Raw genomic sequence first — 57,671 nt, 5'->3', positions numbered from 1 at the left:
GCTCGACCGCACGCGCCCCGTCAAGCCGTGGGTCGCGCGCGTCCACGCCTGGCTGTCCGGGCGGTCGGCCGCACGCGGGATCGAGACCGTGCGGCGGTGGGGCGTGCTCGCGGTGCCCGCGTCGTTCCTCGCGACCGGGACGAAGACCGTGATCAACGCCGCCGCGGGCGTCGTGCGCATGCCGTTCGGGCGCTACCTCGCGGCCATGATCCTCGGGTGCGCGGTGCACGCGACGATCTACGCGACCGTCGGGTGGGCGGTGTGGACCGCCGCGTTCGCCGCCGCGACGGGCTCGCCGACGGGCGTCGCGGTGCTCGTCGCGATCGTCGTCGGGGTCGTCGTGGCGGTGGTCCTCATGGCCCGCCGTCGGGCCGCCCGGGCGGGCGCCGACACCGCGGTCGCGCCGACCGGCGAGCCCGCCGAGGACGTCCCCGCTCTGGACGGGCAGGCGACGCTCCCCCGTGACCAGGACGCGCCGCGCACCGACCGATGAGATGAGCGGTCCCGGACCGTCCGAACCCCCATGACGACGTTCCTCCTGCTGCCCGGCGCCGGCGGCGACCCCGCGTACTGGGACCTGCTCGTCCCGGAGCTCGACCGGCTCGGCCACCGGCCGGTCGCCGTCGACCTCCCCCAGCACGACGAGGGCCACGGCTGGGCGGACCTCACCGACGTCGCGGTCACGACGCTGCACCGGGCGACGGCGCCCGCCGAGACGGACGACCTCGTCGTCGTCGCCCAGTCCATGGGCGCGTACGTCGGGCCGCTCGTGTGCGAGCGCGAGGCGGTCCGCCTGCTCGTGCTGCTCAACCCGATGATCCCGCGACCGGGCGAGAGCGGGGGCGACTGGTGGCGGGCGACGGACCACGCCGCGCGTCGTGCCGCCACGGGCCTGGGCCCGTTCGACCCCGTGGACGACTTCTTCCACGACGTGCCGGAGCCGGTCGCGGCCGTCGTGCAGCGCAGCGACCGGCAGCCGTCCGAGCGGTCCTTCGCCGAGCCGTGGCCGGCCCGCGCGTGGCCCGCCGTGCCCACGGTCGTGCTGCAGGGCGACGACGACCGGCTCTTCCCGCCGCCCTTCCAGCGCGCCGTCGCGCGCGAGCGGCTCGGCGCGGAGGTCGAGACGATGCCGGGCGGCCACCTCGTGGCGCTCAGCCGCCCGGCCGAGCTCGCCGCCCGGCTCGACGCGCTGGCCCGCTGACGGGCTGCCCTGACGGGACGACCCCGCCTCAGCCGACGCTCGTCGGCTCCTCGGGCGCGCCCACGCAGAACTGGTTGCCCTGCGGGTCGGCCAGCACCGCCCAGCGGTACCCGGGGATGGTGTGCTCGCTGACGAGCGTCGCGCCGTCCGCCACGAGCGCCGCGACGTCCGCCTCGCGGTCGGACGTGCCGAGGTCCAGGTGCAGCCGGTTCTTGCCGGGCGTCGGGTCCTCGACGCGCTGGAACCCGAGGACCGGAGCCGTCACCCCCTCGGCAGGCACGACCTCGAGGAACCACCCGTCCGCCTCGTCGACGAGCCGCCCGCCGAGGCGGCGCGCCCACCACTGGGCGAGCGGCCGCGGGTCGGTGGAGTCGACGGTCACCATGCCGATGCTCAGAGTCATGCCGCGCACGCTACCGGCCGCCTCCCACGGCGTCCCGGCGACAGGGCGCGCGCCGCCCCGCGCACGACGTCAGGCCGTGCCGTCCGCCGTCCCGCCCACCGCGTCGACCGCGCCGCCGTAGCGGCGGTCGCGGCGCGCGTACTCCTCGACGGCGCGCCACAGCGAGCGGCGGTCCACGTCGGGCCAGGGCTCCGGGAGGAACACGAGCTCCGCGTACGCGGCCTGCCACAGCATGAAGTTCGACGTGCGCTGCTCGCCCGAGCTGCGCAGGAACAGGTCGACGTCCGGCAGGTCGGGCTCGTCGAGGTGCTGCTGGACGGTCCGCTCCGTGACCTTGCGCGGGTCGAGCCGCCCGGCGGCGACCTCGCGCGCGATGGCGGCCGCGGCGTCGGCGATCTCGGCGCGACCCCCGTAGTTGACGCACATCGTCAGCGTGCAGACGTCGTTCTGCTTCGTCTGCTCCTCCGCGACCTCGAGCTCCTTGATCACGGACGCCCAGAGCCGCGGACGACGCCCCGCCCACCGCACGCGCACGCCCCACGAGTCCATCTCGTCGCGGCGACGCCGGATCACGTCGCGGTTGAAGCCCATGAGGAAGCGGACCTCGTCGGGCGAGCGCTTCCAGTTCTCGGTCGAGAACGCGTACGCCGACACGTGCTTGACGCCGATCTCGATGGCGCCCGCGACGACGTCGAGCAGCGCCGCCTCGCCGGCCTCGTGGCCCGCGGTGCGCGGCAGCCCGCGCGCGTTGGCCCAGCGGCCGTTGCCGTCCATGACGACGGCCACGTGGTTCGGCACGAACTGCGCCGGGATCGCCGGGGGCCGCGCACCGCTGGGGTGCGGGAACGGCGGCTGGTACGTGCGCCGCGCCATCAGGCGTCCGCCCCGGCGCCGGCGCGCGGGTCCGCGGAGGCGGCGGCCTCGTCGGCGTGCGGGACGGCGGGGACGTGCGGGGCGGGGGCGTCCCGCTCCACCATGCGCAGTGATCGCAACGTTCTCTCCAGGTGGTATTGGCTGTACGCGGCCACGAGGCCGCTCGCTTCCTTGCGGTGCCGGGCGTCCGACGCGTCGGCCGCGTCCCACTCCCCCGCGAGCAGCGCGGCGAGCAGGGCGAAGGTCTGGGGGGCGGGCGCCGTCGAGCCCGGCGGGCGGCAGCGCGAGCACACGGCCCCGCCCTGCGCGACGGCGAACGCGTGGTGCGGGCCCGGCTCGCCGCACCGCGCGCAGTCGACGAACGACGGCGCCCAGCCCGCGACGGCGAGCGCGCGCAGGAGGTAGGAGTCGAGCACGAGCCCCGGCGCGTGCGCGTGCTCCGAGAGCGCCCGCAGCGCGCCCGCGAGCAGCCAGTACTGCTGCACGGCGGGCTCGCGCTCGTCGGCGACGAGGCGCTCCGCGGTCTCGAGCATCGCGGCGCCCGCCGTGTACAGGCCGTAGTCCTCGCAGATCCGGCGCGCGTACGGGCCGATCGTCTCCGCCTGCGTCACCGTGTCCAGCGACCGGCCCGCGTAGAGCTGGACGTCCACGAGCATGAACGGCTCGAGCCGCGCGCCGAACCGGGACGACGTGCGGCGCACGCCCTTGCCGACGGCGCGCACCTTCCCGTGCTCGCGCGTCAGGAGGGTGACGATGCGGTCCGCCTCGCCCAGCTTCTGGGCGCGCAGCACGATCGCGTCGTCTCGGTACAGCACCACGCCCCTATTGTCCGTCACGCCGCCGACACGGCGCGCACCACCCGCCGACGGCGGTCACGCGGGCGCGAGGCAGCCGAGGACCGCGCGGACCCGGGCCAGCGTCGTGCGCGCGTCCTCGCCGGCCTCGACCTGGCGGGCCGCGGCGAGGACCACGGCGTTGACGAGCTCCGCGGAGCGCGCGGCGTCCGGGACGCCGAGCTGCTCCAGGGCCTCGACGAGCGGCACGAGGATCGTCGCGTGCATCGCGGCGCTCTGCTGGGCGAGCACCTCGCGGCCCGCCTCGGCGCGCAGCGCGGCGACGACGGCGTGCTCGCCCTCGGCCACGAGGAGCAGGTTCTCGCGCGCGTAGGCGACGATCGCGTCCTCCGGCGACGCCGCGGTGGCCACCGCGGCGGTGATGCGCGCGGACCACCGCGGCACGACGTCGGCGACGACCGCGTCGAGCAGCTCCTCCCGCGACCGGAAGTACTGGTAGACGCTCGACCGGGCGAGCCCGGCCCGCGCCGCGACCGCCGCGAGCGTGAGCCCGCTGCCGTCCTCGCGGATGAGGTCGCGGGCGGCGTCGAGCAGGGTCCGGAGCTGTGCCGCGCGGTGCTCGGCCACCGTCGGGGCGGCGATCTTGGGCACGAGGGTCCTCCTTCCCGGAGCGCTCTGCGGAGCGCTCCCCCGGGAGCGCGACGGCCCCCGGCCGGACCATCATGCCCGACCGGGGGCGGTGGAGCGGCCCTCCGGGGCCGCCCGCCGGCGTCAGCCGGCCACCGCGGGCAGCCCGAGCCGCCCGTCGACCATCTCGACGACCCGGTGGCAGTGCTCGAGCACGTCGTGGTCGTGCGTGACCATGAGCGCCGCAGCGCCGTAGGCCTCGACCTCGCGGGCCAGCAGGCTCACGACCTCGTGGCTGCGCGCCCGGTCGAGCGCCGCCGTCGGCTCGTCGACGAGGAGCAGCGCGGGGCTCGCGACGAGCGCGCGGGCGATCCCCACGCGCTGCCGCTCGCCGCCCGAGAGCTGGTCCGGACGGCGGTCGGCGCGGTGGCTCATGGACACCGAGCCCAGCAGCTCGCGGGGGTCGCGGGCGCGGGGGTCGCGCTCGTCGATCCCGGCGATCCGCAGCGCGAGCCGGAGCTGGTCGACGCTCGTGAGCGCCGGGAGGAGGTTGCCGGACTGGAAGACGAAGCCGATGCGCTCGCGCCGCAGCCGGGCCCGCTCGCGGTCGTTCGTCGCGCCGAGGTCGACCCCTTCGAGGCGGACGGTCCCGGACTCCGGCGCCGTGAGCGCGCCGGCGACGGCGAGCAGGCTCGACTTGCCGGAGCCCGAGGGCCCGACGACACCGACGAGCTCGCCCGCGGCGACGCTCAGGCTCACCGCGTCGAGCGCGACGACCGTGGTGTCGCCGTCGCCGTGGCGGACGGTGACCCGGTCGATCTCGAGCACGGGCGTGGCGGGGGTGGTGGTGCTCATCGCTGCCCTCCCAGGGCGGTCAGGGGGTCGACGGAGGTGATGCGCGCGACGGCGACGGCCGCTCCGGCCATGCCGAGGACGAAGAGCAGGACGCCGGCCAGCACGAGGTCGGGCGCCTGGAGCGCGAACGGCATCGGCGACGCGCCGAGGCCCGCGCCCGCCGCGACGCCGAGGGCGAAGCCCACGCCGATCGAGGCGAGCAGGAGCACGGCGGCCTGGCCGAGGGAGTCGGCGAGCAGGAAGCGGCGTCGCGCCCCCATGGCGCGCAGGACGGCGATCTCGTGCCGGCGCTGGATGACCCACACGGTGAAGAACGCCCCGACGACGAGCGCCGAGATGGCGTAGAGGAACACCTGGATGAGCAGGAGGGTCGCGGTCTCGGCCGTGTACCCGGGCGAGGCGTCGAAGGACTCGGTGAGCGTGCGCGTCACCGTGCCCGACGCCGCGTCGGCGGCCTCGCGGTCGAACGACCCGGGGTCGGTGCGCAGCGCGACGGCGGTCGCGACGTCCGGCACGTCGGCTCCCGGCTGCTCGGCCCCGGCGAGGAGCTCCTGCCACGTGCCGAGCGGGAGGTAGGCGATGTCGACGTGGCCGAACGTGTGCTGGTCCTCGAGGACGCCCACGACGGTGAGCGTGCGCTCCGGGCGGGCGAGGGCCACGGTGTCGCCGACGGCGAGGCCGTCCTCGGCGGCGGTCGCCGAGACGACGATGCCGTCCGCCGCCCCGACGGCGTCGCCCTCCGCGATCGCGGCCGGGGCCACGAACGAGCCGGGCTCGACGCCCACGAGGGTGAGGTCGACGGGCGAGCCGTCCTCCTGGTGCGCGTTCGCCAGCAGCAGGCCGTACGGGGCGGCCTCGAGCACGCCGGGCTGCTCGGCCATGGTGCCGACCTGGTCCGTCTCGATGACGGAGCGCGTGAACGCGGCGTCCGTCCCGGTGCCCTCGGCGAAGGCGAAGTCGGTGACGGGCGTGCGCTCGAGGCCGGAGACGCCGTCGTTGACGAGGCCGGCGGACAGCCCGGAGAGGAGGACGACGAGGACCGCGACCAGCGCGACGACACCGCCCATGAGCAGGAAGCGGGTGCGCGCGAAGACGAGCTCGCGCAACGCGAGGAACATGAAGAGCCTTCCAATGTTGTCGACAGTGCGTCGGTATCTTACCAACATGGTGTCGACAAAACGCCGACGGCCCGGACGACGAGGTCGTCCGGGCCGTCGGTGAGATCGGCGGGAGGGCGGTCAGCCCTGGGCACGCTCCGCGCGGTTCACGGCGGACACGATGGCCTTGAGCGAGGCGGTCGTGATCGACGGGTCGATCCCCACGCCCCACAGGACGTCGTCGCCCACCTGGCACTCCACGTACGCGGCGGCCGTGGCGTCCCCGCCCTCCGAGAGCGCGTGCTCCGCGTAGTCCAGGACGCGGACGTCGACCCCCACCTGCGCGATCGCGTCGACGAACGCCGCGACCGGGCCGTTGCCCGTGCCCTCGAGCGTCAGCTCCTCGCCACGGTCGAGGACGTCGACGCTCAGGGTGTCGGGCCCGTCCTCGCTCGACGACGCGCGCGTGGAGCGCAGCTTGAGCCGGCCCCAGGGCTCCAGGCCGGAGCCGGGCTCGACGGGCAGGTACTCGTCCGAGAAGAGGCGCCAGATGTCCTCGCCCGTGACCTCCGTGCCGTGCGCGTCGGTGTGCTGCTGCACGGACTGCGAGAACTCGATCTGCAGACGGCGCGGCAGGTCGAGGTGGCGCTCCGACTTCAGCAGGTAGGAGATGCCGCCCTTGCCGGACTGCGAGTTGACGCGGATCACGGCCTCGTACGAGCGGCCGACGTCCTTGGGGTCGATCGGCAGGTACGGGACCGCCCACGTGATGTCGTCCACCGTGGCGCCCTCCGCCTCCGCACGGACGGCCATCGCGTCGAAGCCCTTCTTGATGGCGTCCTGGTGCGAGCCGGAGAACGCCGTGAAGACCAGGTCGCCGGCGTAGGGGTGCCGCTCGGGGACGCCGAGCTGGTTGCAGTACTCCACCGTGCGGCGCACGTGGTCGATGTCGGAGAAGTCGATCTGCGGGTCCACGCCCTGGCTGAACAGGTTCATGCCCAGGGTGACGAGGCAGACGTTGCCGGTGCGCTCGCCGTTGCCGAACAGGCAGCCCTCGATGCGGTCCGCGCCCGCCTGGTAGCCGAGCTCGGCGGCCGCGACCGCCGTGCCGCGGTCGTTGTGCGGGTGCAGCGACAGCACGACGTTCTCGCGGTGGTGCAGGTGCCGGTTCATCCACTCGATCGAGTCGGCGTAGACGTTCGGCGTGGCCATCTCGACCGTGGCGGGCAGGTTGATGATGACCTTGCGGTCGGGGCGGGGCTCGAAGACCTCCAGCACCTCGTTGCAGATGCGGGCTGCGAACTCGAGCTCCGTGCCGGTGTACGACTCGGGCGAGTACTCGTAGTAGACCGTCGTCTCCGGGACGGTCTCCTCGAACTTCTTGCACAGCCGCGCGCCGTCGACGGCGATCGCGATGATGCCGTCCTCGTCCGAGCGGAACACGACCTCGCGCTGCAGGACGGACGTCGAGTTGTAGAGGTGCACGATCGCCTGCTTCGCGCCCTTGATCGCCTCGTACGTGCGGGCGATGAGGTGCTCGCGGGACTGCGTGAGGACCTGGATGACGACGTCGTCCGGGATGCGGTCCTCCTCGATGAGCATCCGCACGAAGTCGAAGTCGGTCTGCGAGGCCGAGGGGAAGCCGACCTCGATCTCCTTGTAGCCCATCGCGACGAGCAGCTCGAACATGCGCAGCTTGCGCTCCGCGTTCATGGGCTCGATGAGGGCCTGGTTCCCGTCGCGCAGGTCGACGGCGCACCAGCGGGGCGCGGTCTCGATGCGCTTGTCCGGCCACGTGCGGTCGGGCAGGGAGACGTCGATCTGCCGGTGGAACGGCAGGTACTTGTGGATCGGCATGCCCGACGGCTGCTGCGGGTTCGGGTCCGCGGCGGTGGGCGTCGAGGTGGGGGCGGAGGCGTTCATCGTCGGTCCTTCGGGGTCGTCCTGATCGGTGTCAGCCGGCACACCAACCACCGCGACGAGGAACCGGCTACAGGGCCTCGCCGCGGCAACGAAGGAGGAGATGCCGCATCAGGTGCACGACGCCACTGTACTCCTCCGCCGTCCGCGCGCCCGGGACGTCCGCTCCTCGGGCACGGCGTGGGTGCGCCCGGCCGGCCCTCGCGCGGAGGGCCGGCCGGGCGCCGGGGTGCGTCAGCCGCGCCGCGAGCGCAGCGCCGCGTCGACCGCGGGGTCGCCGAGGTTGCCGAGCCACTCGAGCAGCGCGGGGTACGTCGACGGGTTCGCCGCGACCTGGGGCCGCAGGTGCGGGGCGTCCTGGACGATCTGCGCCAGGACCTCGAGCGGCGTGCCCGGGTCGAGCGCCTGGGCCGCGGTGAAGCCCGCCGGCTGGGCCGGCGGGGCGTACGACGGCTGCTGCGCCGCGGGCTGCTGGGCGTACCCCTGCTGGCCGTAGCCCTGCTGGTCGTACCCCTGCGGCGCGTAGCCCTGCTGCCCCGGCCCGGAGGACGCGTAGCCCTGCTGCTGGCCGTAGCCCTGCTGGGGGTACCCCTGGCCGGGCTGCTGGGCGGTCGGCTGCGGGCCGGTGCCCGGCTGCTCCTCCTGGTAGGCGGGCAGGACCGCCGTCGACGGGCCCTCGTCGGGCGTGAGGCCGGGACGCGCGGCGTACCCGCTGCGCTCCGGCTCCGCCGGCTGGACCGGGAGCACCTCGGTCGCGTCGGACCCGGCGGCGAACCGCCGGTCCGGCGCCTGCTGCGTCGGGACGGGCCCCGTGTGCCCGGCCGGCGGGTAGGTGCCCGTCGGTCCGGTGGCCGGGTAGGCACCCGAGCCCGGGTAGGCACCCGTGTGCCCGGCCGTCGGGTGCGCGCCGGCCGGCGGGCCCGCCGGGGCGGGCGCGGGCCGGGCCGGCTTGGGCTGCTTCGGCGCGGGCGGCTGCCACACGTACGCGCGTGCCGCCTCCGCCCCGGTGGCCGCGGGCACGGGGCGGTGCTCGGCGAAGTAGGCGCGCACCTCGCGCGGCACGGTGAGCGCCCCGACGACGAGCAGCGGGAGGCCGAAGGCGAGCAGCACGTGCTCCACGCCGCCGCCGAGCACGACGCGGTTCGAGGTCACGACGAGCAGCACGATGCCGAGCAGCGCCACGACGCCGGCGCCGCCGAGCGCGAGCGGGCGCCCGGTCGCGGCGTCGCGAGCGAGCGAGCGGCGCGCGACGAACGCGACGGCGGCCGCGAGGACGCCGACGACCACCGCGAGGACGACCGGGACGCCGCGTGCGCCGTCGGCCAGGGTGAGCACGGCGCTCACGGCGACGTAGCCCGCGACGACGAGCACGAGGTCGAGGGCGTTGACGGCCACGCGCACCCAGGTGGTCACCGGGTCCGCGGCGGCCATCGCGCGGTGCACCGCGGGCGCCGCGGCGACGGCCGCGAGCGCCGGGACGAGCACGAGCCCGAACCGGCCGCCGTGCGTGCTCTCGATCGTCACGAGCCCGTTGTTGCCCGAGCCGAGGACGAACCCGACGGCGAGCATGACGCCCAGCCCGACGAGCGTGAGGCGCGCGGCCTCGGACCGGCGCCACGTGCCGTACGTCGGCAGCCCGGCGAGCGCGAGGACGAACACCGCGGCCACGATCACCAGCAGCACGAACAGGGCGCCGCCGAGGCGCGTGCCGGTGGCGGTGAGGATCACCGTGAGCAGGACGGTGAGGGCGAGGAGCGCCGCGAGCGCGAGGAGCGCCTGGAGCCACCGGTCGGTGACCGCGCGGTCCTGGTCCTGCGGCCCGAGCTCGCTCTCGCGCGGCTGCGCCGCGAGGAGCGCGCCCGCGAGGCCGAGCGCGGCGGCGGAGCCGACCCCGCCCCACCCGTCGGCGAGGTCGCCGCCGCCCACGACGTCGACCACGAGGTAGACGAGCACGAGCAGCACGTACGGCGCGTTGGCCAGCAGACGGACCTTGCGCGTGGTGTGCACGGTCCAGGTCGTCGGGAGCACGCCCGTGCGCGCGAGGTACGGCAGCGCGAGCGTCAGCAGCGAGAGGATCGTCAGCAGGACGACCTCGATCTTGTCCGACGCGCGGCTCGACACGTCCCACGGCAGCGCGAGGGAGACGAGGAGCAGCAGCGCGGCGACGCCGTCGCGCACGTAGTCGCTCACCGGGATCCCGGCGAAGGGCGACGCGGTGGCGGTCGTCGTCGCGGTCCCGCCGGCCTCGCGGGCGGAGCCCGTGTCCTTCTCCGTGCCCGTGTCCGCGGCTCCCGCCGCGTCCGGGTCCGACCCTGCCGAGCCCGTCGCACCGTCCGGTGCGCGCTCGGCCGTGGAGTCCCCGTCACCCGCCGTGACGCCCTGGGGCGCCGGGGTCGGCCCGGTGCCCGCAGCACCGGGCTGCGGGTCCTCGGCCGGCTCTGTCTGGTTGGTCATCGTGCACTCCCTACGCTGTCGCGCGGTGCCGGTCGCACGCACGCCGGGCCGAGGGGCCCCGACCGTTTCTACCGGTTCATCACGTGCGGCTCAAGCGCCCACGCGGCCCGGGGCCACCATCCGGACGGTGCCGGCGGCGACACCGGAGGGCGTCGCGCGCGCCCCGGCACCTCACGAGACCGCCGTCAGCCCGCCGGTCCCGAGGAGGAAGAGCCGGCCCTCGACCGCGAGCACGTCGTAGGTGCCCTCCGGCAGCGTCCAGTGCCACTCGACCGCCCCGTCGTCGAGCGCGATCGACACGAGCCCCGGCTGGCGGCGCTGCCGCTCGGTGACGAACAGCGACCGGCCGTCGGTGAGCACCGGCCCGGGGCCGCCGTCCTCGAGCGTGACGGCCCACGCCTCCTCGCCCGTGCGGGCGTCGACGCTGCGATAGGCGGAGTCCGTCTGGACGACGACGCGGCCGTCGACCCGCGCGACGGCGCGCATGCCCGTGCCCGGCAACGACCACAGCTCAGAGCCGGTCGCGGCGTCCACGCCCACGATGCTGCCGAAGGTGTTCGTGACGATGACGCCCGGCGCGGACCCGTCCGACAGGGGCGCCTCGAGCACGCGGCCGGAGATCCGGAACGCGGGCTCGCCCGCGGCGGTGAACACCGTGGCGGTGCCGCGGCCGTACTCGTTGCCGACGTAGCGCCCGTCCTGGAGCCGGACGATGGTCCACACGTCGTCCTCGACGAGCGACAGGCCGTCCTCCGTGAGCGCCGCCGCGACGCCCGGCGCGAGGACGTCGACGACGCCGCGGCGCACGTCGAGCACGACGTCGCCACCGCTCCCGAGGCCGTCGTGCGCGAGCGTGCGCTCCCACCGCACCTCGCCGGTCGCAGCGTCCTCGCGCACCACCGCGACCTCGTCGCCGCGCCACCACGCCCGCACGACGTCCGTCGCGCCGACCGGCACGACGGACAGCCGCCCCGCCGTCGCGGCCGTGCGCTCCCCCACGACCTCGCCGGTCGTCGCGCGCACGGTGGTGAGCCGGGCCGCCTGCTCGCGCCACCCCGTCGGCACCGCGCACACCACCACCTCGCGCGCGGGCTCGCCCGAGGCCGGCAGGCACGTGGCGCGGTCGCCGAGACGCTCGGACCGCCAGAGGACCGAGCCGTCCGCGACGGCGTACGCCGTGAGCGACCCGTCGACGGTCACGACGGCGCCGACCGCGGGGACGACCTCGGTGCCGGGCTCGACGGGGACCGACCAGCGCGGCTCGGGCGGGTCCTCGAGCGGCCGCAGCCCGCCGGCGAGCGCGGTGACGTCGACGGGCCGCGCGTCCTCCATCGACGCGGTGAAGGCGACGGAGCCGGCGAACGCGACGGCGACCGCGAGCGCCACCCACGGGACGGGGTGCAGGAACCAGCGGCGCCCGGGCGCACGCACCTGCGGGGACTCGCCGCCCCCGGCGGACCGGGACGGCCGGGGCGCGCCGGACCGCGCGGGGCCGGGCATGTCGGGGGCCGTGGGCGGGCGCTCGTCCTGCGGGCGCGACAGGGGCAGCACGTCGCGGGCCGCCCGGTCGTGGTGCCCGCTCCGCGTGGCGGGCGGACCGTCCCCGTCCCGGGGTCGCGGCCCGTCGGGCGGACGGCGGACGGGCGCCTCGGCAGGACCCGCGAGCGCGGCGTCGAGGGCGGCGTCGAACCGGTCGTCGGACCGCAGCTCGGGCGGCAGGAGCTCGAGGCCGCCGGCCGCCGTCCCGGCACCGTCCGTCGTCGGCTCGTGGGTGACGTGCCCGGCACGAGCCGCCCGGTCCTGCGCGAGCCGACGGCGCCTCACCCGTCCACGATACGCACGCCCGTCGGGCCGCGCCGGGCGAGCGGCGGGACCGCCACGCCCGGACGACGGCGCACGAGCAGGGTCAGATGCCGAGCTGGTAGACGCCCCAGTACGCGAGGATGACGAGCAGGACCGTCGACCCCGCGATCACGCACCACAGCATGACGCGGGGGGTCACGCCCCGCGCGACCTGCAGCACGCTCCCGCCCTCGTCCGCGGCGACCGCCTCGTCGGTGCCCCGGCGCTCGTCGTGCGCACGGCGCGCGGAGCGGACCTCGGCGGCCCGGTTGACCAGCAGGGCGCCCGCGACGAGCGTCGCGAGCCCGACGAGCCGCACCCCGATCCAGCCGCCCTGCACGACCCACGCGTCCTTCTCGTAGTCGAGCGCGAGCCGCGCGGTGGCCACGAGGTAGACGACGAGCGCGACCGTCGTCGCGAACGCGCCGACCCCGAGCCCCACCAGCGGCACGCGGAAGCCGGGCGCGAGACCGGCGGGCGCTCCGGGCCGGCCCGCGACCCGTCGCAGCCGACGCACGAGGCCCCCGACGAGGCCGACGAGCGGGCCGAGCACGAGCAGCCCGACGGCGGCGAGGACGAGGGCGACGAACAGGTCGCCGTTGCCCAGCCAGCGCGGCGACGGGACCGGCCCGGCGAGGTACTGCTGAGTGGGCTCGGCGCCCGCGACCTGCGGCAGCGCGGTCGCGCTCGCGGGCAGGGACGTCACCCACGCGCTCACGTCGCGCGGGAAGTCGGGCACGAGCACGTCGTCGATCTTGATCCCGTGGTTCGCGTCCGCGTAGTACCGCACGGTGACGTCGGCCCCGCCCGGCACCTGCGACGACGGCCCCGTGGCGTCGAGGATCTGCCGCGCGCCCTGCTCGACGGGCATCGACGGGTCCGCGGTGCCGTACACGACCAGCACCGGCTGGGTGAGCCGCTCGAGGAACGGCTCCACGTCGAAGTCGGCGTACTCGAAGCCGCCGCCGGGGATCGCCATCCCGACGGCGCGCGGGATGGCCCGGAACACCCCGTGGGGCACATCGGTGTTGCGCAGGTAGCTGTCGACCGCGAACGCGGCCTGCTGGCGCGGCGGCACGACGGGCGCGGACACGAGGACGGTGAATGCGATGGCCGGGTCGTCCGCCGCCATCACGGGCACGATCCACGTGCCCTCGGACTCCCCGTACAGCCCCACGCGCTCCGGGTCGACGCCGGGACGCGCCCGCAGGAGGTCCACGGAGTGCGCGTAGTCGCGCGCCATCGCCTCGTAGTCACGGTGGCGCGTGGTGTAGGTGTCGAGGCGCTTGTCCGGGACGAGGGTCACGACGCCCGCGCTCGCGAGGTCGGTCGCGACGTCCACGAACGCCTCGGACGCCAGGCCGGTCCCCGCACCGTGCACGAACACCGTGCCCGGGAGGTCGTCGCCCGCGTCGACGGGCTCGCGCAGCACGCCTCCGACGGTCGCGCCGTCGAGCCGGACGGTCACGTCGGTCTCGCGCACGTCGTAGGTGCCGACCGGGGCGGCCCCGCCGGGCGGCTGCCCGCCGACGGTCGTGTCGGGCGTCTCGGGGACGAGGTGCTCGGTCACGGGCACCGGGTCCCACTGCGGCCCGGTGACCGCACCGACGATCGCGAGGACGATCGCGAGGGCTGCCGTCGTCGCGGCGGTCCGGAAGATCACCGAGGAATCGTACGCCGCGGGCCGCCGGCCGGTCCCTGGTGCCCTCCCGACGGCGGCACGGGGGACGTCCCCCCGGGTCAGAACCCGAGCCGGTGGAGCTGCTTGGGGTCGCGCTGCCAGTCCTTGGCGACCTTCACGTGGAGGTCGAGGTAGACGCGCGCGCCGAGCAGCGCCTCGATGCCGTGCCGCGCGCGCGTCCCGACCTCGCGCAGGCGCGAGCCGCCGCGGCCGATGACGATCGCCTTCTGCGAGTCGCGCTCGACGAAGAGGTTGACGCGCACGTCGAGCAGCGGCGGCCGGCCCGTGGCCTCGTCGCCGCTGCCCTCGCGGGGCACGATCTCCTCGACCTGGACCGCGAGCGAGTGCGGGAGCTCGTCGCGCACGCCCTCGAGCGCCGCCTCGCGCACGAGCTCGGCGACCATGACGGCCTCCGGCTCGTCCGTGAGCTCGCCGCCCGGGTACAGCTCGGGGCCCTCGGGCAGGTGGGAGACGAGGACGTCGGTGAGCACGTCGACCTGGTAGCCGTCCTGGGCCGAGACGGGCACGATGTCGGCCCAGCCGCCCGCCGTCTCCCCCAGCCGGTCGACCGCCAGCAGGTGCGCGGCGAGGGTGCCGCGGTCCACGAGGTCGGCCTTCGTGACGACCGCGACCACGGGCGTGCCGCGGCGCCCGCGCATGAGCTCCGCGAGCTCGTTCGCGATGAAGCGGTCTCCCGGGCCGATCTTCTGGTCGGCGGGCAGGCAGAACGCGATAACGTCGACCTCGGTGAGGGTCTCGCGCACGAGGTCGTTGAGGCGCTCGCCGAGCAGCGTGCGGGGGCGGTGCAGCCCCGGGGTGTCGACGAGGACGAGCTGCGCGTCGGGGCGGTGCACGATCCCGCGGATCGTGTGGCGCGTCGTCTGGGGGCGCCCGGAGGTGATCGCCACCTTCTGGCCGACCAGCGCGTTCGTCAGGGTCGACTTGCCCGCGTTGGGCCGCCCGACGAGGCAGGCGAAGCCGGAGCGGTGCTCGGGGGTGGTCGTGCTCACGGGGTGTCCTTCACGGTGGGGAGGGGCTGACGGGTGTCGGCCGCGGGGTCGGGCTCGTCCGGCGCGGGGACCGGAGCGTCGGGCGAGGTCGCCGTCGAGACGAGGACGGTCGCGAGCTGCTTGCGGCGGCCCTGGACGCGGTCGGCCTCGAGGCGCAGCCCGTGGACCTCGGCCACGGAGCCGGGCAGCGGGACCTTGCCGAGCGCCTTGGCGAGCAGGCCGCCCACGGTGTCCACGTCGTCGTCGTCCAGGCCGAGGCCGAAGAGCTCGCCGAGCTCGTCGACGCCGAGGCGGGCGGGCACGCGCAGGACGCCGTCGCCCAGGTCCTCGACCTCGGGCTCCGGCCGGTCGTGCTCGTCCGTGAGCTCGCCCACGATCTCCTCGAGCGCGTCCTCGATCGTCACCAGTCCCGCGACGCCGCCGTACTCGTCGACGACCATGGCGATGTGCGAGGACGACGCCTGCATCTCGCGCAGCAGGTCGTCCACGGGCTTGGACTCGGGTACGAAGATCGCGGGGCGCGCGACCTCGCCCACGGGCCGCGCGTCGGTCCCGGGACCGCCCTGCAGGACGCGCACGACGTCCTTGAAGTAGGCGACGCCCACGAGGTCGTCCGCGGACGTGCCCGTGACCGGGATGCGGGAGAAGCCGGAGCGCAGGAAGAGCGAGAGGGTCTTGCGCAGGGGCGTGTCGCGCGCCGTCGTCACCATGTCGGTGCGGGGCACCATGACCTCGCGCGTGAGGGTGCTGCCGAGCTCGAAGACGGAGCGGATGAGCTCGCGCTCCTCCTCCTCGATGACCTCGGACTCGTTGACGCGGTCCACCATGTCCTGGAGCTCGCGCTGGTGGGCTCCCTCGTCGGGCGCCGGGGCGAGCCGCGTGAGCCAGCGTGTGGCCCCGACGACAACCGTGAGCAGGCGCGACAGGCTCAGCAGGACGCGCACCGCGTGGCGGCGGCCGAGGGACCGCGGGCTCACGCGCACGACGAGGAGCCCGACGACGACACTCACCGCGAGCGCGACGAGCAGGACCTGCCACCACGGTTCCAGCCACGCCGCGACGAGCAGCGTGAGGCACGTGACCGCCGCGACCTCGGCGACGACGCGCACGAAGCCGACGGAGCGCACGGTCGCCGCCGGGTCCGCGAGCAGCGCCAGCGCCCGGCGCCCCTCCGGGCGGGCGGGCACGGCCGGGTCGTCGCCCAGGGCGGCCTCCGTGACGGCCGCCCGCGTCACGCGCAGCACCGCCGCCTCGCCCGCGCTCAGCGCGGCCGCGAGCACGACCGTCAGGACGGTCAGGGCCGCCAGGAGCGCGACGGGTTCGCCGCTCACCGGCCCGCGAGGAAGGTCAGGAGCAGCTTGCGCTGCAGCGCGAACATCTCCTTCTCCTCCTCCGGCTCGGCGTGGTCGTAGCCGAGCAGGTGCAGGATGCCGTGCGTCGTGAGCAGCAGCATCTCCTCCGCCGTCGAGTGGCCCGCCGTCACCGCCTGCTGGGCGGCGACCTCCGGGCACAGCACGACGTCGCCGAGCTGGCCGGGGCCGGCGACCTCGCCGTCGCGCCCGGGCCGCAGCTCGTCCATGGGGAACGACAGCACGTCCGTCGGGCCGGGCTCGTCCATCCAGCGCACGTGCAGCTCGCTCATCACGTCCGTGTCGACGAAGAGGATCGACAGCTCGCTCTGCGGGTGCACGCGCATCGCGTCGAGCACGTACCGTGCCAGCGCCGCGAACTCGGCCTCGTCGACCTCGGCCTCGGTCTCGTTGTTGACCTCGATGCTCACGCGTCGTCCCTCGTCCGTCGTTCTCGTGCCGCGGGGCGTCCGCGGCGGTCGTCGTCGCGGCGGCGCGACCCGGAGCTCCCCGAGCCCCCGCCGCTCGCCAGGTCCCACCGCGCGTACGCGTCGATGATGTCGCTCACCAGCCGGTGCCGCACCACGTCGGACGACGTGAGCCGGCAGAACTCGACGTCGTCCACGCCGGTGAGGACGTCCTCGATGACGCGCAGGCCGGACTGGGTGCCGCCCGGCAGGTCGACCTGCGTCGCGTCGCCCGTGATGACCATGCGCGACCCGAAGCCGAGGCGCGTGAGGAACATCTTCATCTGCTCGGTGGTCGTGTTCTGCGCCTCGTCGAGGATGATGAACGAGTCGTTGAGGCTGCGCCCGCGCATGAACGCGAGCGGCGCGACCTCGATCGTGCCGGCCTCGATGAGCTTGGGGATCGAGTCCGGGTCGATCATGTCGTGCAGCGCGTCGTACAGCGGGCGCAGGTACGGGTCGATCTTCTCCGTCAGCGAGCCGGGCAGGAACCCGAGCCGCTCCCCCGCCTCGACGGCCGGGCGCGTGAGGATGATGCGGTTGACCTGCTTCGACTGCAGCGCCTGCACGGCCTTCGCCATCGCGAGGTACGTCTTGCCGGTGCCGGCGGGACCGATCCCGAACGTGATGGTGTTCGCGTCGATCGCCTCGACGTAGCGCTTCTGGCCCACGGTCTTGGGCCGGATCGTGCGGCCGCGGCTCGACAGGATGTTGAGCGTCAGCACCTCGGCCGGGCGCGACGCCGTCGCGGCGGTGAGCATCGCGATGGACCGCGTCACGACGTCGGCCGTGAGCTGGGTGCCGGCCTCGACGACCTCGACGAGCTCGTCGAGCAGGCGCGCGGCGAGCGCGACCTCCCCCGGAGGGCCGGCGACCGCGATCTCGTTGCCCCGCACGTGCACGTCGACGGCGGGGAACCCCTCCTCGACGGCCCGGAGCACGGAGTCGCGGCTACCGAGGAGCGCCACCATCGGCACGTGGTTCGGGATGACGATGCGGTGCTCGACCCGGTGCGACGAGGGGTCGGGTTCTCGGGACAGAGAGGTCATGAGCCGGCTTGCGCCGCTGCGCTCCTTCGGTCGGGCAGTGGGTCCGGGACGGCCACCGCCCCGCAGATCGCTTCCATCGTACCGAGCGCGGCCGGGCGTCACACGCGCTTTCGCGCAGGGCTCAGGCGGGCGACCAGCCGAGCTCGGCGCCCGCGATGACGTGGCCGTGCACGTGGAACACGCTCTGGCCGGCGCGCGGCCCCGAGTTGAAGATGAGCCGGAACTGGCCGTCGGCCAGGTCGCCCGCCACCTCGTCCGCCAGCGCGACGACGTCGCCGAGCAGCTCCGGGTCCGCCGCCGCGAGCTGGGCGATGTCGCCGTGGTGGTCACGCGGGACCACGAGCACGTGCACGGGCGCCTGCGGGTCGATGTCGCGGAACGCGATCGAGCGCTCGCTGGTCGCCACGACGTCGGCCGGCACCTCCCCCGCGACGATGCGGCAGAAGAGGCAGTCCGGGTCGGTGCGCAGGTCGGTGCTCGTCATGCCCCCGAGGCTAGACCACGCGTCCCGGCCACGCCCCAGCGGCCGAGCCGCTCCGCGAGCAGCGCCACGGCCACCGGGCCGGCGGTCGACGTGCGCAGCACGTGGGGCCCGAGCCGCGCCGCGACCGCGCCGGCCGCCGTGAGGTCGGCGAGCTCGCGGTCGGAGATCCCGCCCTCCGGGCCGACGACGACGAGCACCTCGGGCGCGGGCGCGCCGTCCGTGGCCGGACCGGCGGGCAGCCCGACGTCGGCGAGCGGCGTCGTCGCCTCCTCGTGCAGGACGATCGCCCGACCGCCCGCCGCGACGACGTCGACGACCCGCGCCGCGAGGCCGCGCGAGTCGAGCGCGACCTCGACGCGGGGCAGGCGCGCGCGCCGGGCCTGCTTGGTCGCCGTGCGGACGGTCGCGAGCCACCGCGCGCGGGACTTCGCCGCGCGCTCGCCGCGCCACACGACGACGGACCGCTCCGCCTGCCACGGCACGACCGCGTCGACGCCGATCTCCGTCGCCGCCTCGATCGCCATCTCGTCGCGGTCGCCCTTGGCGAGCGCCTGGACGAGCGTCACGACGACGTCCGGCGCCGGCTCGCGGTCCACCTCCTGCACGAGGAGCGTCACGCGGCCCGACTCGGCGTGCTCGACGACGCAGCGCAGCCGGAGCCCGTCGCCGTCGACGACGTCGACGCGCTCCCCCGCGCCGCGCCGCTGCACGACGCCCGCGTGCCGGCCCTCCGCGCCGTCGAGCACGTACCGGTCGCCGGGCGCGACGCCGTCGATCCCCGTCTCGGCGAGGAACACCGGAGCACTCATGCGCGCGCCCCGCTCAGCGGCCGGAGAGCTTGTCGCGCAGGCGCGAGAACACGCCCGGGTGCGCGGCGGCGAGCCGGGGCTCGGGCCGCTCCTCGCCGCGCAGCGCGGCGAGCGAGCGCAGGAGCTGCTCCTGCTCGGGGTCGAGGGCCGTCGGCACCTGGACCTCGATGTGCACGTTGAGGTCGCCGCGCCCGCTGCCGTGCAGGTGCCCGACGCCGAGGTTCTTCAGCGTGACGATCTGGTTCGGCTGCGTGCCGGGGCGCAGGTCGATCTCCTGGAGCCCGTCGAGCGTCTCCAGCTCGAGCACGGTGCCGAGGGCGGCCGCCGTCATGGGCACCTGGAGGGTGCAGTGCAGGTCGTCGCCGCGGCGCACGAACGTGTCGTGGTTGCGCTCGCGGATCTCGACGTACAGGTCGCCCGCGGGGCCGCCGGCCGGGCCGACCTCGCCCTGCGCGGTGAGCTTGATGCGCGTGCCCGTGTCGACGCCCGCCGGGACGTTGACCGTGATGCTGCGGCGGCTGCGCACGCGGCCCTCGCCCGAGCACTCCGCGCACGGCTCGGGGATGACCGTGCCGAAGCCCTGGCACGCGGCGCACGGCGCGCTCGTCATGACCTGGCCGAGGAACGAGCGCGCGACGCGCTGGACCGTGCCGCGGCCGTGGCACACCTCGCACGTGCGGGGCGAGGTGCCCGGACGGCAGCAGGTGCCGCCGCACGTGCCGCACACGACCGCCGTGTCGACCTGGAGCTCGCGCTGCGCGCCGAACGTCGCCTCGGAGAGGTCGATGTCGAGCCGCACGAGCGCGTCCTGGCCGCGGCGGGCGCGCGGGATCGGGCCCTGCTGCGCCTGGGCGCCGCCGAAGAACGTCTCGAAGATGTCCTGGAAGCCGAAGCCGCCGCCCATGGGGCCGCCGCCCCCGCCGCCGGGGGCGCTGGGGTCGACGCCGAGGTCGTACTGCTGGCGCTTCTCCGGGTTGGACAGCACCTCGTAGGCGCGCGCGACGTCCTTGAAGCGGTCGCCCGCCTCCTCGCCCGCGACGTCCGGGTGCAGCTCGCGCGCGAGCTTGCGGTACGCCTTCTTGATCTGGTCCTGGCTGGCGTCACGGGCCACGCCGAGGATCTCGTAGTAGTCGCTCACACGTCACTCTCTGCTGGTGCGGGTCGTGAGGCCGGCGCGGGGCCGGTCGGGAGGGGTCGGGGGTGGTCGTCGAGCGGGCCCGCCGCGGGCGGGGAGACCGCGGGGCTCACGTGCCGAGCACCCGTGACAGGTAGCGCGCGACCGCGCGCACCGCCGCGATGGTGCCGGGGTAGTCCATGCGGGTCGGCCCGATCGAGCCGACGAGCGCGACCGTGTCACCGTCGTTACCGTAACCGGTCGTCACGACGGAGGTCTCCGCGAGGCCCTCGAGCTGGGTCTCGCGACCGATCCGGACGCTCACGCCCGACTCGGCGGCCATCTCGGTGAGCAGCCCGAGCAGGACGACCTGCTCCTCGAGCGCCTCGAGGACGGGGCGCAGCGCGTGCTCGAACCGCATGCCCGCGCGCGCGAGGTTCGCCGTGCCCGCGAGGACGAGGCGCTCCTCGCTCTCCTCCGCGAGCGTCTGGGCGACGAGGTCGCCCACCGCGCGGACGAGCGGGGCGTCGTCGGGGTGGAAGCTCTCGGTCACGGCGGCGAGGCCGGGCGCGAGGTCCGTGAGGCGCTTGCCCGCGGCCGCGGCGTTGAGCCGCGCGCGCACCTCGACGAGCGTGCCCTCGTCCGGCAGGCTCGCGACCTCGAGCGTGCGCTGCTCGACGCGACCCGTGTCCGTGATGATGACGACGAGGAGCCGCGACTCGCCGACGGGCACGAGCTCGAGGTGGCGCAGGCCCGACCGGCTCAGCGACGGGTACTGCACGACGGCGACCTGGCCGGTGAGCTGGGCGAGCAGGCGCCCGGCGCGCGCGATGACGTCGTCGAGGTCCACGCCCTCGGACAGGAAGGTCTCGATGGCGCGCTTCTCCGGCGCGGACAGCGGCTTGACGCCCGAGAGGCGGTCCACGAAGAGCCGGTATCCCTTGTCCGTCGGGATCCGGCCCGCGGACGTGTGCGGCTGGGCGATGTACCCCGCGTCCTCGAGAGCCGCCATGTCGTTGCGGATCGTGGCGGGCGAGACGCCGAGGCTGTGGCGCTCGGTGAGCACGCGCGAACCCACGGGCTCGCGCGTGAGGACGTAGTCCTCGACGATGGCCCGCAGCACCTCGAGCCGGCGCTCCTCGCTCACGTCCACCTCCCGCGTGCCGCACCGTCGCCGCCCGGGCGGGCGTGCGGGAGTCGGCACTCTCGACCTCCGAGTGCCAATCCTACGCGTCCGCGCGGCCCGTCCGGCGGTCCTCCGCTCGTCGCGAACGCAGGTCAAGGAGGCCGACGACGAGCGCGACCGCGACGAGGCCGATCGTCACCAGGAGCGCCCGCCCGGTCGCGTCCGCGGCCGAGTCGCCGCTCGCGAGCCCGCCGTAGTAGACGGACAGGACCACGGAGATCCCGACGGCCGACCCGATGCGCTGACCGAGCTGCAGCATGCTGCCCGCCACCCCGGCCCGGCTCACCGGCACCTCGGACAGCGTGAGCGTCTGGTTCGGCGCGATGACCGTCCCGCTGCCCGCGCCCGCGACGAGCAGAGCGACCGCGAGCGCCGGGCCGACGGCGCCCGGGTCGTCCCCGAGCGTGCGCACGACGACCTCCGCCGCGACCACCCCCACGAGCACGAGCACGACGCCGCCGACGACGAGCTCGCGGCCCCAGCGCGCGACCCAGCGGCCCGAGAACCACGCCGACACGCCCGACGCGACCGCGAACGGCGTGCCGACGAGCCCTGCCTGGAGCGGCGTGTACCCCAGCTCGTCCTGGAGGTAGAGCGTGACGACGAGGAAGATGCCCGTGAACCCGGCGAAGTACGCGAGGCCGAGCAGCGCGCCGTTGCGGAAGGACCCGAGCCCCACGACCTGCGGGTCGAGCACGGCCTCGCCCGTGCGCCGCTGGTAGCGCCGCTCCCACCCGACGGCGGCCACCACGGCGGCCGCTGCCGGCACGAGCCACCACCAGCGCGACGCGTCGTCGCCGCGGCCGGTCGTCGTGACGAACGGCATCATCACGCCGAGGGTCGCGGCGCCGAGCAGGCCCAGCCCGACGAGGTCCAGCCGGCGCGGCCCGCGCGCCGCGCCCGAGCCGGTGCGCGGCGGCCCGGGCACGAGGCGCCACGCGAAGGGCAGGAGCACGGCGACGACGGGGATGTTCACGAGGAACACCCACCGCCACCCCGTCTCCGGGCCCGCCGCGGCGATGATGAGCCCGCCCAGCAGGGGCCCGAGCGCCGTCGAGACGCCGATGGTCGCGCCGAACATGCCGAACGCGCGCCCGCGCTCGTACCCGCGGAACTGCTGCTGGATGAGACCGACGACCTGCGGGTTGAGGACGCCCGCGCTCACGCCCTGGAGCAGGCGCGCGACGCCGAGCCACGTGTCGGTCGGCGCGAGCCCGGACGCGAGGCTCATGAGCGCGAAGCCCACGAGGCCCGCGATGAAGAGCGGTCGTCGTGCGCCCGCGTCGCCCAGGCGCCCGGCGGGCACCAGCGCGAGCCCGAACGCGAGCGTGTAGCCGGCGACGACGAGCTGGAGCTGGGTCGGGCCCGCGTCGAGCGACGACTCGATCGACGGCAGGGCCACGTTGACGATCGACACGTCGAGCGTCGTGATGAAGCCCACCGCGAGGCAGACCGGCAGCACGCGCCAGCGGTTCGGGTCCGGCTCCGCGCGCTGCTGGCTCATCGGTCCGTGGTACCACCCCGCGCCGGGGGCGCGCGCGCCGGGAGCCGCCGTGCGCGGCCGGGCCGGGCGCCCGGGACCTCCCCGCGGGAGGCCGATCCCGCGACGCACGGGGCGATCTCGGTGGTGAGCGGCAGACGCTGGCCTAGGGTGACGCCGTGTCCTTCGACCGCTACGGCTCCGACGTCCTCGGCGGCACGCCCGCCCCCACCCACCACCGCGCGCGGCCCGTGTCGCGCCCGCAGCCCGCGGAGCGCGGCCTCGTCGTCGAGGAGGTGCAGACCGGGTGGGTCGGGGCCGTGGTCCGGGTCGAGAAGTCGGGCGGGATGCACGTCGTCGTGCTCGAGGACCGCGCGGGCCGGACCCGCACGTTCCCGCTCGGGCCGGGCTTCTGGGTCGACGGCGCGCCCGTCGAGCTCACCCCGCCCGTCACCTCCCGCGCCCCCGCCGCGCCGACGCGCACGGCCTCGGGCTCGCGGGCCGTCGTCGGGCAGCGGGCGCGCGTCGCGCGCGGGAGCCGCATCTGGGTCGAGGGCAAGCACGACGCCGAGCTCGTCGAGAAGGTGTGGGGCGACGACCTGCGCGTGGAGGGGGTCGTCGTCGAGCCGCTGCACGGCGTCGACGACCTCGCGGCGGCGCTCGCGGACTTCGGCCCGACGCCGCAGCGTCGCGTGGGCGTGCTCGTGGACCACCTCGTGCCCGGCAGCAAGGAGCGGCGGATCGCCGACGAGGCGCTGCGGCGGTCGCCCGCGGGCACGGTGCTCGTGCTCGGGCACCCGTACGTCGACGTCTGGCAGGCGGTGAAGCCGGCCCGGATCGGCCTCGAGCGGTGGCCCGTGATCGAGCGCGGCACGGAGTGGAAGCGCGGGATCCTGCGCGAGCTCGGCTGGCCGGCGCAGACCGCGGAGGACGTCGGCCGCGCGTGGCAGCGCATCCTCGGCACGGTGCGCACCTACGCCGACCTGGAGCCGTCGCTGCTCGGGCGGGTCGAGGAGCTCATCGACTTCGTCACCGCGCCCTGACCGGTCGCGGGCGCCCGGGACCCACCGCGCTCGAGACGCACCGCGCCCCGGTACCGACAGGCGGCACCGGGGCGCGGCGAGGGTTGCAGCCGGATGTCAGGCGGCGGGCACGCCGCCCGTGAGACGGCGGTAGGCGTAGCCGACGGCGACGTAGCTCAGCGGGAGCGTCACGAAGAGCCCGAGACCGCACGGGATCGCGCCGAGGATGTTGATCCCGACGAGGGCGAGCAGGAGCAGGAACACCTGCCCGAAGTTCTTCGCGACGAGCGAGAAGCTCGTGCGGATCGCCGTGATCGCGTCGACGCCCTGGTCGAGCGCGACGTAGTACACGAACGCCGAGAACAGCAGCATCGCGAGCCCGGGCAGGACGCACAGGAAGAACCCGATGCCGGACAGGATGCCGACGATGAGCGCCGCGAGCAGCACGTTGAGCACGTTGCCGATGCGGAAGAACGCGGCGACGTCGGGTCGACGCCCGTCCACCTCGTCGAGCGCGCCGCGCGTGAAGAACGCGGTGATGAGGTAGCCGATGGCGGTGCCGACGATCGCGAGCAGCGCCCTCGTGAAGGTGAGGCCGCCGAGGGCCGCGAAGTTCGTGTCGGAGTAGTCGAACTGGTCCTGGAGCTGGTCGAACCCGCCCGTGATCCAGCTCCACGCGATGTTGACGGCGAGGAAGATCAGCGCGACGAGGATCCACGGCCCCAGGTTCGACGTGACGCGGCGCCACCCGTAGGAGATCGCGTCGCCGACGCCGAACGCCGGGCCCGCGTAGCCGGGCTGGCCCCCGTACCCTCCGGCGGCGCCCGGGTACGACCCGGGCGGCGGCGGGTACCCCCGGCGGGAGGCGGGTATCCGCCGGCGGGCGGCGGGTACGCACCGGACGGGGGCGGGTACGCGCCCGACGGGGGCGTCGCCGGTCCCCCGGCCGCGCCGTCCGGCGCACCGGCCGGGGCGCCGTAGGCACCCGGCGCCCCGTACGCGGGCGTGCCCGACGGCGGTGCGGCCGGGTCGTGCGGCGCTCCCCCGCCCGGGCCGTACGGCGAGGCGGGCGGGACGTCGCCCCCGGACGGGGCGGCGTCGGGCCGGTCGGGTCCGGGACCGGACGGTGGCGTGGCGTCCGGTCGCGGACCGCCCGCGCCGTCGGCGGGGGTGTGCTCGTCGTCGCGGGGCGGCTCGCCGCCCGGGTTCGTGGGGTCCGTCATCGTGCACCTCGTTCCTCGTCGTCACGTGCTGCGGGCTGCACGCTCCGTCGACGTGCTGGGTCCACCTTGGCGGTTCCCGGCGCGGACCGCGCGGCGAGCACCGCGGCCGTCGCACGGCGGCGAGCAGGGTGGTGCCGCCAAGGGGCCTCGTCACCGCGGGGCGCGCCCGGGTCGCGGTGGACCCGGGCCGACGTCACTCGTCCGTGATCGTCCGGACGACCGTGTCCGCGAGCAGCCGCCCCCGCAGGGTGAGCACCGCACGACCGGCGACCGCTGCGCGGCCGTCGAGCAGCCCGTTCGCGACGAGCCCGGCGACGGCGTGGCGTCCCGCCGGGGAGAGGACCGCGAGGTCGAGTCCCTCGCGCAGCCGCACGCCGAGCATCGCCTGCTCGAGCCGGCCCTCCGTGCGCGTGAGGAGCTCGCGCCCCGCCGCGGGGCTCGTGCCCGCCTCGAGCAGCGCCGCGTACCGACGGGGGTGCTTGACGTTCCACCACCGCACGCCGACGCGGGCGTCCTCGGGCGACGCCCCCGCGGGCTCGGTACCGGCCGCCGCGACGTAGGAGTGCGCGCCGGGCCCGATCCCCCACCAGTCGTCGCCGCGCCAGTACGCGAGGTTGTGGCGGCAGCGGTCCGCGTCGGTACGGGCCCAGTTGCTCACCTCGTACCAGGTGAGGCCCGCCGCCGTGAGCAGCTCGTCGGCGAGCTCGTACTTCGTGGCCTGGTCGTCCTCGCTCGGCAGCGCGACCTCCCCGCGCCGCACCTGGGCGGCCATCTTCGTCCCCGCCTCCACGACGAGCGCGTACGCGGACACGTGGTCGACGCCGGTCGCGAGCGCGGCCTCGAGGCTCGCCCGCCAGTCGCCGAGGCTCTCCCCCGGCGTGCCGTAGATGAGGTCGAGCGAGACCTGGAGGCCGGCGTCGCGCGCCCAGCGCACGACGTCCGGGATGCGGCGCGGGTCGTGCGTGCGCTCGAGCGTCGCGAGCACGTGCGGCACGGCGGACTGCATGCCGAACGACACGCGCGTGAACCCGGCGGCCGCGAGCTCGGCGAGCGACGCGGGCGTCACGGAGTCCGGGTTCGCCTCCGTCGTCACCTCGGCGTCCGGGGCGAGCCCCCACGCGTCGCGCACGCCGCCGAGCAGGCGGACGAGGTCCCCGGCCGGCAGGAGCGTGGGCGTGCCGCCGCCGACGAAGACGGTCGAGACGGGCCGCTCGGGCAGCCCGGCGTCGTGCAGCACGCGCGCGGCGAGGTCGATCTCGCGCAGCGCCGTGCTCGCGTACGACGCCTGGCTCGCGCCCCCGCCCAGCTCGGACGCCGTGTAGGTGTTGAAGTCGCAGTACCCGCACCGCACCGAGCAGAACGGGACGTGCAGGTAGACGCCGAACCCGCGGGTCGCGGGCACGGTGCCGCCCGCGCCTCCCGCGACCCAGGAGGGCAGCGAGCCGTCGGGCGGGACCGGCTCGCCCTCGGGCAGCGCCGGGCTCACTTCTTCGACTTGTCCTTGGCGTCCTTGCCGCCCGCGGCGTCGGAGGAGAGCGCGGCGATGAAGGCGTCCTTCGGGACCTCGACGGACCCGATGTTCTTCATGCGCTTCTTGCCCTCCTTCTGCTTCTCGAGCAGCTTGCGCTTGCGGCTGATGTCACCGCCGTAGCACTTCGCGAGGACGTCCTTGCGCATGGCGCGCACCGTCTCGCGGGCGATGACGCGCGCGCCGACGGCCGCCTGGATCGGCACCTCGAACTGCTGGCGCGGGATGATCTCCTTGAGCTTCGCCGTCATCATGACGCCGTAGTCGTACGCCTTGTCCTTGTGCACGATCGCGCTGAACGCGTCCACCTGCTCGCCCTGGAGCAGGATGTCGACCTTGACGAGGTCGGCGACCTGGTCGCCCGACGGCTCGTAGTCGAGCGAGGCGTAGCCGCGCGTGCGGGACTTGAGCTGGTCGAAGAAGTCGAACACGATCTCGGCGAGCGGGAGCGTGAAGCGCAGCTCGACCCGGTCCTCGGACAGGTAGTCCATGCCGAGCATCTGGCCGCGACGGTCGTTGCACAGCCCCATCACGGTGCCCACGAACTCGCTCGGCGCGAGGATCGTCGCGCGCACGACCGGCTCGCTGACCTGCTTGATCTTGCCGCCGGGGAACTCCGACGGGTTCGTCACGTTGACGAGCGTCCCGTCCTCGAGCGTCACGTCGTAGACGACGTTCGGCGCGGTCGAGATGAGGTCGAGGTCGAACTCGCGCTCGAGGCGCTCGCGCACGATCTCCAGGTGCAGCAGGCCGAGGAACCCGACGCGGAAGCCGAAGCCGAGCGCGACCGACGTCTCCGGCTCGTAGTTGAGCGCGGCGTCGTTGAGCTTGAGCTTGTCGAGCGCGTCGCGCAGGACCGGGTAGTCGGTCCCGTCGATCGGGTACAGGCCCGAGAAGACCATGGGCTTCGGGTCGGAGTAGCCGCCGAGCGCGTCGGCGGCGGGCTTCGCCGCGTTCGTCACGGTGTCGCCGACCTTCGACTGGCGCACGTCCTTGACGCCCGTGATGAGGTAGCCGACCTCCCCGACGCCGAGGCCCTTCGTGACGATCGGCTCCGGCGAGATGACGCCGATCTCGAGCAGCTCGTGCGTCGCTCGGGTCGACATCATGACGATGCGCTCGCGCGGGTTGAGGTTGCCGTCGACGACGCGCACGTACGTCACGACGCCGCGGTAGGTGTCGTAGACCGAGTCGAAGATCATGGCGCGCGCCGGGGCGTCGGCGTCGCCGACCGGCGCGGGCACGCGCTCGACGATGCGGTCGAGCAGCGCCTCGACGCCGGCGCCCGTCTTGCCGGAGACCTTGAGCACGTCGTCCGGGTCGCCGCCCACGAGGTTCGCGAGCTCCTCCGCGTACTTCTCGGGCTGGGCCGCCGGGAGGTCGATCTTGTTGAGCACGGGGATGATCTCGAGCTCGTTCTCCATCGCGAGGTACAGGTTCGCGAGGGTCTGCGCCTCGATGCCCTGCGCCGCGTCGACGAGCAGCACCGCGCCCTCGCACGCCGCGAGCGACCGCGAGACCTCGTACGTGAAGTCGACGTGCCCCGGGGTGTCGATCATGTTGAGCGCGTGCGGCGTCTCCACGCCGTCCGCCACGACGGCCCACGGCATGCGGACCGCCTGCGACTTGATCGTGATGCCGCGCTCGCGCTCGATGTCCATGCGGTCGAGATACTGCGCGCGCATGGCGCGCGGCTCGACGACACCGGTGAGCTGCAGCATGCGGTCGGCCAGGGTCGACTTGCCGTGGTCGATGTGCGCGATGATGCAGAAGTTCCGGATCAGCTCGGGCGGCGTGGCCGCGGGCTGGATGCGGGTGCTCAGCTGGGCGCTGGGGATCGGGGACAACGCGGGTGCGCTCCTGGGAGTGGCGTGCGGGTCGGGGCCGCGCGCTCGGGGGCGGCGCGCCGACGGTCGCTCTCGGGCGGGCGGGAACGACCATTGTCCCACGTCCGGCGTCGGGCACCCGCCCGCCCTGCGGGGCACCGCGAGCCGACCTAGCGTGGAGGACCGGCCGGCCGCACCGGGCCGACCGGCGACGAGAGGAGCGCTCATGGCCCAGGACACCGAGCACCGCACCTCCGGCGGCCCCGAGGGGCGCCGCGTGCTGGCGATCGTGACCAACTACGGCGTCGAGCAGGACGAGCTCGTGGTCCCGCTCGAGCACCTGCGCGGCGAGGGGGTGCAGGTCGACGTCGCGGCCACGTCCGCCGACGACGTGCAGACCCTCGTGGGCGACAAGGACCCCGGCCGCACCGTCACCCCGAACCTCACGCACTCCGACGCCGACCCTGCCGAGTACGACCTGCTGCTCGTGCCGGGCGGGACGATCAACGCCGACGCGCTGCGCCTCCAGGACGACGCCGTAAGCCTCGTGCGCGCGTTCACGGCCGCCGGCAAGCCGGTCGCGGCGATCTGCCACGGCCCGTGGGCGCTCGTCGAGGCGGCCGCCGTCGAGGGCAAGACCCTCACGAGCTACGCCTCGCTCGAGACGGACGTGCTCAACGCGGGCGGCGCCTGGGTCGACCGGTCCGTCGTGCGCGACGACGAGGGGTACACGCTCGTCACGTCGCGCGACCCCGGCGACCTCGACGACTTCCTGCGCGAGGTGGACGCCGTCCTGGCCGGGTGACGTGCACCGTCCGGGCGGACACACGTCCGCCCGGTAGGGTGCGCGCGTGGCACGCAACCGATGGCTGGGACTTCTGACCGACGCGGCGCGCGCCGTGGTCTCCGGGCTTACGCGCTCGCAGGGCGCGGGGCAGGGCGGCGCGCGCCAGGGCACCGCGGCGACGCGGGCCCCGGGGCGGGAGCGGACGCCGTCGGGCCGCGGCCCCGCCGACCGCACGCCGTCGCCGCGGCCCGGCCCACGCCCCGGTGCTGCAGGTCCTCGACCCCGCCCCGCGGCGGGCGGGCGACCGGGCCCGGCCGGGACGACCGGCGGTCGAGGTGCTGCCACGGGCGCGTACCCGGGCGACTTCGAGGGCGCGGTGCGTGCGCGGTACGCGCCGCGGCCGGACGGCGACCCGGACCCCGGCGAGATCGTGTGGACGTGGGTCCCGTTCGAGGAGGACCACTCGCAGGGCAAGGACCGGCCCGTGCTGCTCGTCGGGTCGGACGGCGCGTGGCTCCTCGGCGTGATGCTCACGAGCAAGGACCACTCGCGCGACGTCCGGGACGAGGCGCGCTGGGGCCGGTACTGGCTCGACATCGGGTCGGGCCCGTGGGACGCGAAGGGGCGCGACAGCGAGGTCCGGCTGGACCGCGTGGTGCGCGTCGACCCGGCCGCTGTGCGCCGCGAGGGTGCCGTCGTCGGGCGCGACGTCTTCGACCGCGTGGTCGAGGGGATCTCGCGGCACCGCTGAGGCGGTGGTCCCGGCTCTCGCGCGAGCCTCGGGGCCGCGCGAGGCGCCGCTCCGGCGTCCGCACGAGCGATTAGGGTCACGGCCGGACCGCTGGTAGTCTTGATGGCTGCGTGTCCGCCCAGGTCGGCGGGCACAGCTCCAGCACCTCTCCACGGGTTCCCCACCCCAGTCCCGGAGCTGGAGTCGCCCTCTACGACCTATCCGCTCGCTCCGGCGAACAGAACCAGAAAGTCCACACGTGGCCAACATCAAGTCCCAGATCAAGCGCATCCGCACGAACGAGAAGGCTCGTCTGCGCAACAAGGCAGTCAAGTCCGAGCTCAAGACGTACGTGCGCCGCGTGCGCGAGGCCGTCGCCGCGGGCGACAAGGACGCGGCGACCACCGCGCTCCAGGCGGCGTCCCGCAAGCTCGACAAGGCCGTCTCGAAGGGCGTCATCCACGCGAACCAGGCCGCGAACCGCAAGTCGGCCATCGCGAAGTCCGTCAACGCTCTCTGAGCGCACGGTTCGCCCGCGGTGTCGTGACACGCTGATCGTCGCGACGCTCGCACAGGTTTCCCACGAGGGGCGCCGACCCGCACGGGTCGGCGCCCCTCGTGCGTCCGGTGTCGCGCGCCTCGTCCTGGCCGTCGACACCGCGCGGGACCGGGTCCCGGTCGGAGCCCGCCACCGACGCCGCCGTGCCGAGCCGGGACCCCGAGCCCGGGACCTGAGCGGGCGGCTGCCTGGTCAGCGGCCGTGGGCCCGCGCGATCGTCAGCACGGCCCGCTCGACGGCGAACACCGGGTCACGCCCCGCGCCCTTGACCTCGGCGTCGGCCTGCGCGACGGCGCTGATCGCGGTCGCGAGCCCTTCCGGGGTCCAGCCCGCGAGCTCGCGGCGCGCGCGGTCGACCTGCCAGGGCGCGAGCCCCAGGTCCTTGGCCGCCACCCCGCCACGGCCACGCATCGCGCCGACCTTCGCGAGGGCGCGGAGCTTCATCGCCAGGGCCGCGACGAGCGGCACCGGGTCCGCGCCCGTCGCGAGCGCGTGCCGCAGGAGCGCCACGGCCTCCCCCGCGTTCCCCGCGATCGCGGCGTCCGCGACCCGGAACCCGGTCGCCTCGACCCGGCCGCCGTAGTACCGGTCCACCACGGCCTCGCTCACGGTGCCGTCGGTGTCCGTGACGAGCTGGCTGCAGGCGGCCGCCAGCTCCCGCAGGTCGTTGCCGAGGGCCTCGACGAGAGCCCGCACGCCCGACGCGTCGATGCGTCGACGGGCCCTGCGGAACTCGGCGTTGACGAACGCCACCTTGTCGGAGTCCTTCTTGATCGCCTCCACCGCGACGACGGGCGCGCCGCTCCCCTTGATCGCGTCGAGCATGCGCTTGCCCCGCACGCCGCCCCCGTGCACGACGACGACCGTCGTCGCCGGGTCGGCGACCGGCACGTAGTCCACGACGTCCGCGACGAGCGCGTCCGTCGCCGACTCGGCGCCCTCGACGACGACCACCTTCGCCTCGCCGAACAGCGACGGGCTCGCCGCCACCGCGAGCATCCCGGCCTGGTACGTCGCGGCCTCGATCGTCACCTTCTCGACCTCGGGGTCGCGCTCTCGCGCCAGGTCGACGATCGCGTCGACGGCACGCTCCGCGAGGAGCGACTCGGGCCCCTGGACGAGCACCACGGGCGCGAGCCGGACGTCGTCCCACGCGAGGGACGGGCCGGCGGACGGACGGGCGGTGCGGGTCGGCGCGGGCATGGCCCAAGCCTGCCACGAGCCGCCCACCGGCAGTGCCGGTCGACGCACCCCGAGGCTGCGGTCCGCGACCCTCGCAGGAGTTCCGGCGACGCCGCACCGATGACGCCCTGGCGTCAGGGGCGCCCTGCCACCGGGCACCGGGGCACCGGGGCACCGGATGCTCGGCCGCTCGGGTGCCCGTGCGGGGGCGCGCTCGGGCGCGGTCATCCGCATCCCGCGGCGGAGAGGACGTCGTCGCGCACGACGAGCGCCACGGTGCCGCACGCGTCGGTCCGCAGCACGGTAGCCCCGACCCCGCGGTAGAGGTCGAGCGCCCGGTCGGTGGGGTGGCCGTAGGTGTTCTCGCCCGAGCTGACGAGCGCGACGGTCGGTGCCAGGACACGCGCGAGCCGGTCGGACTGGGTGGCCGAGCCGTGGTGCGCGACCTTGACGACGTCGACCGGGCCCGTGCCCCGCTCGCCCAGGGTCCGCGCGAGCGCCGCCTGCCCCGCGTCCTCCAGGTCGCCCAGCGCGACGACGTCCAGTCCCGCCACCCGGACGAGGAGCGCCACGCTCGCGTCGTTCGCGTCGCCCGGTCCGGCCTGCAGCACCTCCCACGAGGCGCCGTCGTCGACGCGCTCGCCGGATCCGCCGACACCCGCAGCGCCGACTGAGTCCGCCGTGCCCGTCGCGCCCGTCTCCCCGGGCCGCGCGACCTGTGCCGGGACGCCCGCGTCCGCGAGGTCCCCGAGCACGCGCTCGGCCTGCCCCGCGGGCTCCGCCGTGGGGCTCACGAGCGCGCGCTCGACCTCCCGGCCGCGGAGCACCGCCTCCAGGCCGCCGACGTGGTCCGCGTGGAAGTGGCTGAGGACGAGCAGGTCGACCCGCTCGACCCCGAGGTCGTCCAGGCACGACCCCGCTGCGGCGCCCGCGGGCCCGACGTCCACGACCACCGCGGCGCGCGGGCCCGAGCGCACGACGAGCGCGTCGCCCTGCCCGACGTCGCACGCCACGACCGCCCAGTCCGCGGGGACCGGCCCCGCGGTCACACCGAGCGGCCGGAGCACCACGACGAGCAGGACGGGCACCGCCAGGACCACGACGACCACGGCCGCGAGGCGCGCACGGGGCCGGGCTCTCGCCCGCGGAGCGAGGGCGGGGTGCGCGCCGTCGGCCCGTCCGAACGGCCCGGCGTCGGGGCGTGACGACCGGGTGACGCGACGCCACTCCCCGGCGAGGCGCGCCCGCAGGGACGGCGACGTCGCGCGACGCAGCGTGCGGCGCTCCCCCGCGTCCTGCAGGGCGCGCGAGCGGAGGACCACGGCGAGCCCGACGGCAGTCAGCGCGGCGAGCAGCGCGGCTCCTCCGAGACCTCCCGGCCAGGGCGCCCGTGCGCCGGGCGTGGCAGCGAAGACCTGGGCGACGCCCGCGATCCAGCCCGTGAAGAGCCCCGCCGTCCAGGCGAGCGCGGTCGCGGCACCAGGCCACCACGGCGCGACGAGCGTCGCGAGGACGCCGAGCACCGTCGCCGGACCCAGCGCCGGTGCGGCCAGGAGGTTCGCCGGGACGGACCACGTGCTCACGCTCGGGTCGAGCAGGACGACGATCGGGGCGCACGCCGCCTGCGCTGCCACCGGGACGGCGAGGACGTGCGCGGCGGTCCGTCCGCACCATGGTGCCAGCCGGCGGGCGATCGGCGCCGTGAGCAGGGCCAGCCCGGCGGTCGCGGCGACGGAGAGGACGAAGCCGTACGACCGCGCCAGCCACGGGTCGACGACCAGGAGCACGACCACGGCGGCCCCGAGCGCCGCCACCGCGCGCGACGGGCGCCCGAGCGCGATGCCGAGGACGCCGACCACCCCCATCGCCGCCGCTCTCAGCACGCTCGGTTCCGGGTGGACCAGCGCGACGAACCCGACCATCGCCGCACCCGTGACGACGACGCGGACGGCTCGCGTCGCCCGCAGCAGGACGCACAGTGCCGCGACGCACGCGACGACGATGACGAAGTGGCCGCCGGACACGGCCGTGACGTGCGTGAGCGACGTGGTGCGCATCGCCTCGTCGAGCTCCGGGTCCAGCCGCGAGGTGTCCCCCACGGCCACCCCCGGCACGAGCCCGCGCGCCTGCGGGCTGAGCCCGTCCGTCGCGTCGAGCAGGCTCTGCCGCATGGCGTGCACACCCTGCAGGAACCGCCCGGGGTCGTCGACGACGCGTGGCGCGCCGTCCGTGCGCAGGAACGTCCGGTCCCCCTGCACGTCGAGCCGGCCGGTGACCACGACGGCCGCCCCGTACGCAAGGTCGGTCCACCCGTCCCCTGTCCCGGACACGACGACGGGCCCCGCCGCCGGGACGGTCGCGCCGCGTGCGGTGACCTGGTCGACCGCCACCCGCACCTCGTGCCGGTCGGCCGACCCCGACCACGGGTCGGTCCGCGGCTCGACGGCGGAGCGCACCGTCCCGGCGAGGGTCGCCGTCGCGCGCTCGTCGGCCAGCGAGGCGAGCGGAGCCCGCGCGGCGAGCTGGGCCCCGCCCGAGAGGAGGACGGCGGCCACGCACGCGAGGACGAGCGCCACCTGCCCGAGCACGCGCACGCCGACCGATGACCCGGTCCTCGGCCCGACCGGCCGACCGTCCTGCGGCTGGGCGGGTACACCGAGCCGCGGGCCGTCCGACCGGCGGGGGCCCGCACCGGTCGCCGGGCCAGAGGGCACGGTGACGACGCCCCCGCCGAGACCCGCGTCGGACACCCCGGGGAAGGTCGCCCCGCGACGCAGCGCGACGAGGCCGGCGACGAGCACGCAGCACAGCACGACGGCCGTGGCACGCGCCGCGTGCAGCGCGTCCGCCGCCGACGCACCTACGGCGACGAACGCGGTGGCCCACGCCGCGAGCGCCGCCGGGACGAGCCGGAGGTCGGTCACACGCGCACGAGGTCGCGCACGTCCTCGAGCACGGCGGGGCCGATACCGCTGACCTCCCCCAGCTCGTCGACGGCGGTGAACGGCCCGTTCTCGTCGCGCCACGCGACGATGCGCTCGGCGAGCACAGGACCGATGCCTGGCAGCGTGTCGAGGGCGGCGGCGTCGGCGGCGTTGAGGTCGACGATCGCGCCACCCGCACCCCCGCCACCGGTGGCGGCCGCCCCCGGGGAGGCGGGTGGCGGTGCGGCGACCGCCTCGCCGGGGCGGGGGACGTGGATCTGCTCGCCGTCGGTCACGGCGCGCGCGAGGTTGAGAGCGGCGAGGTCGGCGTCGGGGGTCGCTCCCCCGGCCGCGTCGAGCGCGTCGGCGACTCGGGCGTCCGTCGCGACGGTGACGAGGCCCGGCGCTGCCACCTGCCCGACGACGTGCACGACGACCCCGCCCGACGTCCCCGCCGCTGCTGCGTCCGGATCGGGAGCGGACTCCCCCGCGCCGTCGACGGCGGCACCACCCGCCGCGGCGGGCGACGCGTCCGAACCGGCCGGGGCGCCGTCACCGGCCGCAGCGGCCGCGGCGGGGGCGTCCACGCGCGCCACAGGCTCGACGCCTCCGGCCGGCGCCCGCAGCACGGCGACGCCGACCGCGACGAGCAGCACCACGACGAGCGCGGTGACCGCGGTCCGCGGCCGCAGCGCCCACCGCCTGCCGCCCTCCTCGGCGAGGTCGCCGAACCCGGAGTGCGCCGTCGGGTGCCCGTGCGCGGCCGTGTACGCGCTCGCGGCCGTCTGCGCCGCGCGCCGCCGCAGGCGAGCCACCTCTCCGTCCGCCTCGACGTCCTCGTCTCCGTCCACGGTGGCGGCGGGCACCTCGTCGTCGGACCGCGCCGTCCCCCCGAGGGTGGCGGGACCGACGGCCTCGTCAGCCTCCGGCACCTCGGACGGCGGGGACGGCAGAGACGGCACGGACGGCGCACGCTCCTCCGGCTCCGGCCGCGACGGCAGCCACCCGTCGGCGCCGGACGACCCGGGGTCGCCCGGCGCTCCAGGACGCCGGTGCCAGGACGGGACGGCGTCCGACGCAGGGACGTCCGACGCAGGGACGTCCACCGCCTCGCGCGGCTCCCACGACCACCGCTCGCCTCGCACCGGGCTCGTCTCCGGCGGGTCGACCCGGGGCAGCGCGGCGGTCGCCGGGTGCCACGCGAGGGCAGGCCGCCCGGACCCGGCGACCGCCCGCAGGCGTTGCCGGACGACGGCGCCGTCCCTCCCGGGGTCGCGGCCGGGGCGGGCGTGCTGGCGGGGCTCGTGCCGAGGTGTGCTCACGCCGTGGACGCTAGGGCGGGGGTGCCACGCCCTGCCGGCGCCTCGAGCCGGGCTGTGGAGGGGACGACGAGGCGCCCGGCTTGTGCACGGCCACGCGCTTAGGGGCCGCGCGGTCGGCACCTCAGGTCGTCGTCGAGAGGTCCCCTGCCCCGGAGCCGCGGTCGGCGAGGTCCGCGACCACGACGGCGAGCACGCCCGGGCCGACGTGCGCCCCGAGCACCGCGCTCACCGGCGTCACGACGACGTCCAGGCCGGTGCGCTCGGTGAGCGTCACCGCGAGCCGGTCGGCGCCGTCGTCGTCCCCGACGTGGTGGACCGCGAGCGCGGGCCGCACGCGTCGGTCCGCCGACTCCACGGCGACCGTCGTGAGCCGCTCGACGGCGGCCGACCGGGTCCGGACCTTCTGCACGACGTCGATCCTGCCGTCACGCACCGCCAGCAGCGGGCGGACACCGAGCACCGTCCCGAGCGCGGCCGAGGCCGCGCTGAGACGGCCACCGCGGCGCAGGTGGTCGAGCGAGTCGACGAGGAAGACGGCACGGCTCGCGTCGGCGACCTCGATCGCCCGCCGCGCGACGACGTCCGACCCCGCCCCGGCTGCCGCGGCCGCCGCCGCCTCGCGCGCGGCGAAGCCGAGCCCCATCGCGACGGTCCGCGAGTCCACCACCCGCACGGGGACCGGGGCGTCGGCGGCCGCGAGCGCCGCCGCGTGCACCGTCCCCGACAGCTGCCCCGAGAGGTGCACGGAGACGATCTCGCGCGCGCCGACCGCGGCCGCCGCGGCGTACGCCTCGCCGAACGCACGCGGCGTCGGCTGCGAGGTGGTCACCCGGTGGCCGGCCTGGAGGTGCGCCGCGACGTCCTCGGCGGTGAGGCCGACGCCCTCCAGGTGCGACTCGTCGTCGACGATCACGTGCAGGGGGACGGCGCGCAGCCGCTCGTCGGGCCCGTCGGGCAGGGAGGCTGTGGAGTCGGTGACGACGTGGACGCGGTGGTCGGTCATGGCCGCGCCACCTTACGGCGACCACGCGTCGTCGCGCACCCCGGCCGCGCAGGGACGCGACCGGCCCGCGACACCGGAGCGGCGCCGGGGGCCGGTGGCCGGTGCGTCAGGCCGAGGTGGCCGCGACTCCCGCGGGCACGGCCTGCTCCGCAGGGCGCGCCGCGGGCCGCTCCGCGGCGAGCCGGCGGTAGGACGCGTGGTCGGCGTACAGCTCGTCGCGCAGCGGGTTGCGACGCCGCGAGACGATCACGTACGCCTGGTAGACCGCGACGGCGACGTTCGCGAGGAGCGAGACGAGGCTCACCACGAAGAGCGCCGTCGGGTCGTGGGAGGACTGCACCGCGAACGGCGAGTCGGAGACAAACGCCGGGACGGCCATGGTGAACATCATCCAGAACGCGAGGGTGTGGGCACGGTGCTGGAGCCAAGCCCCCTTGCGCAGGAAGAAGGCGGGGATGGTGCACGAGATCAGCAGGGCGGCACCGGCATAGAACGCGTGGTCACCGACGCAGTTGTAGACGTAGGCGAAGTTCCAGAGGTCGTAGGCGATGATCCAGAACCACATCATGTCGGGCCAGATCATGTCCTGGAACCGGTCACGGGTCACGAAGATCCCGACCCACCCGCAGATGGTGACGAGGTTGAGGATGCCGGCGACCCCGTTCATGACGTTCCACGGGCCGCCCACCATGACGACGCCGTCGACCACGCCGTCCATCCCCGTGACCTGGAAGTCCCGGATGACGGCCTCGAGGATGTTGAGCCCGAGGATCGCGGGCGGGAACAGCAGGGCGTACCGCATGGCGCGCAGCCGAGGGCTGTAGCGCAGGAGCATGAAGCCGATGCAGCCCGCGAGGGCCGAGTAGACCTTGACCCAGTGGAACCACGTCCCGGTCGAGGAGCCGGCGCCCGCCGTCTGCGGCCAGACGAAGATCGTCAGCGCCACGGGCAGGACCACGAAGATGCCGACGGCGGCGGTCTTCGACCAGCGCACGAGCTCGTTGAGCGCGATGAGCGCGGCCAGCACGACGAACCACATGACTGCTGCCTGCCACGGGATCGAGTCGAACAAGAACATGTCGTCTTCTCCTGGGGGACGACCGGGCGGCCCACGCCGCCCGGGACGGTGCGCGCTCGGAGGGCTTCCGGGTCCCGGCGCGCCGGAGGACCCGGGATCACCCGTCCGAGGAGCTCTCCTCGTCCAGGTGCAGCGTCTGGCGCACGATCGTCGCGAGGGCCGCGTCGTCCACGTCCGGGGAGTTCCGGACGAGTCCGACCAGCCCGTAGACGAGCACGTAGAACGTCTCCGCGACGTGCGCGATCCGGACGCGGTGCCGTGCCGCGTAGGCCTCGACCGTGGTTGCCTCGAGGCACGCGACGACCGCGCGGACGGCGCGGTCGAGGAACCGGTCGTAGAGCCCGCCGTTCTCGGGGCGCCGGAGGTCGTCGCGCAGCGGGTCGATCGCGCGCAGGTAGGTGCGGAACATCGCCACGCAGTCGACGAGCGCGGTGTCGATGTCGCCCGTCTCGCGAGCGGCGTCCCAGGCGCGGACGGCCGCGGTGAACTCCTCCACGTACTCGTCGAGCACGGCGTCGACGAGCGCGTCCTTGTCCGCGAAGTAGTAGTAGACGAGCCCGCGCGCCACGCCGGCGCGCTCCGCCACGTCCGTGGTGGACGTCTTCGCGATGCCTCGCTCGACGAAGAGCTCACGGGCGGCGCGGACGATCTCCTCGGCCCGCACCTCGGGTGCGGACCGGCGTCGCCGCGTCGGTGTCGTCGCGCTCATGGACGCTCCTTCATCAGGGGGACGTCTTCACGCTAGGGTCGCTATTGACAGACCGTCAATAAAGCCGAGCGCCGCGGGGACGAAAGTCCCCGAAGGTCGTGACGACCGTCCGGGCGCGGCCGGGCGGCCGCCCGCGCCGCGCCCTAGGATCCGAGGCATGGGCGACGACGCACCGACCGACCCGGAGATCCTGGCGCTGCGCGCGGCCGCCGCGCAGGCCGCCGCGGAGGCGGCCGAGGCACGCGCCGCCGCGGCGCGGGCGGCGCTCGAGGCCGCCGAGGCGGCGGCGCGCGGCGACGCCCCCGAGCCGGACGCCCCCGCTCCCCCGGCCTCCGCTCCCTCGACCGACGCGACCCCTGCCGACGCGCCGCCCGGGGACGCTCCCGCGGCCGAGCCGTCCCCGACGGACGCACCACCGGAGCCGGCGCCGACCGGCCCCGCCCGGGACGCACCGTCGCCCCCCGGCGACGGGTACGCCGCGCAGGTGGCGGCGGGCTACGCGTACGCCGGCGGCACGCTCCCGCTCGGTGCGCTGCTGGAGGGTACGGAGGGCGGCGACCCGTCCCCCCGCGCCGACGTCCAGGTCGGGTTCGCGCTCTCGATGCTCAACCGGCACGGGCTCGTGGCGGGCGCGACGGGCACCGGCAAGACGAAGACGCTCCAGGGCATGGCGGAGGGCCTGTCGGCGGCGGGCGTCCCCGTGTTCCTCGCCGACGTCAAGGGCGACCTGTCGGGGCTCGCCGTGCCGGGCACGTCGTCCGCGAAGATCGTGGAGCGCGCGGCGTCGATCGGCCAGGACTGGAGCCCGACGGCGTACCCCGTCGAGGTGTACTCGCTCGGCGGCCTCGGCACCGGGGTGCCGATCCGGACGACGGTCGCGGACTTCGGCCCGCTCCTGCTCGCCAAGGTGCTCGGCCTCAACGAGACGCAGGAGTCGAGCCTCGGGCTCATCTTCCACTGGGCCGATGCGCAGGGCCTCGCGCTGCTGGACCTCAAGGACCTCCAGGCCACCATCGCGTACCTGACGTCCGACGAGGGCAAGGCCGAGCTCCGGGGCATCGGCGGCGTGTCGGGCGCGACGGCCGGCGTGATCCTGCGCGAGATCGTCGCGCTGCAGGCGCAGGGTGCGTACGTGTTCTTCGGCGAGCCGGCGTTCGCGACGTCGGAGCTGCTGCGCACGACGCCCGACGGGCGGGGCGTCGTCTCCGCGCTCGAGCTCCCCGCGGTGCAGGACCGCCCGGCGCTGTTCTCCACCTTCCTCATGTGGCTGCTCGCCGACCTCTTCCAGGAGCTGCCCGAGGTGGGCGACGTCGAGAAGCCGCGGCTCGTGTTCTTCTTCGACGAGGCGCACCTGCTGTTCACGGGCGCGTCGAAGGAGTTCCTCCAGCAGGTGGTGCAGACGGTGCGCCTCGTGCGGTCCAAGGGCGTCGGCGTGTTCTTCGTGACGCAGAGCCCGAAGGACGTCCCCGCCGACGTGCTCGCGCAGCTCGGGAACCGCGTCCAGCACGCGCTGCGCGCCTTCACGCCCGACGACGCCGCGGCCCTGCGCGCCGCGGTGCGCACCTACCCCACGTCGCCGTACGACCTCGAGCGGCTGCTCCAGTCGCTGGGGACGGGCGAGGCCGTCGTCACGGTGCTCACCGAGAAGGGCGCGCCCGCCCCGGTGGCGTGGACACGGGTCCGTGCGCCGCAGTCGTCGATGGATCCCGCGCCGGCGTCCGTGCTCGACGGCATCGTGGCGGCGTCGCCCGCGACGGCCCGGTACGGCACCGCCGTCGACGCCGAGTCCGCGTTCGAGCTCCTCCAGGTGCGCGTCCAGGAGCAGGCGGCGGCGCGCGCCGCCGCCGACGCGGCCGAGGCCGAGGCGGCCGCGCAGGAGAAGGCGGCGAAAAAAGCCGCCCAGGAGGCCGAGCGCGAGGCGAAGAAGGAGCAGGCCGAGCTGGAGAAGATGCGGGCGAAGCTCGAGCGCGAGGCCGCGACGGGGCGCTCGCCCTCGTCCGGGTCCTCCCGGTCGCGGTCGTCGAGCCCGCTCGACTCGTTCCTCCGCTCGGCGGGCGCCCAGCTCGGCCGCGAGCTCACCCGCACCATCTTCGGCACCCGCCGCCGCTGACCCCCACCCAGTGGGTGCGGGAGACCGTCGCGCCAGGACCGGTCCAGCGCGGCCGTCTCGACCCGTGAGTGCCGGAGATCGTCGCGTCCGGCTGTCCGGGACGCGACGATCTCCTGCACTCAGCGAACGAGGTCAGACGACGATGTTGACCAGCTTCGGGGCGCGGACGATCACCTTGCGGACCTCGGCGCCGTCGATCGCGCGCACGACGTTCGGCTCGGCGAGCGCGGCGGCCGTGAGGTCCTCCTCCGAGATCGACGGCGGCACCTCGATCCGCCCGCGGACCTTGCCCTTGACCTGCACGATGCACGTCACGGTGTCCTCGACGAGGTAGCGCTCGTCCGCCGTCGGGAAGGGCTCGTGCGCGAGCGAGCGCTCGTGTCCCAGGCGCTCCCACAGCTCCTCCGCGATGTGCGGCGCGACGGGCGCGGTCATGAGCACGAGCGGCTCGACGGCCTCGCGCGGCACGCGGTCGAGCGACGTGAGGTGGTTGTTCAGCGTGATGAGCTTCGCGATGGCCGTGTTGGGGCGCATGTGCTCCATCTCGACGCGGACGTCCGCGATCGCCCGGTGCACGGCGCGCAGCGTCTCGGGCGACGCCGGCTCGTCGACGACCGTCACCTCGCCCGTCTCCTCGGAGACGACGTTGCGCCACAGACGCTGCAGGAACCGCTGCGACCCGACGACGGCGCGCGTCTCCCACGGGCGCGACAGGTCCAGCGGGCCCATCGACATCTCGTACACGCGGAACGTGTCGGCGCCGTACTCGGCGTACATCTCGTCGGGCGTGACGACGTTCTTGAGCGACTTGCCCATCTTCCCGTACTCGCGCTGCACGACCTCGCCGTTCCAGCGGTACACGACCTCGCCCGAGCCGTCGGGCGCGGGCTCCTCCGTGACCTCGGTGGCGGGCACGTACTGGCCGCGCGCGTCGGTGAAGGCGTACGCCTGGACGTAGCCCTGGTTGAACAGCTTGTGGAACGGCTCGACGCTCGACACGTGGCCCAGGTCGTAGAGGACCTTGTGCCAGAACCGCGCGTACAGCAGGTGCAGCACGGCGTGCTCGACACCGCCGACGTACAGGTCCACGCCCCCGGCGCGGCCCGCGCTCGGGTTGTGCTCCGGGCCCATCCAGTAGCGCTCGAGCTCGGGGTCGACGACCGTGTCCTGGTCGCCGCCGTCCCACTGCGGGTCGAGGTAGCGCAGGTAGTACCAGCACGACCCGGCCCAGTTGGGCATCGTGTTCGTGTCGCGGCGGTACTGCTTCGGCCCGTCGCCGAGGTCGAGCGTGACGTTGACCCACTCGTCGTTGCGGCCCAGCGGCGCCTCGGGCGACGAGTCGGCGTCGTCCGCGTCGAACGTGCGCGGCGCGTAGTCGGGGACGTCCGGCAGGTCGACGGGCAGCAGAGCGTCGGGGATCGCGACGGGCTGGTCGTTCTCGTCCCAGACGATGGGGAACGGCTCGCCCCAGTAGCGCTGGCGGCTGAACAGCCAGTCGCGCAGGCGGTACGTCGTCGTGCCCTCGCCGATGCCCTTGCCCACGAGCCACTCGGTGATGCGGCGCTTCGCCTCGGGCACGTCGAGCCCGTCGAGCGAGATCTCGTCGTTCGCCGAGCCGACGACCACGCCGTCGCCCGTGTACGGGCCCGTGAAGTCCTCCGGCAGCCCGTCCGCGGGCTCGACCGTGCGCACGACCGGCAGCCCGAACGCCTCGGCGAACGCGAAGTCGCGCTCGTCGCCGCCGGGGACGGCCATGATCGCGCCCGTGCCGTAGCCCATGAGCACGTAGTCGGCGGTGAAGACCGGGATCGCCTGGCCGTTCACGGGGTTCACCGCGAGGTGCCCCGTGAACACGCCCGTCTTCTTGCCGGCGTCGGCCTGGCGCTCGACAGCGGTCTTCGCGGCGGCCTCGCGGCGGTACGCCGCGACGGCCTCGACCGGCGAGCGGTGCCCGCCCGTCCACGCGCTCGACGTGCCGTCCGGCCAGTGCGCCGGGACCTCGTCGAGCAGCGGGTGCTCGGGCGAGACGACCATGAACGTCGCGCCGAACAGCGTGTCCGGGCGCGTCGTGAAGACCTCGACCTCCGCGCCGGACTCCGCCGCGGCGTCGTTCGCCCCGTCGGGCGTGCCGAGCACGGCGAACCGCACGAGCGCGCCCTCGCTGCGACCGATCCAGTTGCGCTGCATCGCCGTGACCTTCTCGGGCCAGTCGATGAGGTCCAGGTCGTCCGCGAGGCGGTCGGCGTACGCGGTGATGCGCATCTTCCACTGGCGCAGGCTGCGCTGGAACACGGGGAAGTTCCCGCGCTCCGAGCGGCCGTCGGCGGTGACCTCCTCGTTCGCGAGGACCGTGCCCAGGCCGGGGGCCCAGTTCACGGGCGACTCGTCCACGTACGCGAGGCGCTGCGCGTCGACGACGGCGCGGCGCTGCTGGGGCGTGAGCGTCGCCCAGCCGGCCCCCTCCTCGACGCCCTCGACGCCGCCCGGCACCGGCCGGGCACCGGACGCGAGCTCGGCCTCGAGCTCGGCGATGCGGCGCGCGCGGCCACGACCACCGTCGGGGCGCAGGGCCTCGGGGTCGTACCAGGAGTCGAAGATCTGCAGGAAGATCCACTGCGTCCAGCGCACATACTCGGGGTCGATCGTCGCGAACGTGCGGCGCGAGTCGTGCGCGAGCCCGAGGCGGCGCAGCTGCCGGCGCATGTTGGCGATGTTCGCCTCGGTGGTCACGCGCGGGTGCTGCCCCGTCTGCACCGCGTACTGCTCGGCGGGCAGGCCGAACGCGTCGTAGCCGAGGGCGTGCAGCACGTTCTCGCCGCGCATGCGCCGGAACCGGCCCACGACGTCCGTCGCGATGTACCCGAGGGGGTGCCCCACGTGCAGGCCCGCGCCCGACGGGTACGGGAACATGTCCATGATGAAGTACGGGCTCGCGCCCTCGGGGCCGTCGCCCTCGCCGTCCGTCAGGTCGCCCGTGGGGTTCGCGGCCCAGAACGTGCCGCGCTGCTCCCAGAGCTCCTGCCACTTGAGCTCGATCTGCTCCGCGAGCGCCGGCGTGTAGCGGTGGGCGGGGCCGCCCGCGGCGGGGGCGTCCGGGGCGTGCGGGATCGAGGTCGTGTCAGGCGTGGTCACCCGGCCGAGTTTACCGGCCGTCGCACGGCCCGACGGCGGCCGTCCGCCCCGTGCGAGGATGTGCGGCGTGATCATCGTGACGACCAACGACGTGCCCGGCTACCGCATCGACGCGGTGCTCGGCGAGGTCATGGGCATGACCGTGCGCAGCGCCAACCTCGGGGCGAACTTCGTCGCGTCCTTCCGCTCGATCGGGGGCGGGGAGGTCAAGGAGTACACGCAGCTCGTCTACGAGTCGCGCCAGGAGGTCATGCACCGCATGGTGCAGGAGGCGCAGCGCCGCGGGGCCAACGCCGTCGTCGGGATGCGCTTCGACACCGGCGAGATCGCGGCCTCGTTCTCGGAGGTGTGCGCGTACGGCACGGCCGTCGTCGTCAGCCCGCTCGCCGCGGGCCAGCCCGGCGCGACGGCGCAGTCCGCCCACCAGGCCCAGGGTGCGCCGTCCGCTCCCCCGCAGCCGGGCGGCCACGGCTACCCGCAGGACGCCGCGCCGGACCAGCCCGCCTGGCGCTGACGCGGCGCCACCGGCGCCGCGGCGCCGCGGCGCCGGTCAGAACAGCGAGATGATGATCGGGCCCTTGACGAGCACGATCCACGCGACGAGCGCGACGTAGCCGATCGCCAGGATCAGGTGCCGGTTGCCGACGAGCGTGCGGCGCACGCCCTCGCCCGCGGGCAGGTAGCCCTCCTGCACCGCATGGACCACCTGGTACCAGAACAGCGGGAGCATGGCGAACCACACGACCATGCAGTAGGGGCACATCGCGGAGATCGCGTACATCGTCGTCCACATGAGGAAGACGATCAGGCCCATGCCGAGCGTCGTCCCGCCGAGGAGCGCGAGCCAGTACCAGCGCGGCAGGCGGGCGCCCGCGAGCAGGACGACGCCCGTGGTGATCACCACGGGGAACGCCGCGATCCCGAGCAGCGGGTTGGGGAAGCCCAGGAGCGCCCCCTGCCACGAGTCCATCGCGTCGCCGCAGTCGAGCAGGGCGTTGACGCTGCACGAGGCGACGTGGCCGGGGTCGGCGAGCTTGAGGTACTTCTCGATCGCGAGCGCCGCCGAGCCGGCGAGGCCGATCGCGCCCAGCACGACGAGCAGCCAGCCCATCGTGCGCGGCCTGATCGGGCGGGGGCCGGACGCGGGCAGCAGCTCGTCGTCGGGCTCGGCGGACACGTTCGCACCGGCGGTGGCGCTCTTGCTCACGGGGACGCTCCTCGTGGGTCTCCGGCTCCCGCCGGACGTGACGGCGCGCACGGCGGTGCGCGCACGGCACAACCTACCGCGCCCCGCTGGGACCTGGCTGGGAGACACCGGACCACCGCACGCGCGCCACCTCGGCCGGTCGGCGGGCTACCGCGGCGGCGGGGCGGCCGCGGACGGCGCGTGCGCGTCGTCGGGCAGCGTGGCGACCACGACGCCCGCGGGGCGGCGACCGACGACGAGGATGATGGCGAGCCCCGCCACGGTGAGCGCGACGCCCGTCCAGGCGGGCGCGAGGTAGCCCCAGCCGGCGGCGATGACGAGCCCGCCGAGGAACGCCCCGTTGGCGTTGCCGACGTTGAGCGCGGAGTGGCACAGCGCCGCGCCGAGCGACGGCGCCGAGGGCGACAGGTCCATGAGCCGCGTCTGGAGCGACAGGCCGAGGATCTGCGACGTGACGCCGAGGAGGAACAGCGACAGCACGGCCGGGACGGGGTGCTGCCCGGTGAGCGCGAAGAGCGCCAGCATCGCCCCGGTCGACACGAACCCGAGGTACACGGTGCGCATCACCGAGCGGTCGGCGAGCCGGCCGCCGAGCACCGTCCCGACGGTCATGCCGACGCCGAAGATCGCGAGCACGAGCGGCACCGCGCCGGACGCGAGCCCGGTGACGCGCGTGACGGTCGGCTCGACGTAGGAGTACACGGCGAACATGCCGCCGAACCCGATCGCGGCACCGACGAAACCGGTCCACAGCGAGCCGTTGCGCAGGGCGCCGAGCTCGCGCCGCACGCTCGTGTCCTCGTTGCCCGCCCCGGCGGGGATCAGCCGCCACAGCGCCAGGAGCGTCACGAGCCCGAGCGCCCCGACGACGACGAACGCGGCCCGCCAACCGAGCTGCTGCCCGGCGAACGTGGAGAGGGGGACGCCGACGACGTTGGCGATCGTCAGGCCGGCCATCATCGTCGCGACGGCGCGGCCGCGGCGGCCGGGACCGGCGACGGCCGCGCCCACCGCCGCCCCGACGCCGAAGAACGCGCCGTGCGGCAGCCCGGCGAGGAAGCGCCCGGCGACGAGGGTCTCGATGCTCCCCGCCGTGGCGGAGAAGAGGTTCCCGAGCGTGTAGAACGCCATGAGCGCGACGAGGAGCGTCCTGCGCGGCACGCGTGCCGCGGCGACGGTGAGCAGCGGCGCGCCGACGACGACCCCGACGGCGTAGGCCGTGATCGCGTGGCCGGCGGTCGGGATGGACGTGCCGAGGTCGGTCGCGATGTCGGACAGGAGCCCCATGGTCGCGAACTCTGTCGTCCCGATGGTGAAGCCGCCCATCGCGAGCGCGAGCAGCGCGGGTCCGGCGCCGCGCAGGCGGCCGGCGGCGCGCGGCTCAGAGGCGTCCGACGGCGGTGCGGTCGGGGTGGCGTCGGTCATGGGTGTCCTCGTGCGTCGGTCGGGCGGGTTGGGCGAGCGGCTCGGATCGAGGTGTCGAATCGATTCGAGCCCGGTCGGCGACATCGGCGACGAGAAGAAGGGGCAGGCGACCAGTCTAGGCGGAGACGGGCTCGGCGCGCACGACCCACACGTGGTCCGCCGCGCGCAGGCCGAGCTGGGCGGGCGGCGCCGGGCGCGGTTCCGGCGCCGGTTCGACGCCCTCCGTCGGCGGCGACCAGACGACCGAGAGGATGCCCGCGTACTCGCGGCGCTCGCGGACCTCGACGCCCGTGTCGAGGCCGACGCCGATCTCGGCGAGGTAGCGCAGCACGTCGGGGTCGGCGTCGGAGATCCGCACCACGGTGCCGCGGTCCCCGACGACGAGCTCCGCGAGCGGGACCGCGGGCGGGCGGACGACGGTCCCGTCGGCACCGGGGATCGGGTCGCCGTGCGGGTCGCGCGTGGGGTGCCCGAGGCGCGCGTCGATGCGCTCGATGAGCAGGTCGGAGACCGCGTGCTCGAGCACCTCCGCCTCGTCGTGGACCTCGTCCCACCCGTAGCCGAGCTCCGACACCAGGTACGTCTCGAGGAGCCGGTGGCGGCGCACCATCGCGAGCGCGAGGCTGCGGCCGCGCTCGGTGAGGGTGATCGCACCGTACGGCGCGTGCTCGAGCAGACCCTGGGCGCTGAGCCGCCGGACCGTCTCGGAGACGGTGGAGGCCCCGACGCCGATGCGCTCGGCGAGGAGCTTCGTCGTCACGCGCTCGTCCGCCCACTCCTGAGCGGCCCAGACGACCTTGAGGTAGTCCTGGGCGACGGGCGTCAGGTCGGTCGGGTGGTCCACCCGACCACCCTAGGTCACGGCGTCCGGCGGGGGCTCAGGGGGTCGCGGACCGGACGAGCTCGAGCCGCACCTCGACCGTCCCCTCGTCGCGCACCTGCACGGGCGCGTCGGGCGGCACCGCGATGCCGAAGTCGGAGAAGCGCACGCCGGTCGCCCCGGTCGCGAGCACCCCCTGGCCCGACCGCTGCACGTCGAGCGCGACCGTCACGGCCTGGGTCTCGTCGCGGATCGTCAGCGCCCCCGCGGCCTGGAGCCGGACCGTCTCGTCGGTGGCCGCGAGCTCGCTCACGTCGAGCGGCGACGTGAGCGAGAAGAGCGTGGTCGGGTACAGGTCCGTCTCGAGCGCCTGCTGGAGCTGGCGGTCCGCCACGGACGACCCGGTCCGGAGCGCGGTCGTCGCGACGGTCACCGTCGCGGTCTGCAGCTCGCCGTCCGCGACGCGCAGCGTGCCGGTGACGTCCGGCGTGGTGCCGAGGAGCACCGCCTCGTCCGCCGGGACGTCGAGGACGTCCGCGCGGAATCCCGCCTCGGAGCCCGGCGCGACGACCCACTCGCCGTCCACGTCGAAGGGCCCGGGCGCGGCCGGGGCCGCGGACGCCGTCTCCTCCCCCGGCGACTGCAGACCCAGCGGGGGCGGGGTGCGGCCCTCCTGCACCTCCGAGTACACGAACGGGGCGAGGAGCACCACGACGAGCGCGAGGACCACCGACACGACGATCCAGCGCGTCGACCTGCTCATACGCCCCATCCTGCCGTGCCGCGCAGCGCGCGGCGAGCACCGACGCGCAGCGGCTCAGCCCGCGCCCGCGGGTTCACCCCCGGCCGGGGTGTCGGCGGGCGCGTCGCCGTCGGGCACGTCGCCCTCGGTGCCGGCCTCGGTGCCGTCCTCGTCGGGCTCCTCGACGACCGGCTCGCCGGACGGCGTGGGCCACGCGATCCGCGGCCAGACCTTCGCGGACTCGTCCGTCCCGATCTGCACGAGCTGCCAGTCGACGATGCGCCGCCGCTCGGGGTCGAAGCGCAGCACCGTCATCTCCGCGGTGCCCTTGAGCGGGCCGATGCGGAGCTGGTCCTTGACCGCGCCCGCGGTGCTCCCGCTCACGTACCGGACGCCCCCGCCCGTCCGCTCCGGACCGGACCGGGTGTGCATGTGCCCGGAGACCTGGTTCGGGACGCAGCCGGAGTCGAGCGCCTCGTTCCCCATGCGGGGTGTGTGGATGAGGAGGAGGTCGATCGGGTCGCCGTCCTCCTGCTCGGCGCACGCGACCTCGGTCAGCCGGGCCGCGTACTCCTCCGGCGTCTCCTCGCGGGGCGGCTGGCTGCCGAGCCCGAGCCGCGTCTCGAGCGGGTCGCGGTCGCCGAGGATGCGGATCCCCTCGACCTCGACGACCTTGCCGTCCAGGACGGTCTGGCCGTTCGCGCGCTCCTGCGCCGAGGTCTCGACGCTGTCGTGGTTGCCGTCGGCGACGACCATCGTCACGCCCTTCGGCACCGCGGAGGCGAACGAGTCGACGCAGAACGACTCGACGGCCGTGCCGTTCATCGTGGTGTCGCCGGCGTTGAGGACGACCGACGCCCCCGACCGCTCCACCGCGGTCCGGATGAGCGGGGCCATGCCGGTGTTGCAGTGCAGGTCGCTCACCACGAGGAGCGTGACGAGGTCCTCCTCCGCCGCCGGGGCGGGCCGCGGCGTCGGCTCGTCGCCCGCCTCGGTGTCGGTCTCGCCGTCGGTCTCGGTGTCGGAGCCGTCGTCGGGCGCGCCGGGCTCGTCGGCTCCCGCGTCGGCCCCGTCGTCCGTGCCCGACGTCGTCCCCTCCGTCGCGTCCGGGGCGTCGCCCGTCGCGTCGGGGGCGTCGGAGGACGCGCCGTCGGACGGCTCGTCGGAGGCCCGGTCGTCGGACGTGCCCGCCGCGGCGGGCCGCGGCGCGGTGAGGCGCTGGATCCGGTCGCGCCGGTCCCAGGCCGCGACGAGGTGGGCGTCCGCGCGCGCGTAGAAGTCCTCGTTCTCGCGGTAGAGGTCGATGAGCATCGCGCCGTAGGTGTCGACGACGCCCGCGAGCCGGCCCGTGATGCGCGCGCCCTCGAGGGGGGTCCCGTCGAACACCGCCGACGCGCGCTGGGACGACCCGGCCGTCGTGCCCGGGTCGCTCGCGACGAGCGACGCCCCGACGAGCGAGACGAGCACGACGCCCGCGGTGATCTCGTACGTGCGCGGCGCGACCCGCTCGCTGAGCTCGCGTCGGCGCGGCGGGCCGAGCAGGAGGTAGAGACCCGCACCGGCGGCCGCGACGACGAGGATCGCGAACCCCGTGCGGCGCAGCGCGTCGACGACGAGGGCGCGCGCGACGGAGCCGATCGTCTCCTGCGGGCCGCCGAAGAAGCGGAGGTAGTCCTCGAGGTCCTGGGACAGGCCCTCCAGCGTGTCCGCCTGCCCGACGGCGGTGAGGTCGGCGGGGATCTCCTCGACCGTGACGTCGGCGCCCAGGCCGAGCGGTAGCGGCGAGTCGATCTGGATCGTCCCGAGCGGGCCGAGGTCGACGGTGACGAGGCCGTTCGTCGTGACCTCGTACAGCGCTTCGTGCGGGCCGAGGCTGCGCTCGGCCGTCGCCGTCGTGACCCCCCACACGACGCACGGCACGAGGGCGAGCAGGATGCCGAGGGTCCAGCGGACCCAGCGGGGCGGGGTGCGGTGCGGACGGCTCATCACCGCCCAGCCTCCCGGATCGCGGCTCTCGTCGCCAACCGCGAGCGCCGCGCGCCCCGCCGCGAGGGCGCGGCGGGGCGCGCGGGGCGGCGCGTCGTCAGGACTTCGCGCCCCGCAGCGTGACGAGCGCCACGCCTGCGGCGACGAGCATGAGCACCACGCCGATGAGCGACGTCGTGCCGACGCCGCTGCCGAACGCGGCGTGCGCGGAGTCGAGCAGCGCCTGCGCCTGCCCCGCGGGCAGGGTCGAGGCGACCTGGGTCGCGCCGCCGAGCGTCTCGGCCGCGGCGACGGCGTCGGCCGCGGGGACGCCCTGCGGGACGACGACGTTCGCGTGGTACGACGCCGTGAGGATGCTCCCCAGGACCGCCGTGCCGAGCACGGCGCCCACCTCGTACGCGGTCTCGGAGATCGCGGACGCGGCACCCGCCTTCGCGGCGGGGACGGACGACACGATGAGGTCGTTCGACACGGTCTCGGCCGCGCCCACGCCGAGCGAGAGCACGACGAACGCCACCATGAGCAGCGCGAGCGTGCTCTGCCCGGCGCCCGCGGCGACGATCGCGTAGCCCGTCGCGGAGAACAGCAGCGCGACGGCGACGACGTGCGCCGGGCGCACGCGCCGCACCACCCGGACGACGCCGAGCCCGGCGACGATCATGACGACCAGCCCCGGCAGGAGCGCGACGCCCGCCTGCATCGGGCCGAGCCCGAGCACGAGCTGGACGTCCTGCGACACGAAGAACAGGAAGCCGACGAGCGAGAACACGGACAGCAGGTTGACGAGCACCGCGCCGCTGAAGGCACCGCGCGTGAAGAGGCGGACGTCGATCATGGGGTCGGACCGGTGGAGCTGACGGCGCACGAACAGCACGCCCGCGGCGAGCCCGACGGCGACGCTCACGAGCGCGACCACGCTCGGGCCGGACTTCGCGAAGGTCTTGATGCCGTAGACGACCGGCGTCATGGTCGCCATAACGAGCACGATCGACAGGACGTCGATCCGGCCCGGCGCGGGGTCGCGCGACTCGGGCACGAAGAACGGCGCGAGCGCGAGCAGCAGCACGAGCACCGGGACGGCGAGGAGGAAGACCGAGCCCCACCAGAAGTGCTCGAGGAGGAAGCCGCCGACGATCGGCCCGAGCGCGGACCCGGCCGCGAACCCGGCGGCCCAGACGGCGATGGCGAGCCGGCGCTCCTCGCGGTCGGTGAAGACGTTGCGCAGGATCGAGAGCGTCGACGGCATGAGCATGGCGCCGAAGAAGCCGAGCGCGGCGCGCGACGCGACGAGCGCGCCGGCGCTGGGCGCGTAGGCCGCAACCACGGAGACGGCGGCGAAGCCCACCGCGCCGGTGAGGAGCAGCCGACGGCGGCCGACACGGTCGGCGAACGAGCCCATCGGCACGAGCAGGCCGGCGAGCACGAGCGGGTAGATGTCGATGATCCACAGCAGCTGCGTCCCGGTGGGGCGCAGCGACTCGGAGATCTGGGGCAGCGCGAAGCTGAGCACGGTGTTGTCGACCGACACGAGCAGCACCGGGAGCATGAGCACGGCGAGCGCGAACCAGCGGCCGGCGGCGCCGCGCGCGGGTCCGCGCGTCGCGGGCTCGTGCTGGGCGGCGGTCCCGGTCGGGGTCGTCGTCACGGGGGTCGTCACGGCGAGGGGTCCTTCCACGTCTTCCGGGCGGCCGGGGCGACGCGGTGGCGCCGAACTTCCAGACCGTCCAGACGGTATAGTAACGACGAGACAGCCCACCGTCATCCCGCCCGCGACTGTGACGCTCCGCACCGCACCGTCTCCCCCGACCGGCGCCCCCGCGCCGGCCGCGGGCTCACCGCCCACCGGCCTGCGGGTCCGCACGGGCCGACTACCCTCGGTGCCATGCCGCCGCCCCCCGCTGCTCGCGCCAAGGTCCTGCGGGCGTTCGCGTCCCTGCTCGTCGAGCAGGGCGAGCGCGCCGCCACGCTCGAGGCGGTCGCCGAGCGCGCCGGGGTGTCCAAGGGCGGGCTGCTCTACCACTTCGGCTCCAAGGACGCGCTCGCCGACGGCCTCACCGAGCACCTCCGGGAGCTCACCGCCGCCGACGTGGAGGCCATGCGCGCCGCCCCCGCGGGGGCCGTCGACTACCTCATCCGCACCTCGACGCTCGTCGACACGGAGTTCGAGCTCGTCTACCTCGCCGTGTCCCGGCTCGCGCAGGGGTCGTACCCGCGCGCCCGTGCCGCGCTCGACGGCGCGCACGACGCGTGGACCCGCGCCGTGCTCGACGAGGTCGGCGACCCCGTCGTCGCCCACGCGATCGTCCTGCTCAGCGACGGCCTCTACGCGCACGCCGCGCTGAGCAGCGACGTGCTCAGCCGCGTCACGGGCGGCGACGAGGGGGACGACGGCGACGGCACGCCGGGCGAGGACCTCGCCTTCCGCGGCCCCCGCCCCGGCGACGACGTGGACGACCTCCTCGGCCTCATCGGCGAGCTCGTCGCGCTCCGCCGGACGGCCACCGCCTGAGGCGCCGCCCGGAGGCACGAGAGAGGCCCGGCGGGGCGCCGCAGGGCGCCCCGCCGGGCCTCTCCTCGTAGACCGTCGCGAGTCGGGACTGCTAGCCCCCGAACGAGAACGGCACGGACCGCTCGCGCGTCACCGGCCCGCCGTCGACGTCGGCCGTGAACGAGACGTCCACCTGGCCGTCGACCGGTTCCGACGTCCGCACCGCGAACGCCTGGTACGCGCTCGCCCCGGCCGCGACGCGCGGGAAGTGCTTGCGCCCGAACGGCGTCACGACGCTCACGTCCGCGGCACCGTCGCCCTCGTTCAGGACGCGCACGCCGAGGTAGAGCTTGCCGGCGAGCCAGCGCGGGGTCACGTCGACCGAGAAGTGCGGCCCGGGGTCGTCGGCGCACGGGTCGGCCGTCGGCGCGTCCTCCACCGTGGCGCTGTGGAACACGGTGTACGCGCCGCCGTCCGCCGCGACGGTCGCGGAGAGCCGGAGGTCGACGTCGTCCAGCCGCCACGTGGGGTCGTACGTCGGCGACACGGTCCCGTCGTCGTGGGTGACGAACCCCGGCCACGGCTGGCGCGTCGTCCACGGGTGCCCGAACCCGGCGTCGCCGTAGACGACCTCGTACGGCCCTCCCGGGCCCTCCCACTCGATGAAGAAGGTCGAGTTGTCGTCGGTCGCACCGGCCGGCGGGGTCACGGAGATGTCGACGAGAGGCACGCCGGCGTCGCACGTCGGCACGACCGACAGGACCTCGAGCTCGCAGCGCGGTCGGACGGCCGATCCCCAGTGCAGGATGACCTGGCTCTCGCCGTAGAAGCTCCACTGGTCGCTGGCCAGGCTGTCGAACCGGTAGCCGGGCGCCGCCGTCGCGACGATCCCCTCCGCGGTCCGCTCGTACGTGATCTCGGCCGTGTCGTCCGGCAGGACGACGTCGTCCGGCGTCGCGTCGCAGTCCGTCGGCACCACGGGCATGACCGGTTCGACGACCGTCGGCTCGACCCAGCAGGGCTCGGTGCTCCCGGTCTCGGTCCGGTCCAGCGCGTCGTCCGCGGCGTCGAGGGCGACCTCCCACTCCTGGGTGCGCGAGCCGTCGATGGTCCACTCGCCCGAGAAGAACCCGCTCTCGTCGACGACCCCGTCGCCGAGGACCTCCCCGTCGAGCCGGACGGCGACGGCCGTGCCCGCCGGGTAGCCCGCGACGTCCACCCACAGCACCTCGCAGTAGGCGCTGACGTCGACGCGCAGGCTCGGGTCGAAGCGGCACGGCTCCGTCGTCCCGGACCAGCTCCGATCGAGCGCGTCCCCGGGCGCGTCGAGCGTGACCGACCAGTCGTGCGGGGTCCGCCAGTCCAGCGGCCAGCCGGTCCAGAAGGAACCGGTGAAGGTCTCGTCGCCGACCACGGCACCGTCGACGCTCACGACGACGCGCGAGCCCTCCGGGTACCCGCCCACGTTGGTCGACAGCTCACCGCACGAGGCCCAGGCGTCGGCCCAGACGTTCGGGTCGGAGTCGCACGGGACGGTGCTGCCGCTGTCGGAGAAGTCCCCGTCCGCGCCGTCCGGTGCGTCCACGACGACGCTCCAGTCGTGCGGGACGGAGAAGTCGAGATCGCGCCAGAAGGAGTAGGACGTGTCGAACGTCGTGCTCTCGACGGTCTCGCCGTCGAGGGTCACGACGACGGACGTGCCCTGCGGGTAGTCGTCGAGGCTGACGTAGAGGGAGTTGCAGGAGGGCTGGACGGAGGGGGTGGCGGCGGCTGCGGGGGTCGCGGTGGCGACGCCCAGCCCGCCGAGGGCCAGCACCGTCCCCACGGTGCCGGCAAGGAGCTTCTTCACTCGGTTCGTGATCCTTCACGAGAGGACGGCGCGCGCCGTCGCGGATGTCGAGCGCATTCAACCAGACCTGGGGACTGCCTGGACATCCCCGACGAGCCGCGCGTCCTCCGGGCTCACGTGCGGCGGCGTCCGCCTCAGCCCTCGTAGGCGGCGCGCAACGGCACCAGGTCGAGCTTGGACTGCGTCATCATCACGTCCACGACGCGCTGCACGCGGGCCGGGTCGGGATCCTGCAGCATGGCGAGGAACTCGAGCGGCACGACCTGCCACGACAGCCCGAACCGGTCCTTGAGCCAGCCGCACTGCGACTCCTGGCCACCGTCGGTGAGCGCCGCCCAGTACTCGTCGACCTCGTCCTGGGACTCGCACTCGACGACGAACGACACCGCCTCGGTGAAGGGGAACTGCGGACCGCCGTTGATGGCGTCGAACCGCTGGCCGGCGAGCTCGAAGTCCGCCGACACGGCGGTGCCGTCGGGCTGGCGGAACACGTCGCCGACCTTCGCGTCGGGGAAGACGCTCGAGTAGAACGTGATGGCCTCCTCGAGGTTGCCGTCGAACCACAGGCTCGGCACGATCGCACGCATCGTCGTCTCCTTCGCAGGGCCTCGCGGGCGGCCGGTCGACCGCCCACCCGTTCCGACGGGCGCCGGGCGCGGAACTCATCGCACCCGCCCCGAGGTCGCGCGGTGCGCGCCCGCCCGCCACCCGGTGCTAGGCGGACGCCTTCTTCCGGGTCGTCTTCGAGGTGGTCGACTTCTCCTTCGTGGAGGCGGCGCGGCTCGTGCTCTTCTTCGCGGCCGGCTTCGTCGCCGCCTTCTCCTTCGTGCCCGAGCTCTTGCTCGCGCTCGTCGACCGGGAACCGCTCGACCCCTTGCCCGACGACGAGCTCGCGCGGCCGGAGCCCGACTTCGCGGTCGATCCGGAGCCGGACTTTGAACCTGAGCCTGAACCTGAGGCCTTCCCCCCGCTCGCGCGCGAGCTCTTCGACGACGCGACCGACTTGCGCAGCGCCTCCATGAGGTCGATGACCTCCGCGCCCTCGCCCTCCTCCGCCTGCTCGCCGAAGGTCTCGGCGGTGTCCAGCGCGTCGCCCTGCTCGAGCTTGGCCTCGATGAGCTGACGGAGCTGCGCCTGGTAGTCGTCCTCGTACTCCTCGGGCGTGAAGTCCGCCTCGAAGCTCGCGACGAGCTGCGCCGACATGGCGAGCTCCTTGTCGGTCACCTTCGCCTCGTCGTCGAGCGAGGGGAACGCGGCCTCGCGCACCTCGTCGGCCCACAGCAGCGTCTGGAGCACGAGCACGTCGTCCCGCACGCGCAGCGCCGCGAGCCGCGTGCGCTGCCGGAGCGCGAACTTGACGATCGCCGTCCGGTCGGTCTCCTCGAGCGTGCGCCGCATGAGCACGTACGCCTTGTTGGACTTCGAGTCGGGCTCCAGGTAGTAGCTGCGGTCGAGCAGGAGCGGGTCGATCTGCTCGCTCGGCACGAACTCCACGACCTCGATCTCGCGGCTGCGCTCGGCGGGGAGCGCGGCGAAGTCCTCGCTCGTCAGCACGACCGTGCGCTCGCCGTCGTCGTACGCCTTGTCGATGTGCTCGTACGGCACGACCTCGCCGTCGATCTCGCACACGCGCCGGTAGCGGATGCGGCCGCCGTCCTTGTCGTGGACCTGGTGCAGCGGCACGTCGTGGTCCTCCGTCGCGGAGTACACCTTGACCGGCACGTTGACGAGGCCGAACGTGATGGCGCCCTTCCAGATGGCCCTCATCCGTCCATGGTGGCGTCACCGGCGCCCGCCCGCGAGGGATACGGCGCGACGTCGGCTCCCGCGTGTGGGTGGCCCGCGGCACCATGGACGGGTGGCGGGGACGAGGTTCGAGTTCGAGGCCGAGCTGTGGCGCTGGGAGGCGCGCACCGACAGCTGGGTGTTCGCCGCGCTCCCGGAGGACGTGAGCGACGAGATCGCGGAGCTGCCGCTGCCGCCCGCGGGGTTCGGTTCGGTCAAGGTCGAGGTGACGCTCGGGGCGCAGCGCTGGTCCACGTCGGTGTTCCCCGACGCGCAGCGCAAGACGTTCGTCGTGCCGATCAAGGCCGCGGTCCGCCGCGCCGAGGGCGTCGACGTCGGCGACCGGGTGCGGATCGGCGTCGAGACGCTGGTCTGAGCGGCCCGACGTCGTCGCGCGGCCCGCGCGGGAGCGTCGCCTCAGCCGTCGTGGCGGCGTTCGTGGAACGCCTCGTCGGCGACCTGCGCCGTCCGCATGAAGCTCTCCATCACCTCGCGCGGCGTGGCGAGCTCGTCCGTGTTCTCGACCGGCTCCGGCACGCCGTCGAGGCTGCGCACCTCGTCGTGGATGCGCTCCATCGTCGTGTCGAGGGTCGCGGCGACGTCCGCCGCGAGCTTGAGCGCGTCCGTCAGGTGCTGAGGCACGTCGCGCTGGTACTTGTAGTAGATCTTGTGCTCCAGGCTCGCCCAGAAGTCCATGGCGATCGTGCGGAGCTGGATCTCGACGACGACGTCCTCGACGCGGTCGGAGAGGAACACCGGCACCTTCACGATGAGGTGCAGGCTCTTGTAGCCGTTGCCCTTCGGGTGCGCGATGTAGTCGCGCTCCTCCAGGACGGTAAGGTCGCGCTGGCCCACGAGCAGGTCGCGCACGCGGTAGATGTCGGAGACGAACGCGCACGTGACGCGGACGCCCGCGACGTCGAACATGTTCTCCCGCACGCCCTCCGGGGTGAGCGGGATCCCCTTGCGGCGCGCCTTCGCGACGATCGACTCGAGCGACTTCAGGCGCGAGCCCAGGTGCTCGATCGGGTTGTCGTCGTGCATGTGCCGGAACTCGTCGCGGAGCACGGTGATCTTCGTCATCACCTCGTCGATGCCGAACTTGTAGTTCATCATCAGGCGACGGAACTCACGGACGCGGGGACCGATCTCCGCGGGGAGCGGTACGTCGTCGGTCGTCAGGTGCGGCACGGTGATCCTCTCGGTCCGGCATCGACCCCGGGCGGGCTCCCCGGCCGGTCGGACAGCCCCACCCAGTGTCCACGGTCGAGGACGCCGAGAAGTTCCCGCCACGGCGGGCGACGCCGTCGGGCCCGCGCCACGATGGGCCCATGGCCACCACATCCAGCCGGGCGGGCGAGACGGTGAACGTCGGTGGTCACCGCCTGCGCCTCACCAACCTGGACAAGGTCCTCTACCCCGCCACCGGCACGACGAAGGCCGACGTCCTCGCGTACCTCGCGGCCGTCGCCGACGTCATGCTCCCCCACTGCGCGAACCGGCCCGCGACGCGCAAGCGGTGGCCCGACGGCGTCGACG

General features: G+C 74.9%; 50 protein-coding genes (2 of these 50 only partly in view). 11 read left to right on the top strand and 39 right to left on the bottom strand.

Features of this window, described 5'->3' with window-relative positions; all coding sequences use genetic code 11:
• Positions 1 to 493, top strand: the 3' portion of a protein-coding gene (locus B8281_RS10805; protein WP_198163052.1) for a DedA family protein. 116 nt of this gene lie to the left of the window's left edge; 493 of the gene's 609 nt are visible here — the last part of the coding sequence; its start codon lies off the left edge, out of view; it ends in the stop codon at positions 491 to 493.
• Between the two features lie 30 nt (positions 494 to 523).
• Positions 524 to 1,201 (top strand): alpha/beta fold hydrolase, encoded by a 678-nt coding sequence (locus B8281_RS10800; protein WP_085387712.1) that lies wholly within the window; start codon positions 524 to 526, stop codon positions 1,199 to 1,201.
• Between the two features lie 28 nt (positions 1,202 to 1,229).
• Here B8281_RS10800 and B8281_RS10795 read toward each other — a convergent pair whose 3' ends face one another.
• From B8281_RS10795 to B8281_RS10705, 19 genes are all read right to left on the bottom strand, one after another.
• Positions 1,230 to 1,604 (bottom strand): VOC family protein, encoded by a 375-nt coding sequence (locus B8281_RS10795; RefSeq protein WP_085387711.1) that lies wholly within the window; start codon positions 1,602 to 1,604, stop codon positions 1,230 to 1,232.
• A gap of 69 nt (positions 1,605 to 1,673) precedes the next feature.
• The gene (locus tag B8281_RS10790) at positions 1,674 to 2,477 is read right to left on the bottom strand and encodes an isoprenyl transferase (RefSeq protein ID WP_085387710.1); all 804 of its coding nucleotides are present in this window, start codon (positions 2,475 to 2,477) and stop codon (positions 1,674 to 1,676) included.
• A complete protein-coding gene (gene recO, locus B8281_RS10785) occupies positions 2,477 to 3,295 on the bottom strand; it encodes a DNA repair protein RecO (protein WP_061266734.1) in 819 nt (272 codons plus the stop codon). The genes B8281_RS10790 and recO overlap by 1 nt, the downstream gene beginning before the upstream one ends.
• Positions 3,296 to 3,349: 54 nt before the next feature.
• The gene (locus B8281_RS10780) at positions 3,350 to 3,922 is read right to left on the bottom strand and encodes a TetR/AcrR family transcriptional regulator (protein ID WP_085387709.1); all 573 of its coding nucleotides are present in this window, start codon (positions 3,920 to 3,922) and stop codon (positions 3,350 to 3,352) included.
• A 120-nt stretch (positions 3,923 to 4,042) separates the two neighbouring features.
• Entirely contained in the window at positions 4,043 to 4,753 is a 711-nt protein-coding gene (locus tag B8281_RS10775) for an ABC transporter ATP-binding protein (protein WP_085387708.1), read from the bottom strand.
• Positions 4,750 to 5,871, bottom strand: coding sequence for an ABC transporter permease (locus B8281_RS10770; RefSeq protein ID WP_085387707.1), 1,122 nt, complete (start codon positions 5,869 to 5,871; stop codon positions 4,750 to 4,752). Before B8281_RS10770 ends, B8281_RS10775 begins: the two co-directional genes overlap by 4 nt.
• Positions 5,872 to 5,991: 120 nt before the next feature.
• Complete coding sequence (gene leuA / locus B8281_RS10765; protein WP_043651760.1) at positions 5,992 to 7,773, bottom strand: 2-isopropylmalate synthase; 1,782 nt, start codon at positions 7,771 to 7,773, stop codon at positions 5,992 to 5,994.
• A gap of 231 nt (positions 7,774 to 8,004) precedes the next feature.
• Positions 8,005 to 10,224 (bottom strand): hypothetical protein, encoded by a 2,220-nt coding sequence (locus tag B8281_RS19540; RefSeq protein ID WP_085387706.1) that lies wholly within the window; start codon positions 10,222 to 10,224, stop codon positions 8,005 to 8,007.
• 171 nt (positions 10,225 to 10,395) lie between these two features.
• Complete coding sequence (locus tag B8281_RS10755) at positions 10,396 to 12,048, bottom strand: PQQ-binding-like beta-propeller repeat protein (RefSeq protein ID WP_085387705.1); 1,653 nt, start codon at positions 12,046 to 12,048, stop codon at positions 10,396 to 10,398.
• 82 nt (positions 12,049 to 12,130) lie between these two features.
• Positions 12,131 to 13,729, bottom strand: a complete 1,599-nt coding sequence (locus B8281_RS10750; RefSeq protein WP_085387704.1) for a prolyl oligopeptidase family serine peptidase — start codon at positions 13,727 to 13,729, stop codon at positions 12,131 to 12,133.
• Positions 13,730 to 13,806: 77 nt separating this feature from the next.
• Positions 13,807 to 14,757, bottom strand: coding sequence for a GTPase Era (gene era / locus B8281_RS10745; RefSeq protein WP_043651768.1), 951 nt, complete (start codon positions 14,755 to 14,757; stop codon positions 13,807 to 13,809).
• Complete coding sequence (locus B8281_RS10740) at positions 14,754 to 16,088, bottom strand: hemolysin family protein (RefSeq protein WP_061266746.1); 1,335 nt, start codon at positions 16,086 to 16,088, stop codon at positions 14,754 to 14,756. Before B8281_RS10740 ends, era begins: the two co-directional genes overlap by 4 nt.
• Complete coding sequence (ybeY, locus tag B8281_RS10735) at positions 16,085 to 16,537, bottom strand: rRNA maturation RNase YbeY (protein ID WP_021482948.1); 453 nt, start codon at positions 16,535 to 16,537, stop codon at positions 16,085 to 16,087. The genes B8281_RS10740 and ybeY overlap by 4 nt, the downstream gene beginning before the upstream one ends.
• A complete protein-coding gene (locus B8281_RS10730) occupies positions 16,534 to 17,622 on the bottom strand; it encodes a PhoH family protein (RefSeq protein ID WP_021482947.1) in 1,089 nt (362 codons plus the stop codon). The genes ybeY and B8281_RS10730 overlap by 4 nt, the downstream gene beginning before the upstream one ends.
• 121 nt (positions 17,623 to 17,743) lie before the next feature.
• The gene (locus B8281_RS10725) at positions 17,744 to 18,106 is read right to left on the bottom strand and encodes an HIT domain-containing protein (RefSeq protein WP_021482946.1); all 363 of its coding nucleotides are present in this window, start codon (positions 18,104 to 18,106) and stop codon (positions 17,744 to 17,746) included.
• The gene (locus B8281_RS10720; protein ID WP_085387703.1) at positions 18,103 to 18,915 is read right to left on the bottom strand and encodes a 16S rRNA (uracil(1498)-N(3))-methyltransferase; all 813 of its coding nucleotides are present in this window, start codon (positions 18,913 to 18,915) and stop codon (positions 18,103 to 18,105) included. The genes B8281_RS10725 and B8281_RS10720 overlap by 4 nt, the downstream gene beginning before the upstream one ends.
• Before the next feature lie 13 nt (positions 18,916 to 18,928).
• The gene (gene dnaJ / locus B8281_RS10715) at positions 18,929 to 20,053 is read right to left on the bottom strand and encodes a molecular chaperone DnaJ (RefSeq protein ID WP_043651775.1); all 1,125 of its coding nucleotides are present in this window, start codon (positions 20,051 to 20,053) and stop codon (positions 18,929 to 18,931) included.
• A gap of 106 nt (positions 20,054 to 20,159) precedes the next feature.
• Positions 20,160 to 21,176, bottom strand: coding sequence for a heat-inducible transcriptional repressor HrcA (hrcA, locus tag B8281_RS10710; RefSeq protein ID WP_021482687.1), 1,017 nt, complete (start codon positions 21,174 to 21,176; stop codon positions 20,160 to 20,162).
• 79 nt (positions 21,177 to 21,255) lie between these two features.
• Positions 21,256 to 22,719, bottom strand: a complete 1,464-nt coding sequence (locus B8281_RS10705) for an MFS transporter (protein WP_085387702.1) — start codon at positions 22,717 to 22,719, stop codon at positions 21,256 to 21,258.
• Between the two features lie 155 nt (positions 22,720 to 22,874).
• On the opposite strand from B8281_RS10705, the gene B8281_RS10700 reads away from it, so the two are divergent.
• On the top strand, positions 22,875 to 23,738 hold the full coding sequence (locus tag B8281_RS10700; RefSeq protein ID WP_085387701.1) for a DUF3097 domain-containing protein: 864 nt from the start codon (positions 22,875 to 22,877) through the stop codon (positions 23,736 to 23,738).
• A gap of 96 nt (positions 23,739 to 23,834) precedes the next feature.
• Here the strand turns inward: B8281_RS10700 and B8281_RS10695 are convergent, their stop codons facing one another.
• The 3 genes from B8281_RS10695 to lepA form a co-directional block, all read right to left on the bottom strand.
• A complete protein-coding gene (locus B8281_RS10695) occupies positions 23,835 to 24,947 on the bottom strand; it encodes a hypothetical protein (protein WP_157446617.1) in 1,113 nt (370 codons plus the stop codon).
• Positions 24,948 to 25,133: 186 nt separating this feature from the next.
• Positions 25,134 to 26,426: a radical SAM family heme chaperone HemW gene (gene hemW, locus B8281_RS10690; protein ID WP_085387699.1), complete on the bottom strand. Its 1,293-nt coding sequence runs from the start codon at positions 26,424 to 26,426 to the stop codon at positions 25,134 to 25,136.
• The gene (gene lepA / locus B8281_RS10685; RefSeq protein ID WP_021479819.1) at positions 26,423 to 28,315 is read right to left on the bottom strand and encodes a translation elongation factor 4; all 1,893 of its coding nucleotides are present in this window, start codon (positions 28,313 to 28,315) and stop codon (positions 26,423 to 26,425) included. The genes hemW and lepA overlap by 4 nt, the downstream gene beginning before the upstream one ends.
• A 205-nt stretch (positions 28,316 to 28,520) precedes the next feature.
• On the opposite strand from lepA, the gene B8281_RS10680 reads away from it, so the two are divergent.
• The 3 genes from B8281_RS10680 to rpsT all read left to right on the top strand — a co-directional run bounded on the left by B8281_RS10680 (position 28,521) and on the right by rpsT (position 30,331).
• The gene (locus B8281_RS10680; protein ID WP_085387698.1) at positions 28,521 to 29,099 is read left to right on the top strand and encodes a type 1 glutamine amidotransferase domain-containing protein; all 579 of its coding nucleotides are present in this window, start codon (positions 28,521 to 28,523) and stop codon (positions 29,097 to 29,099) included.
• A 46-nt stretch (positions 29,100 to 29,145) separates the two neighbouring features.
• On the top strand, positions 29,146 to 29,832 hold the full coding sequence (locus B8281_RS10675) for a type II toxin-antitoxin system PemK/MazF family toxin (protein WP_085387697.1): 687 nt from the start codon (positions 29,146 to 29,148) through the stop codon (positions 29,830 to 29,832).
• Between the two features lie 238 nt (positions 29,833 to 30,070).
• On the top strand, positions 30,071 to 30,331 hold the full coding sequence (rpsT, locus tag B8281_RS10670) for a 30S ribosomal protein S20 (RefSeq protein ID WP_043659362.1): 261 nt from the start codon (positions 30,071 to 30,073) through the stop codon (positions 30,329 to 30,331).
• A gap of 231 nt (positions 30,332 to 30,562) precedes the next feature.
• Here rpsT and holA read toward each other — a convergent pair whose 3' ends face one another.
• The 6 genes from holA to B8281_RS10640 all read right to left on the bottom strand — a co-directional run bounded on the left by holA (position 30,563) and on the right by B8281_RS10640 (position 38,588).
• The gene (gene holA, locus B8281_RS10665; protein WP_085387696.1) at positions 30,563 to 31,573 is read right to left on the bottom strand and encodes a DNA polymerase III subunit delta; all 1,011 of its coding nucleotides are present in this window, start codon (positions 31,571 to 31,573) and stop codon (positions 30,563 to 30,565) included.
• 203 nt (positions 31,574 to 31,776) lie between these two features.
• Entirely contained in the window at positions 31,777 to 34,476 is a 2,700-nt protein-coding gene (locus B8281_RS10660; protein WP_085387695.1) for a ComEC/Rec2 family competence protein, read from the bottom strand.
• Positions 34,473 to 35,798, bottom strand: a complete 1,326-nt coding sequence (locus B8281_RS19855) for a helix-hairpin-helix domain-containing protein (RefSeq protein ID WP_232322542.1) — start codon at positions 35,796 to 35,798, stop codon at positions 34,473 to 34,475. Before B8281_RS19855 ends, B8281_RS10660 begins: the two co-directional genes overlap by 4 nt.
• A gap of 121 nt (positions 35,799 to 35,919) precedes the next feature.
• Positions 35,920 to 36,801: a DegV family protein gene (locus tag B8281_RS10650; protein WP_085387694.1), complete on the bottom strand. Its 882-nt coding sequence runs from the start codon at positions 36,799 to 36,801 to the stop codon at positions 35,920 to 35,922.
• Between the two features lie 106 nt (positions 36,802 to 36,907).
• Entirely contained in the window at positions 36,908 to 37,879 is a 972-nt protein-coding gene (locus B8281_RS10645) for a DUF5692 family protein (protein ID WP_085387693.1), read from the bottom strand.
• A 97-nt stretch (positions 37,880 to 37,976) separates the two neighbouring features.
• A complete protein-coding gene (locus B8281_RS10640) occupies positions 37,977 to 38,588 on the bottom strand; it encodes a TetR/AcrR family transcriptional regulator (protein ID WP_043659968.1) in 612 nt (203 codons plus the stop codon).
• A 157-nt stretch (positions 38,589 to 38,745) separates the two neighbouring features.
• Here B8281_RS10640 and B8281_RS10635 point away from each other — a divergent pair, with 157 nt between their 5' ends.
• A complete protein-coding gene (locus B8281_RS10635) occupies positions 38,746 to 40,698 on the top strand; it encodes a helicase HerA-like domain-containing protein (protein WP_085387692.1) in 1,953 nt (650 codons plus the stop codon).
• Between the two features lie 132 nt (positions 40,699 to 40,830).
• Here the strand turns inward: B8281_RS10635 and leuS are convergent, their stop codons facing one another.
• Positions 40,831 to 43,830, bottom strand: a complete 3,000-nt coding sequence (gene leuS / locus B8281_RS10630; RefSeq protein ID WP_369824887.1) for a leucine--tRNA ligase — start codon at positions 43,828 to 43,830, stop codon at positions 40,831 to 40,833.
• Positions 43,831 to 43,897: 67 nt separating this feature from the next.
• Here leuS and B8281_RS10625 point away from each other — a divergent pair, with 67 nt between their 5' ends.
• Positions 43,898 to 44,344: a YbjQ family protein gene (locus B8281_RS10625; protein WP_051028118.1), complete on the top strand. Its 447-nt coding sequence runs from the start codon at positions 43,898 to 43,900 to the stop codon at positions 44,342 to 44,344.
• A gap of 36 nt (positions 44,345 to 44,380) precedes the next feature.
• Here the strand turns inward: B8281_RS10625 and B8281_RS10620 are convergent, their stop codons facing one another.
• The 6 genes from B8281_RS10620 to B8281_RS10595 all read right to left on the bottom strand — a co-directional run bounded on the left by B8281_RS10620 (position 44,381) and on the right by B8281_RS10595 (position 51,667).
• The gene (locus B8281_RS10620) at positions 44,381 to 45,037 is read right to left on the bottom strand and encodes a vitamin K epoxide reductase family protein (RefSeq protein WP_232322541.1); all 657 of its coding nucleotides are present in this window, start codon (positions 45,035 to 45,037) and stop codon (positions 44,381 to 44,383) included.
• A gap of 147 nt (positions 45,038 to 45,184) precedes the next feature.
• Entirely contained in the window at positions 45,185 to 46,462 is a 1,278-nt protein-coding gene (locus B8281_RS10615) for an MFS transporter (RefSeq protein WP_085387690.1), read from the bottom strand.
• Between the two features lie 115 nt (positions 46,463 to 46,577).
• Positions 46,578 to 47,306, bottom strand: coding sequence for a metal-dependent transcriptional regulator (locus tag B8281_RS10610; RefSeq protein WP_114552614.1), 729 nt, complete (start codon positions 47,304 to 47,306; stop codon positions 46,578 to 46,580).
• A gap of 34 nt (positions 47,307 to 47,340) precedes the next feature.
• On the bottom strand, positions 47,341 to 48,045 hold the full coding sequence (locus tag B8281_RS10605) for a YceI family protein (protein WP_157446616.1): 705 nt from the start codon (positions 48,043 to 48,045) through the stop codon (positions 47,341 to 47,343).
• Between the two features lie 54 nt (positions 48,046 to 48,099).
• Positions 48,100 to 50,010, bottom strand: coding sequence for a metallophosphoesterase (locus B8281_RS10600; RefSeq protein ID WP_157446615.1), 1,911 nt, complete (start codon positions 50,008 to 50,010; stop codon positions 48,100 to 48,102).
• A 97-nt stretch (positions 50,011 to 50,107) separates the two neighbouring features.
• The gene (locus B8281_RS10595; protein ID WP_232322540.1) at positions 50,108 to 51,667 is read right to left on the bottom strand and encodes an MFS transporter; all 1,560 of its coding nucleotides are present in this window, start codon (positions 51,665 to 51,667) and stop codon (positions 50,108 to 50,110) included.
• Positions 51,668 to 51,892: 225 nt separating this feature from the next.
• Between B8281_RS10595 and B8281_RS10590 the strand changes: the two genes are divergently transcribed.
• On the top strand, positions 51,893 to 52,519 hold the full coding sequence (locus B8281_RS10590) for a TetR/AcrR family transcriptional regulator (protein ID WP_232322539.1): 627 nt from the start codon (positions 51,893 to 51,895) through the stop codon (positions 52,517 to 52,519).
• 91 nt (positions 52,520 to 52,610) lie between these two features.
• Here B8281_RS10590 and B8281_RS10585 read toward each other — a convergent pair whose 3' ends face one another.
• The 3 genes from B8281_RS10585 to B8281_RS10575 all read right to left on the bottom strand — a co-directional run bounded on the left by B8281_RS10585 (position 52,611) and on the right by B8281_RS10575 (position 56,114).
• Positions 52,611 to 54,347, bottom strand: coding sequence for a hypothetical protein (locus tag B8281_RS10585; protein ID WP_085387688.1), 1,737 nt, complete (start codon positions 54,345 to 54,347; stop codon positions 52,611 to 52,613).
• Between the two features lie 134 nt (positions 54,348 to 54,481).
• On the bottom strand, positions 54,482 to 54,934 hold the full coding sequence (locus B8281_RS10580; protein ID WP_043654330.1) for a VOC family protein: 453 nt from the start codon (positions 54,932 to 54,934) through the stop codon (positions 54,482 to 54,484).
• A 127-nt stretch (positions 54,935 to 55,061) separates the two neighbouring features.
• On the bottom strand, positions 55,062 to 56,114 hold the full coding sequence (locus B8281_RS10575; protein WP_043654328.1) for a Ku protein: 1,053 nt from the start codon (positions 56,112 to 56,114) through the stop codon (positions 55,062 to 55,064).
• 91 nt (positions 56,115 to 56,205) lie between these two features.
• Between B8281_RS10575 and B8281_RS10570 the strand changes: the two genes are divergently transcribed.
• On the top strand, positions 56,206 to 56,508 hold the full coding sequence (locus tag B8281_RS10570; RefSeq protein WP_031315545.1) for a DUF1905 domain-containing protein: 303 nt from the start codon (positions 56,206 to 56,208) through the stop codon (positions 56,506 to 56,508).
• Between the two features lie 41 nt (positions 56,509 to 56,549).
• On the opposite strand, the gene B8281_RS10565 is transcribed toward B8281_RS10570, so the two are convergent.
• On the bottom strand, positions 56,550 to 57,248 hold the full coding sequence (locus B8281_RS10565; RefSeq protein ID WP_085388716.1) for a GTP pyrophosphokinase family protein: 699 nt from the start codon (positions 57,246 to 57,248) through the stop codon (positions 56,550 to 56,552).
• Between the two features lie 215 nt (positions 57,249 to 57,463).
• Here B8281_RS10565 and B8281_RS10560 point away from each other — a divergent pair, with 215 nt between their 5' ends.
• A protein-coding gene (locus B8281_RS10560; RefSeq protein WP_085387687.1) for an ATP-dependent DNA ligase crosses the window boundary here: on the top strand, positions 57,464 to 57,671 show its beginning. 2,477 nt of this gene lie beyond the right edge of the window; the window shows 208 of its 2,685 coding nt (coding positions 1-208); the start codon lies at positions 57,464 to 57,466; its stop codon lies off the right edge, out of view.

Source organism: Cellulosimicrobium sp. TH-20, assembly GCF_002105775.1.
Lineage (GTDB): Bacteria > Actinomycetota > Actinomycetes > Actinomycetales > Cellulomonadaceae > Cellulosimicrobium > Cellulosimicrobium funkei.
Note: the sequence above shows the minus strand (reverse complement) of the source record. Positions and strands in the feature narration are given on the sequence as shown.

Excerpts from the sequence above, each read along its gene's own strand:
- B8281_RS10800 (WP_085387712.1), top strand. The coding sequence starts at position 524 with ATGACGACGTTCCTCCTGCTGCCCGGCGCCGGCGGCGACCCCGCGTAC.
- B8281_RS10795 (WP_085387711.1), bottom strand. The coding sequence starts at position 1,604 with ATGACTCTGAGCATCGGCATGGTGACCGTCGACTCCACCGACCCGCGG.
- B8281_RS10790 (WP_085387710.1), bottom strand. The coding sequence starts at position 2,477 with ATGGCGCGGCGCACGTACCAGCCGCCGTTCCCGCACCCCAGCGGTGCG.
- B8281_RS10775 (WP_085387708.1), bottom strand. The coding sequence starts at position 4,753 with ATGAGCACCACCACCCCCGCCACGCCCGTGCTCGAGATCGACCGGGTC.
- B8281_RS10770 (WP_085387707.1), bottom strand. The coding sequence starts at position 5,871 with ATGTTCCTCGCGTTGCGCGAGCTCGTCTTCGCGCGCACCCGCTTCCTG.
- leuA (WP_043651760.1), bottom strand. The coding sequence starts at position 7,773 with ATGAACGCCTCCGCCCCCACCTCGACGCCCACCGCCGCGGACCCGAAC.
- B8281_RS19540 (WP_085387706.1), bottom strand. The coding sequence starts at position 10,224 with ATGACCAACCAGACAGAGCCGGCCGAGGACCCGCAGCCCGGTGCTGCG.
- B8281_RS10730 (WP_021482947.1), bottom strand. The coding sequence starts at position 17,622 with ATGACCTCTCTGTCCCGAGAACCCGACCCCTCGTCGCACCGGGTCGAG.
- B8281_RS10725 (WP_021482946.1), bottom strand. The coding sequence starts at position 18,106 with ATGACGAGCACCGACCTGCGCACCGACCCGGACTGCCTCTTCTGCCGC.
- B8281_RS10720 (WP_085387703.1), bottom strand. The coding sequence starts at position 18,915 with ATGAGTGCTCCGGTGTTCCTCGCCGAGACGGGGATCGACGGCGTCGCG.
- B8281_RS10705 (WP_085387702.1), bottom strand. The coding sequence starts at position 22,719 with ATGAGCCAGCAGCGCGCGGAGCCGGACCCGAACCGCTGGCGCGTGCTG.
- B8281_RS10680 (WP_085387698.1), top strand. The coding sequence starts at position 28,521 with ATGGCCCAGGACACCGAGCACCGCACCTCCGGCGGCCCCGAGGGGCGC.
- holA (WP_085387696.1), bottom strand. The coding sequence starts at position 31,573 with ATGCCCGCGCCGACCCGCACCGCCCGTCCGTCCGCCGGCCCGTCCCTC.
- B8281_RS10650 (WP_085387694.1), bottom strand. The coding sequence starts at position 36,801 with ATGACCGACCACCGCGTCCACGTCGTCACCGACTCCACAGCCTCCCTG.
- B8281_RS10645 (WP_085387693.1), bottom strand. The coding sequence starts at position 37,879 with ATGTTCTTGTTCGACTCGATCCCGTGGCAGGCAGCAGTCATGTGGTTC.
- B8281_RS10640 (WP_043659968.1), bottom strand. The coding sequence starts at position 38,588 with ATGAGCGCGACGACACCGACGCGGCGACGCCGGTCCGCACCCGAGGTG.
- B8281_RS10635 (WP_085387692.1), top strand. The coding sequence starts at position 38,746 with ATGGGCGACGACGCACCGACCGACCCGGAGATCCTGGCGCTGCGCGCG.
- B8281_RS10615 (WP_085387690.1), bottom strand. The coding sequence starts at position 46,462 with ATGACCGACGCCACCCCGACCGCACCGCCGTCGGACGCCTCTGAGCCG.
- B8281_RS10605 (WP_157446616.1), bottom strand. The coding sequence starts at position 48,045 with ATGAGCAGGTCGACGCGCTGGATCGTCGTGTCGGTGGTCCTCGCGCTC.
- B8281_RS10600 (WP_157446615.1), bottom strand. The coding sequence starts at position 50,010 with ATGAGCCGTCCGCACCGCACCCCGCCCCGCTGGGTCCGCTGGACCCTC.
- B8281_RS10590 (WP_232322539.1), top strand. The coding sequence starts at position 51,893 with ATGCCGCCGCCCCCCGCTGCTCGCGCCAAGGTCCTGCGGGCGTTCGCG.
- B8281_RS10580 (WP_043654330.1), bottom strand. The coding sequence starts at position 54,934 with ATGCGTGCGATCGTGCCGAGCCTGTGGTTCGACGGCAACCTCGAGGAG.
- B8281_RS10575 (WP_043654328.1), bottom strand. The coding sequence starts at position 56,114 with ATGAGGGCCATCTGGAAGGGCGCCATCACGTTCGGCCTCGTCAACGTG.
- B8281_RS10565 (WP_085388716.1), bottom strand. The coding sequence starts at position 57,248 with ATGATGAACTACAAGTTCGGCATCGACGAGGTGATGACGAAGATCACC.